The 57,331-nt window shown below is 29.9% G+C and carries 63 protein-coding genes, 2 tRNA genes, 1 rRNA gene and 1 pseudogene (2 of these 67 only partly in view); 21 read left to right on the top strand and 46 right to left on the bottom strand.

Annotated elements, in window-relative coordinates:
• The 4 genes from AC5SLT_RS01225 to AC5SLT_RS01210 all read right to left on the bottom strand — a co-directional run.
• A protein-coding gene (locus tag AC5SLT_RS01225; RefSeq protein WP_494592153.1) for a glutathione S-transferase family protein crosses the window boundary here: on the bottom strand, positions 1-488 show its 5' portion. The gene continues 139 nt to the left of window position 1, outside the view; only the first 488 of its 627 coding nucleotides appear in the window; the start codon lies at positions 486-488; its stop codon lies off the left edge, out of view.
• The gene (locus tag AC5SLT_RS01220; protein WP_494592152.1) at positions 485-1,501 is read right to left on the bottom strand and encodes an NAD(P)/FAD-dependent oxidoreductase; all 1,017 of its coding nucleotides are present in this window, start codon (positions 1,499-1,501) and stop codon (positions 485-487) included. The genes AC5SLT_RS01225 and AC5SLT_RS01220 overlap by 4 nt, the downstream gene beginning before the upstream one ends.
• Entirely contained in the window at positions 1,502-1,822 is a 321-nt protein-coding gene (locus AC5SLT_RS01215; RefSeq protein WP_011281820.1) for a 2Fe-2S iron-sulfur cluster-binding protein, read from the bottom strand.
• A gap of 83 nt (positions 1,823-1,905) precedes the next feature.
• Entirely contained in the window at positions 1,906-2,673 is a 768-nt protein-coding gene (locus AC5SLT_RS01210; RefSeq protein ID WP_011281819.1) for a bacteriorhodopsin-like, read from the bottom strand.
• 216 nt (positions 2,674-2,889) lie between these two features.
• Here AC5SLT_RS01210 and AC5SLT_RS01205 point away from each other — a divergent pair, with 216 nt between their 5' ends.
• Positions 2,890-4,785, top strand: coding sequence for a propionyl-CoA synthetase (locus AC5SLT_RS01205; protein ID WP_011281818.1), 1,896 nt, complete (start codon positions 2,890-2,892; stop codon positions 4,783-4,785).
• Positions 4,785-5,117, top strand: a complete 333-nt coding sequence (locus AC5SLT_RS01200; protein WP_006997281.1) for a DMT family transporter — start codon at positions 4,785-4,787, stop codon at positions 5,115-5,117. The genes AC5SLT_RS01205 and AC5SLT_RS01200 overlap by 1 nt, the downstream gene beginning before the upstream one ends.
• On the opposite strand, the gene AC5SLT_RS01195 is transcribed toward AC5SLT_RS01200, so the two are convergent.
• Positions 5,114-6,418, bottom strand: coding sequence for a dihydroorotase (locus tag AC5SLT_RS01195; protein ID WP_006997282.1), 1,305 nt, complete (start codon positions 6,416-6,418; stop codon positions 5,114-5,116). The genes AC5SLT_RS01200 and AC5SLT_RS01195 overlap by 4 nt on opposite strands.
• A gap of 43 nt (positions 6,419-6,461) precedes the next feature.
• Between AC5SLT_RS01195 and ygfZ the strand changes: the two genes are divergently transcribed.
• The 3 genes from ygfZ to nadC are packed head-to-tail and all read left to right on the top strand — an operon-like array spanning position 6,462 to position 9,229.
• Positions 6,462-7,349 carry a CAF17-like 4Fe-4S cluster assembly/insertion protein YgfZ gene (ygfZ, locus tag AC5SLT_RS01190; protein WP_494592151.1) on the top strand — a complete coding sequence of 296 codons (888 nt, stop codon included), beginning with the start codon at positions 6,462-6,464 and terminating at the stop codon, positions 7,347-7,349.
• A gap of 51 nt (positions 7,350-7,400) precedes the next feature.
• Positions 7,401-8,390, top strand: a complete 990-nt coding sequence (nadA, locus tag AC5SLT_RS01185; protein WP_006997284.1) for a quinolinate synthase NadA — start codon at positions 7,401-7,403, stop codon at positions 8,388-8,390.
• Positions 8,391-8,395: 5 nt separating this feature from the next.
• Entirely contained in the window at positions 8,396-9,229 is an 834-nt protein-coding gene (nadC, locus tag AC5SLT_RS01180) for a carboxylating nicotinate-nucleotide diphosphorylase (protein ID WP_271615888.1), read from the top strand.
• On the opposite strand, the gene ppdK is transcribed toward nadC, so the two are convergent.
• From ppdK to AC5SLT_RS01160, 4 genes are read right to left on the bottom strand one after another with little or no spacing between them, the layout of a single operon-like run.
• Complete coding sequence (gene ppdK, locus AC5SLT_RS01175; protein ID WP_271615889.1) at positions 9,226-11,889, bottom strand: pyruvate, phosphate dikinase; 2,664 nt, start codon at positions 11,887-11,889, stop codon at positions 9,226-9,228. The genes nadC and ppdK overlap by 4 nt on opposite strands.
• Positions 11,886-13,955: a glycine--tRNA ligase subunit beta gene (glyS, locus tag AC5SLT_RS01170; RefSeq protein ID WP_494592148.1), complete on the bottom strand. Its 2,070-nt coding sequence runs from the start codon at positions 13,953-13,955 to the stop codon at positions 11,886-11,888. Before glyS ends, ppdK begins: the two co-directional genes overlap by 4 nt.
• The gene (locus AC5SLT_RS01165) at positions 13,955-14,839 is read right to left on the bottom strand and encodes a glycine--tRNA ligase subunit alpha (RefSeq protein ID WP_494592146.1); all 885 of its coding nucleotides are present in this window, start codon (positions 14,837-14,839) and stop codon (positions 13,955-13,957) included. Before AC5SLT_RS01165 ends, glyS begins: the two co-directional genes overlap by 1 nt.
• Positions 14,829-15,635, bottom strand: coding sequence for a S49 family peptidase (locus tag AC5SLT_RS01160; protein WP_494592144.1), 807 nt, complete (start codon positions 15,633-15,635; stop codon positions 14,829-14,831). Before AC5SLT_RS01160 ends, AC5SLT_RS01165 begins: the two co-directional genes overlap by 11 nt.
• 112 nt (positions 15,636-15,747) lie before the next feature.
• On the opposite strand from AC5SLT_RS01160, the gene AC5SLT_RS01155 reads away from it, so the two are divergent.
• Positions 15,748-16,761 carry a polyprenyl synthetase family protein gene (locus AC5SLT_RS01155; protein WP_494592142.1) on the top strand — a complete coding sequence of 338 codons (1,014 nt, stop codon included), beginning with the start codon at positions 15,748-15,750 and terminating at the stop codon, positions 16,759-16,761.
• Here AC5SLT_RS01155 and pdxH read toward each other — a convergent pair.
• Positions 16,758-17,384 (bottom strand): pyridoxamine 5'-phosphate oxidase, encoded by a 627-nt coding sequence (gene pdxH / locus AC5SLT_RS01150; RefSeq protein ID WP_494592140.1) that lies wholly within the window; start codon positions 17,382-17,384, stop codon positions 16,758-16,760. The two genes, AC5SLT_RS01155 and pdxH, sit on opposite strands and share 4 nt — an antisense overlap.
• A gap of 33 nt (positions 17,385-17,417) precedes the next feature.
• Here pdxH and aroC point away from each other — a divergent pair, with 33 nt between their 5' ends.
• Positions 17,418-18,500 carry a chorismate synthase gene (gene aroC / locus AC5SLT_RS01145; RefSeq protein WP_006997292.1) on the top strand — a complete coding sequence of 361 codons (1,083 nt, stop codon included), beginning with the start codon at positions 17,418-17,420 and terminating at the stop codon, positions 18,498-18,500.
• 11 nt (positions 18,501-18,511) lie between these two features.
• On the opposite strand, the gene dxs is transcribed toward aroC, so the two are convergent.
• From dxs to AC5SLT_RS01130, 3 genes are read right to left on the bottom strand one after another with little or no spacing between them, the layout of a single operon-like run.
• Positions 18,512-20,425 carry a 1-deoxy-D-xylulose-5-phosphate synthase gene (dxs, locus tag AC5SLT_RS01140; RefSeq protein WP_494592139.1) on the bottom strand — a complete coding sequence of 638 codons (1,914 nt, stop codon included), beginning with the start codon at positions 20,423-20,425 and terminating at the stop codon, positions 18,512-18,514.
• On the bottom strand, positions 20,425-21,297 hold the full coding sequence (locus AC5SLT_RS01135; RefSeq protein ID WP_494592137.1) for a polyprenyl synthetase family protein: 873 nt from the start codon (positions 21,295-21,297) through the stop codon (positions 20,425-20,427). Before AC5SLT_RS01135 ends, dxs begins: the two co-directional genes overlap by 1 nt.
• Entirely contained in the window at positions 21,287-21,532 is a 246-nt protein-coding gene (locus AC5SLT_RS01130) for a hypothetical protein (protein ID WP_018413890.1), read from the bottom strand. The genes AC5SLT_RS01135 and AC5SLT_RS01130 overlap by 11 nt, the downstream gene beginning before the upstream one ends.
• 20 nt (positions 21,533-21,552) lie before the next feature.
• Between AC5SLT_RS01130 and AC5SLT_RS01125 the strand changes: the two genes are divergently transcribed.
• On the top strand, positions 21,553-22,485 hold the full coding sequence (locus tag AC5SLT_RS01125; protein WP_494592135.1) for an L-threonylcarbamoyladenylate synthase: 933 nt from the start codon (positions 21,553-21,555) through the stop codon (positions 22,483-22,485).
• 16 nt (positions 22,486-22,501) lie between these two features.
• Here the strand turns inward: AC5SLT_RS01125 and AC5SLT_RS01120 are convergent.
• A tRNA-Arg gene (locus AC5SLT_RS01120) sits at positions 22,502-22,578 on the bottom strand.
• Between the two features lie 23 nt (positions 22,579-22,601).
• On the opposite strand from AC5SLT_RS01120, the gene AC5SLT_RS01115 reads away from it, so the two are divergent.
• Together AC5SLT_RS01115 and rpoH are read left to right on the top strand one after the other, a co-directional pair.
• Positions 22,602-23,582, top strand: a complete 981-nt coding sequence (locus tag AC5SLT_RS01115) for an RluA family pseudouridine synthase (protein ID WP_494592133.1) — start codon at positions 22,602-22,604, stop codon at positions 23,580-23,582.
• 54 nt (positions 23,583-23,636) lie between these two features.
• Complete coding sequence (gene rpoH, locus AC5SLT_RS01110) at positions 23,637-24,518, top strand: RNA polymerase sigma factor RpoH (protein ID WP_494592131.1); 882 nt, start codon at positions 23,637-23,639, stop codon at positions 24,516-24,518.
• On the opposite strand, the gene AC5SLT_RS01105 is transcribed toward rpoH, so the two are convergent.
• From AC5SLT_RS01105 to AC5SLT_RS01020, 18 genes are all read right to left on the bottom strand, one after another.
• Positions 24,515-25,807, bottom strand: coding sequence for an adenylosuccinate synthase (locus AC5SLT_RS01105; protein ID WP_018413887.1), 1,293 nt, complete (start codon positions 25,805-25,807; stop codon positions 24,515-24,517). The genes rpoH and AC5SLT_RS01105 overlap by 4 nt on opposite strands.
• Complete coding sequence (thiD, locus tag AC5SLT_RS01100; RefSeq protein WP_006997300.1) at positions 25,807-26,619, bottom strand: bifunctional hydroxymethylpyrimidine kinase/phosphomethylpyrimidine kinase; 813 nt, start codon at positions 26,617-26,619, stop codon at positions 25,807-25,809. Before thiD ends, AC5SLT_RS01105 begins: the two co-directional genes overlap by 1 nt.
• Before the next feature lies 1 nt (position 26,620).
• Complete coding sequence (gene glmM, locus AC5SLT_RS01095; protein WP_494575369.1) at positions 26,621-27,952, bottom strand: phosphoglucosamine mutase; 1,332 nt, start codon at positions 27,950-27,952, stop codon at positions 26,621-26,623.
• Complete coding sequence (folP, locus tag AC5SLT_RS01090; RefSeq protein ID WP_494575367.1) at positions 27,952-28,728, bottom strand: dihydropteroate synthase; 777 nt, start codon at positions 28,726-28,728, stop codon at positions 27,952-27,954. The genes glmM and folP overlap by 1 nt, the downstream gene beginning before the upstream one ends.
• A gap of 280 nt (positions 28,729-29,008) precedes the next feature.
• Positions 29,009-30,895 (bottom strand): ATP-dependent zinc metalloprotease FtsH, encoded by a 1,887-nt coding sequence (gene ftsH / locus AC5SLT_RS01085; protein WP_271479875.1) that lies wholly within the window; start codon positions 30,893-30,895, stop codon positions 29,009-29,011.
• Positions 30,896-30,946: 51 nt separating this feature from the next.
• On the bottom strand, positions 30,947-32,002 hold the full coding sequence (tilS, locus tag AC5SLT_RS01080) for a tRNA lysidine(34) synthetase TilS (RefSeq protein ID WP_494592129.1): 1,056 nt from the start codon (positions 32,000-32,002) through the stop codon (positions 30,947-30,949).
• Complete coding sequence (gene ybgF / locus AC5SLT_RS01075; protein ID WP_027306716.1) at positions 31,962-32,936, bottom strand: tol-pal system protein YbgF; 975 nt, start codon at positions 32,934-32,936, stop codon at positions 31,962-31,964. Before ybgF ends, tilS begins: the two co-directional genes overlap by 41 nt.
• Positions 32,937-33,022: 86 nt before the next feature.
• On the bottom strand, positions 33,023-33,565 hold the full coding sequence (gene pal / locus AC5SLT_RS01070) for a peptidoglycan-associated lipoprotein Pal (protein WP_494592128.1): 543 nt from the start codon (positions 33,563-33,565) through the stop codon (positions 33,023-33,025).
• Positions 33,566-33,589: 24 nt separating this feature from the next.
• Positions 33,590-34,930, bottom strand: coding sequence for a Tol-Pal system beta propeller repeat protein TolB (gene tolB, locus AC5SLT_RS01065; protein WP_494592126.1), 1,341 nt, complete (start codon positions 34,928-34,930; stop codon positions 33,590-33,592).
• Positions 34,931-34,932: 2 nt separating this feature from the next.
• Positions 34,933-35,742: a cell envelope integrity protein TolA gene (gene tolA / locus AC5SLT_RS01060; RefSeq protein ID WP_494592125.1), complete on the bottom strand. Its 810-nt coding sequence runs from the start codon at positions 35,740-35,742 to the stop codon at positions 34,933-34,935.
• Positions 35,743-35,747: 5 nt separating this feature from the next.
• Positions 35,748-36,164 (bottom strand): protein TolR, encoded by a 417-nt coding sequence (tolR, locus tag AC5SLT_RS01055; RefSeq protein ID WP_006997309.1) that lies wholly within the window; start codon positions 36,162-36,164, stop codon positions 35,748-35,750.
• Between the two features lies 1 nt (position 36,165).
• A complete protein-coding gene (gene tolQ / locus AC5SLT_RS01050) occupies positions 36,166-36,840 on the bottom strand; it encodes a protein TolQ (RefSeq protein ID WP_018413880.1) in 675 nt (224 codons plus the stop codon).
• 53 nt (positions 36,841-36,893) lie between these two features.
• Positions 36,894-37,388, bottom strand: a complete 495-nt coding sequence (locus AC5SLT_RS01045; protein WP_494592123.1) for a crossover junction endodeoxyribonuclease — start codon at positions 37,386-37,388, stop codon at positions 36,894-36,896.
• Positions 37,388-38,113: a YebC/PmpR family DNA-binding transcriptional regulator gene (locus tag AC5SLT_RS01040; RefSeq protein ID WP_494592122.1), complete on the bottom strand. Its 726-nt coding sequence runs from the start codon at positions 38,111-38,113 to the stop codon at positions 37,388-37,390. Before AC5SLT_RS01040 ends, AC5SLT_RS01045 begins: the two co-directional genes overlap by 1 nt.
• A gap of 5 nt (positions 38,114-38,118) precedes the next feature.
• Positions 38,119-38,925, bottom strand: coding sequence for a TIGR00282 family metallophosphoesterase (locus AC5SLT_RS01035; protein WP_271479850.1), 807 nt, complete (start codon positions 38,923-38,925; stop codon positions 38,119-38,121).
• On the bottom strand, positions 38,922-39,470 hold the full coding sequence (locus tag AC5SLT_RS01030) for a 5-formyltetrahydrofolate cyclo-ligase (RefSeq protein ID WP_494592120.1): 549 nt from the start codon (positions 39,468-39,470) through the stop codon (positions 38,922-38,924). The genes AC5SLT_RS01035 and AC5SLT_RS01030 overlap by 4 nt, the downstream gene beginning before the upstream one ends.
• Positions 39,471-39,474: 4 nt before the next feature.
• On the bottom strand, positions 39,475-39,921 hold the full coding sequence (locus AC5SLT_RS01025) for a cell division protein ZapA (RefSeq protein ID WP_018413875.1): 447 nt from the start codon (positions 39,919-39,921) through the stop codon (positions 39,475-39,477).
• Entirely contained in the window at positions 39,909-40,232 is a 324-nt protein-coding gene (locus tag AC5SLT_RS01020) for a 5-formyltetrahydrofolate cyclo-ligase (protein ID WP_494577046.1), read from the bottom strand. Before AC5SLT_RS01020 ends, AC5SLT_RS01025 begins: the two co-directional genes overlap by 13 nt.
• A 53-nt stretch (positions 40,233-40,285) precedes the next feature.
• Here AC5SLT_RS01020 and tkt point away from each other — a divergent pair, with 53 nt between their 5' ends.
• The 11 genes from tkt (at position 40,286) to AC5SLT_RS00965 (ending at position 48,543) form a co-directional block, all read left to right on the top strand.
• On the top strand, positions 40,286-42,244 hold the full coding sequence (tkt, locus tag AC5SLT_RS01015) for a transketolase (RefSeq protein WP_494592118.1): 1,959 nt from the start codon (positions 40,286-40,288) through the stop codon (positions 42,242-42,244).
• 2 nt (positions 42,245-42,246) lie between these two features.
• Complete coding sequence (gene gap, locus AC5SLT_RS01010; RefSeq protein WP_494592116.1) at positions 42,247-43,254, top strand: type I glyceraldehyde-3-phosphate dehydrogenase; 1,008 nt, start codon at positions 42,247-42,249, stop codon at positions 43,252-43,254.
• Entirely contained in the window at positions 43,254-44,432 is a 1,179-nt protein-coding gene (locus tag AC5SLT_RS01005; RefSeq protein ID WP_494592115.1) for a phosphoglycerate kinase, read from the top strand. The genes gap and AC5SLT_RS01005 overlap by 1 nt, the downstream gene beginning before the upstream one ends.
• A 1-nt stretch (position 44,433) precedes the next feature.
• Entirely contained in the window at positions 44,434-45,444 is a 1,011-nt protein-coding gene (locus tag AC5SLT_RS01000) for a class I fructose-bisphosphate aldolase (RefSeq protein ID WP_494592113.1), read from the top strand.
• Entirely contained in the window at positions 45,431-46,054 is a 624-nt protein-coding gene (gene thiE / locus AC5SLT_RS00995) for a thiamine phosphate synthase (protein WP_494592111.1), read from the top strand. Before AC5SLT_RS01000 ends, thiE begins: the two co-directional genes overlap by 14 nt.
• A complete protein-coding gene (gene efp / locus AC5SLT_RS00990; protein ID WP_018413868.1) occupies positions 46,051-46,611 on the top strand; it encodes an elongation factor P in 561 nt (186 codons plus the stop codon). Before thiE ends, efp begins: the two co-directional genes overlap by 4 nt.
• Before the next feature lie 5 nt (positions 46,612-46,616).
• Positions 46,617-47,357 (top strand): inositol monophosphatase family protein, encoded by a 741-nt coding sequence (locus AC5SLT_RS00985; protein WP_020169132.1) that lies wholly within the window; start codon positions 46,617-46,619, stop codon positions 47,355-47,357.
• Positions 47,358-47,392: 35 nt separating this feature from the next.
• A complete protein-coding gene (gene rpmE / locus AC5SLT_RS00980; protein WP_006997324.1) occupies positions 47,393-47,623 on the top strand; it encodes a 50S ribosomal protein L31 in 231 nt (76 codons plus the stop codon).
• Positions 47,624-48,211, top strand: a complete 588-nt coding sequence (locus AC5SLT_RS00975) for a DUF1013 domain-containing protein (RefSeq protein ID WP_271625934.1) — start codon at positions 47,624-47,626, stop codon at positions 48,209-48,211.
• 54 nt (positions 48,212-48,265) lie between these two features.
• Positions 48,266-48,460 (top strand): 30S ribosomal protein S21, encoded by a 195-nt coding sequence (gene rpsU, locus AC5SLT_RS00970; RefSeq protein ID WP_006997326.1) that lies wholly within the window; start codon positions 48,266-48,268, stop codon positions 48,458-48,460.
• Positions 48,461-48,466: 6 nt separating this feature from the next.
• A tRNA-Met gene (locus AC5SLT_RS00965) sits at positions 48,467-48,543 on the top strand.
• Positions 48,544-48,561: 18 nt separating this feature from the next.
• Here AC5SLT_RS00965 and AC5SLT_RS00960 read toward each other — a convergent pair.
• The 14 genes and pseudogenes from AC5SLT_RS00960 to AC5SLT_RS00895 all read right to left on the bottom strand — a co-directional run.
• Positions 48,562-49,260 (bottom strand): transaldolase family protein, encoded by a 699-nt coding sequence (locus AC5SLT_RS00960; RefSeq protein ID WP_494592109.1) that lies wholly within the window; start codon positions 49,258-49,260, stop codon positions 48,562-48,564.
• Between the two features lie 6 nt (positions 49,261-49,266).
• Positions 49,267-50,661 (bottom strand): NAD(P)(+) transhydrogenase (Re/Si-specific) subunit beta, encoded by a 1,395-nt coding sequence (locus AC5SLT_RS00955; RefSeq protein WP_494592107.1) that lies wholly within the window; start codon positions 50,659-50,661, stop codon positions 49,267-49,269.
• 2 nt (positions 50,662-50,663) lie between these two features.
• On the bottom strand, positions 50,664-50,972 hold the full coding sequence (locus AC5SLT_RS00950; protein ID WP_494592105.1) for a proton-translocating transhydrogenase family protein: 309 nt from the start codon (positions 50,970-50,972) through the stop codon (positions 50,664-50,666).
• Positions 50,973-50,976: 4 nt separating this feature from the next.
• Positions 50,977-52,065 (bottom strand): Re/Si-specific NAD(P)(+) transhydrogenase subunit alpha, encoded by a 1,089-nt coding sequence (locus AC5SLT_RS00945; RefSeq protein ID WP_494592103.1) that lies wholly within the window; start codon positions 52,063-52,065, stop codon positions 50,977-50,979.
• 9 nt (positions 52,066-52,074) lie between these two features.
• Positions 52,075-52,185, bottom strand: a complete 111-nt coding sequence (locus AC5SLT_RS00940; RefSeq protein WP_494592101.1) for an aa3-type cytochrome c oxidase subunit IV — start codon at positions 52,183-52,185, stop codon at positions 52,075-52,077.
• Between the two features lie 5 nt (positions 52,186-52,190).
• Complete coding sequence (gene ykgO / locus AC5SLT_RS00935; RefSeq protein ID WP_006997331.1) at positions 52,191-52,316, bottom strand: type B 50S ribosomal protein L36; 126 nt, start codon at positions 52,314-52,316, stop codon at positions 52,191-52,193.
• Between the two features lie 14 nt (positions 52,317-52,330).
• Positions 52,331-52,445: ribosomal RNA gene (rrf, locus tag AC5SLT_RS00930) — 5S ribosomal RNA — on the bottom strand.
• Between the two features lie 53 nt (positions 52,446-52,498).
• Positions 52,499-53,382, bottom strand: a pseudogene (locus AC5SLT_RS00925) (NAD-dependent epimerase/dehydratase family protein).
• Positions 53,379-54,323, bottom strand: coding sequence for a GDP-L-fucose synthase family protein (locus tag AC5SLT_RS00920; protein ID WP_494592099.1), 945 nt, complete (start codon positions 54,321-54,323; stop codon positions 53,379-53,381). The pseudogene AC5SLT_RS00925 and the gene AC5SLT_RS00920 overlap by 4 nt, the downstream one beginning before the upstream one ends.
• Before the next feature lie 5 nt (positions 54,324-54,328).
• The gene (gene gmd, locus AC5SLT_RS00915; RefSeq protein WP_494592097.1) at positions 54,329-55,363 is read right to left on the bottom strand and encodes a GDP-mannose 4,6-dehydratase; all 1,035 of its coding nucleotides are present in this window, start codon (positions 55,361-55,363) and stop codon (positions 54,329-54,331) included.
• Positions 55,353-56,177 (bottom strand): NAD-dependent epimerase/dehydratase family protein, encoded by an 825-nt coding sequence (locus tag AC5SLT_RS00910; RefSeq protein ID WP_494592096.1) that lies wholly within the window; start codon positions 56,175-56,177, stop codon positions 55,353-55,355. The genes gmd and AC5SLT_RS00910 overlap by 11 nt, the downstream gene beginning before the upstream one ends.
• Positions 56,178-56,196: 19 nt before the next feature.
• A complete protein-coding gene (locus AC5SLT_RS00905; RefSeq protein ID WP_494592563.1) occupies positions 56,197-56,991 on the bottom strand; it encodes an NAD-dependent epimerase/dehydratase family protein in 795 nt (264 codons plus the stop codon).
• Between the two features lie 10 nt (positions 56,992-57,001).
• Positions 57,002-57,169, bottom strand: a complete 168-nt coding sequence (locus AC5SLT_RS00900; RefSeq protein WP_494592094.1) for an NAD-dependent epimerase/dehydratase family protein — start codon at positions 57,167-57,169, stop codon at positions 57,002-57,004.
• Positions 57,166-57,331, bottom strand: partial view of a glycosyltransferase family 2 protein gene (locus AC5SLT_RS00895; RefSeq protein WP_494592092.1) — the final stretch only. The gene runs 674 nt beyond the window's last position; only the last 166 of its 840 coding nucleotides appear in the window; the start codon falls outside the window, past its right edge; its stop codon occupies positions 57,166-57,168. The genes AC5SLT_RS00900 and AC5SLT_RS00895 overlap by 4 nt, the downstream gene beginning before the upstream one ends.

The raw sequence follows: 57,331 nt of genomic DNA, 5'->3' as shown, positions 1-57,331 counted from the left end.
ATCCATGGCCAAGTTGCAATATCTGCAATCGTATATTCATTTCCAGCTAAGTATTTTGATGAAGATAATCTTTCATCCAATTCGCTATAAATTCTTTTTGTAATTTTAGAATATCTTTCTTCTCCAAATTCACTTTTACCAGGATTATAATGATGAAATTGATGATGTTGCCCGATCATTGGTCCAATAATTCCCATCTGTGCCATCAACCATTGATTTATAACATTTCGATCTTTTGCTTCATAAAATTTATTATATTTTTCAGCTAAATATATAAGTATTGCTCCAGACTCGAATAATGACTGTCCATTTTCGTGATCTGTAATTACTGGTATTTTTCCAAATGGGCTTATCTTTTTAAAATCTGTTTTAAATTGTTCATCTTTTGACAGATCAATTTTAGTAACTTTAAAATCACAACCTATTTCCTCTAACATTATTGTAATTTTTTTTCCGTTTGGAGTATCTGCTGTAAATAACTCTATCACTCTTTAACACCTAGTCTGCCTTTTACCGTCTTAGAGGAAGTGGTAAACTCGAATCTGTATTTTTCATCTGGCTTAGCATACTTAAAGCAACCTCTCGCAGCTAATGCTCCTTCATGAAAGCCAGAAAGTATCAATTTAAGTTTTCCAGGATAAGAGCAGATATCACCAATTGCAAAAATACCTTCCTTATTAGTTTCAAAATTTTCTGTGTTAACAGGAATAGTTTTTTTGTCTAAATTTAGCCCCCATTCCATAATTGGTCCAAGCTTCATAATTAATCCAAAAAAGCCCAGAACATAATCAGTTTTAATTTCTTTTATACTATCATCATCATGCTTAATATTTATGCTTTCAACTTTTTCATTTCCATTGACTAAATCTAATTGGTATTTTGTATGAACTTCTATTTTGCCTTCTTCTTTTAATTGGTTAACTTTATCGATACTTGCTTGCATTCCTCTAAACTCATCTCTTCTGTGGACCAATATAACTTTAGATGTATTTGAAAGTTCAATTGCCCAATCTAATGCTGAGTCTCCTCCACCAAAAATTGTAACTGTTTTATCTTTAAAGATTGTTTTATCTTTAATTGAATAAAGTATTTGCTTACCTTCATATTTATCAATCTCTTTTGATGGAAATTTTCTAGGCTCAAAAGAGCCTACACCTGCTGCAATAATTATACTTGATGCTTCAAATTCAGTTCCTTTGTTTGTTTTAATTAACCATTTTTTTTCAACTTTTTTAAGCTCTTCTACTCTTTCGTTTAAATGAAAATTTGTTTTAAATGCTTTTATCTGTTCAATTAAGTTTTTAGTTAATTCTTCTCCAGTACATTCAGGAACTGCTGGAATATCATAAATTGGTTTGTCTGGATAAAGTTCAATACATTGGCCTCCAATTTTATCTAAATTATCAACTACTTCACATTTTAACCCAATGATGCCTAATTGATGGACGCAAAATAATCCTACTGGGCCTGCGCCTATTATTAAAGTATCTGTTTTAATCATTTAACCTTGTTTTGATGGAATGCTAACTGTTAGTCCATCTAATTCATCTGAAACTAATATTTGACAACTCAATCTACTGTTTTGTTTTGGTTCAAACGCCATATCTAACATATCTTCTTCCCCATCTTCTTTTTTTGGAAGTTTGTCAAACCATTCTTCTTTGACATAAACATGACAAGTAGCACAAGCCATTCCACCACCACAATCAGCATCAATTCCAGGAATGTCGTTTTGAACAGCGCCCTCCATTACACTCAATCCATTGGAGACTTCTATGGTATGAGACTTTCCATTATCTTCTAAGTATGTAATCTTTGGCATATATCTAAATATAATGAGATAAAAAAAAAGGGCAAGTATGTAAAAACATACCTGCCCTTCTTCTAATTATTTAACGAGTAAAACTACTTAGCTCTACCAGGTTGAGACATTGCTGCTGCCCAAATGATTAGACCAAAAGCGATCTTGTTCAAAAAGTCAGCTGCGTTGTAAATCACGTTTAGTGAGCTTGCGTCCATTCCACCAGTCATGTAACCAAATACATAACCTAATGGGTAGATAGCCCAACCAACTGTAACGATCATTCTCATTGCACCAAATGCAGTAACAAGAGCCTTGTTTCCACTTTTCGCTGCATTTTTTCCTGCTTCGCCTGAGAATACTTCATAAAGAATGTAGAACCATCCAGCCATACCGATTACAAAACCAAGTGTAGTGTTGATGTATCCTGCTTCTCCTAAGTATCCACCGATTAACATTACTAAAGTACCAATCATCAATCTCCAGAAAATTCCAGAGTTTGCTTTATTTACTGCTGCAAGAACAAAATAGAATTCTAACATCAATAATGGAACTGTAATTAACCAGTCAATATATCTGTATACTGTTGGTGACTCACCAGTCATAACCCACACATCTCTCATGTACATGTAGTGAATAAATGCAATACCAGTAACTAGCCCTGCAACAGTGATTGAAACTCTCCAACCAGCTGGAACCGATGCTCTTTCAATAAAAAAGAATGCCGTTGACGCTAATAACGCCATTGACACAAGCCAGAATGAAATTCCAACAAAGTCATCAGAAGCTAACAGTGTAGTTTCTGCGTTTGCTACACCTGAAACACCCATTAGGGCTACAGCTGTAAGAGCAAACAATTTTAGTTTTTTCATAAAAAACTCCCTCTTTCGTTAGTTTTTAACTTTTTAGTTTATATAAACTAGACTTAAACAAATGTTTAAGTCATGTTGGGGATTAACTATCAAAATAATTAAGTTTTTAGAAGGTTTAATTGCCTCTAATTTGTATTGATTTTACTTACTTTTTGAATTTTAATACAATTTTTAATTTAATAAGTCTTAAAATATCAAAATAAAGAATCATTAGAGATGAATAAAAAATTCAGTGAAATTTATCAAAACTCTATAAAAAACCCTGAAGATTTTTGGCAAGAAGTGTCTAACGATATTTTTTGGTTTAAAAAACCAACAAAAATTCTAAATAAATCTAATCCTCCTTTTTATAAATGGTTTGAAGATGGGGTTACTAACACCTGTTATAATGCTTTAGACCTTCATATCGATGAAGGTAGAGGTGAAAAATTAGCCTTAATCTATGACAGTCCCATAACTGGCAACAAAAAGCAGTTTACCTATAAAGAATTAAAAGAAAAGGTTTCAAAATTTGCAGGAGCTTTAAAAAACCAAGGAGTTAATAAGGGAGATAGAGTTATAATCTATATGCCCATGATCCCAGAGGCAGTTATAGCAATGTTGGCTTGTGGAAGAATTGGAGCAATTCACTCTGTGGTGTTTGGTGGTTTTGCATCCAGTGAATTAGCAAGCAGAATCGATGATAGTAAAGCAAAAATATTAGTTACGGCTTCGTGTGGTTTTGAACCTGGAAGAACTGTTGAGTACAAACCTCTAGTGGAAGAGGCCATAAAAATGGCATCACATAAGATAGAAAAATTAATCCTATTTCAAAGATCTGGAAATGAAGCAAATATAAATGCTCCAAGAGAAATCAGTTGGGATGAGGCACTTTCAAATGCAAAAGAAGTAGATTGTGTTGAAATGAATTCAAATGATTTAGCTTATATTTTATATACCTCAGGAACTACGGGTGTGCCAAAAGGAATAGTTAGAGATATTGGTGGTCATATAGTTGCTCTAAAATGGACTATGAAAAATATTTACAATATCGATACTGATGATGTCTGGTGGTCAGCAAGTGATATTGGCTGGATAGTTGGTCATTCTTATATAGTCTATGCTCCTTTGTTTAAAGGTTGCACTACAGTATTATTTGAAGGAAAACCTGTTGGCACTCCTGATGCTGGTGCTTTTTGGAAAATAATTTCTGATTATAAAGTAAAATCACTTTTTACTGCACCAACTGCTTTTAGGGCTATTAAAAAAGAAGACCCTGAGGGAAAGTTTTTTTCTAAGTATGATTTAAGTAAATTTGAGTCATTGTTTTTAGCTGGTGAAAGGGCTGACCCTGATACCATTAAGTGGGCAGAAAATTTATTAAAAGTTCCTGTAATTGATCATTGGTGGCAAACTGAAACTAGTTGGGCAATTAGTTCTAATTGTACAGGAATTGAAATGATGAAAACAAAGTATGGCTCAGCTTGTAAGGCTGTTCCTGGTTATGACGTTCAAATTATGAAGCCAGATCAAACTTTAGCAAAACCTAATGAGATGGGAGATATAGTTATAAAATTACCTTTGCCTCCTGGGACTTTTCCAACATTATGGAATGCAGATAAAAGATACAAAGATAATTATATGACCAACTATGACGGTTACTATGAAACTTATGATGCAGGTCATATAGATGAAGATGGTTACATTTGGATTATGTCTAGAACAGATGACATTATTAATGTTGCAGGTCATAGATTATCAACTGGAGCAATTGAAGAAGTTTTATCAGAACACCAATCAGTTGCTGAGTGTGCAGTATTAGGCGTTGCAGATAAACTAAAAGGACAATTGCCAATTGGTTTGGTCGTTCTTAAATCTGGTGTTGAAAAAGATCACGCAACAATTTCAAAAGAGTGCATTCAGATGGTTAGAGATAAAATTGGTCCTGTTGCTGCATTTAAGATTGTAATTGTTATTAAAAGATTGCCAAAAACAAGATCTGGAAAAATATTAAGAGGAACAATAAGAAAAATTGCTGATGGGGAAGATTATAAAATGCCAGCAACTATTGACGATCCTGCAATTTTAACTGAGATAAAAGAAGACTTAATGAAAAATAGTATTCTTAAATAATGATAAAGACATATTTATTTTTAACTATTGCAATTTTTTGTGAAGTAGGTGGAACAATGTTATTACCCGTTTCACAAAATTTTACTAAGATAATTCCAACCACAACACTTGCAATTTTGTATCTATCTTCATTTTATCTTTTAACATTTGTGGTTGATAAACTTCCTATCGCCATTGTTTATGCAACATGGAGTGGCCTTGGTATATTTACAATTGCAATATTAGGATATATTTTCTTCAAACAATCACTATCATGGCAGGCTGTTTTAGGGTTGTTCTTTATTGTTACTGGTGTTGTTTTGGTAAATAGCTTTACTATAAAAACTATTTAAAATTTTAAAGGCTTACCGTCAGGTTCACCCAAAATCTTACCATCTCTCATTTTGATTTGGCCAGCAATAATTGTTGACACGGGAGTTCCTTTAAATTCATAACCATCAAAAGGTGACCATGCACATTTACTTTCAATATTTTCATTTTTAATTGTAATTTTTTTATTCATATCAACGATTGTGAAGTCTGCATCAAATCCTTCTTTAATAAAACCTTTGTCTTGAATGCCAAAAATTTTTACTGGGTTTTCACATATAGAATTCATTAATTGTTCTAAACTTAATTTTCCATCATTAACATGGTTTAACATAACTGGTAAAAGTGTCTGAACACCTGGCATTCCAGATGGTGAATTAGGATATTTTTTTTCTTTGTTTTCTTTTAAATGTGGAGCATGATCAGATCCAATTGTGTCATTAAGATTATTTTTTACTCCATACCATAACCTGTCATAATGAGATTTATCTCTTATTGGTGGGTTCATTTGAGCATATGTTCCAAGTTTATCATAACAATCTGGGGCGTAGATTGTTAGATGTTGAGGTGTTATCTCAAATGTGATGTTACCTTTGTGCTGCGATAAAAAATCAATTTCTTGTTTTGTTGTTACATGAAGGATGTGTGCTTTTTTTTTATATCGCTCAGCTATTCTTACAATTCTTCTAGTCGATGAAATTGCACATTCTTCACTTCTCCAAATTGGATGTGAGTGAACATCTCCATCTTTAATTAATTTTTTATTCCTATTTAAAATTTCTTCATCTTCAGAGTGAACTGAAACAACTTTAGAGCTACTTTTAAATACTTTTTCAATATCTTCTTCAAATTGAACCAATAGATTTCCTGTCGAAGAACCGGCAAAAAGCTTAATTCCACAACATCCTTCTAAGTTTTTTAAGTCTGCTAACTCATCAGCGTTATCTGGTGTTGCGCCAAAATAAAAAGCATAGTTGCAATACATTCTATTTTTTGCAAGATCTAATTTCTTTTGAAATTCAATTTTATTAGAAGTTGGTGGATTAGTATTTGGCATTTCAAAAACACTCGTTATTCCTCCAACAATTGCTGCCTTACTTCCGGAATGAAGATCTTCTGTGTCAGTTGATCCGGGTTCCCTAAAATGAGTCTGAGTATCAATACATCCTGGTAAAACAGTTAATCCCTTAGCATCAAAAACTTCTTTTGCTTCACTATCAATTTTACCAATTTCTATGATTTTACCGTCTTTGATTGCTATATCTTGATCTTTAAGATCTTTATCTATGTAGCACGAACCGTTTTTAATTATTAGATCTAACATTTATGAAAAAAGTAATTATATTATATTAAGACATCAATCAATTATGAATAATCAAAATGTATACATTTTAGAGGATAGAGGGATTCTGTATATAAACGGTACAGATGCTAAAGAATTTTTACAGAATATGATTAGTAATGACATTAATAAAGTAAGTGAGGACAGTAGTTGTTTTGCATCACTATTAACTCCTCAAGGAAAATTTCTTTTTGCTTTTATTATCATAAAACACAAGTCTGGCTACTTCATTGACTGTGAAAAATCTCAAACAGAAGCACTTTTCAAACAACTTAGTGTCTATAAACTTAGATCAAAAGTTGAAATTATGAATCTTAGTAACGAATTTGTTGTAGCTGCGTTTAATAAAGAAAAATTTTTAGAATTTGAAGGATCAAAAGATATTGCTGGGAACACAATTAAATATAGAGAAGATTCTATCTTGTTAGACCCAAGAAATAAAGATTTAGGTGCTAGGCTTATCATTAATTTAGAAAAACTTTATCTATCTTTAAAGAAATTAGAGCTAAAAGATTCTCCAATTGCTGAATATTATGAATTGAGTCATCAATTAGGAATTCCTCAAAAAAATATGAATGAATTACAGAATAAGCTATTTGGAATTGAATGTAACTTTGAAGAATTGAATGGAATAGACTTTAAAAAAGGCTGTTATGTTGGGCAAGAGAATACCGCAAGAATTAAATTAAAAAATAAACTTTCAAAAAGATTATTACCTATTTATTTAATTGAAGGAGAAATAAATCAAGATGATTTAATCTATAATGGTGATTTTGAGATAGGAAAAGTTTTAATAAGTAATGAATATCCTTTTGCTTTAATTAAATATTTGGATGATAATTTTAATCAAGAAAATGAGTTTAAAAGCAAAAACGCTAAGTTAAAAATCAAAATTCCTAGTTGGATTAATTAGTGCGTCAGAATAAATGCATGACAAGATTGTATCAAATTGATAGGTTTTAATATGGAGTTTACTGAAGAAGTAAAAAAAGCAACCGATCCAATTTATCAAAAAATCTCTAAGGTTTTACCTGAGATTGAATGGTCAGTTCATGCTCCCTATATTCATAGAATTAATCAATTAAAAAAAGAAAAAAATGCAGTTATTCTTGCGCATAATTATCAAACACCAGAAATTTATCACGGTGTAGCAGATTTTGCAGCTGACTCTTTGGCTCTAGCAGTAGAAGCTTCAAAAACTTCAGCAGATATTATTGTAATGGCTGGTGTACACTTTATGGCAGAGACAGCAAAATTAATGAGTCCACAAAAAAAAGTTTTGTTACCCGATATGCTTGCAGGATGCTCCTTGTCATCCTCTATTACAGGTAAGGATGTAAGATTATTAAAAGAAAAATATCCAGGGGTACCTGTTGTTTCCTATGTAAATACTTCGGCAGATGTTAAAGCTGAAACTGACATTTGCTGTACATCAGCTAATGCCGTTAAGATTGTTAATTCTCTTGGTGTTAAAAAAGTTATATTTCTACCTGATGATTATTTAGCTAAATATGTAGCTTCTCAGACAGATGTTGAAATTATTGCTTGGAAAGGAATTTGCATTGTTCATGACCAATTTAACGAAAAAGAAATCCACGATATAAGAAAAAATAATCCAGGAATAAAGATTATTGCACATCCTGAATGTCCACCCGATGTAATTAAAGCAAGTGACTTTGCTGGTTCAACTTCAGGAATGATCAAATATGTAGAGGACAATCAACCTAAAAAGGTAATGATGGTTACGGAATGTTCTATGAGTGATAATATTCAGGTAGAAAATCCTAATGTTGAATTTATTAAACCATGCAACCTATGTCCTCATATGAAAAGAATTACTCTACCAAAAATTTTGGCCTGTTTAGAAAATGAAACTGGTGAGATAATTATGGATAATGAAACTATCAACAAAGCAAGAATACCCGTTGAAAGAATGACTGCTATTGGCAGATAATAAATGTGCCTAAAATTAAATTAAGCAACTATTATATCAGGAATAAAGTTAAGCTTGCATTAAATGAGGATCTTTATCCAAATGGAGATATTACTTCAAGTTTAGTTAAGAATAGTAAAGTTATAAAAATCAAATTAATTTCAAATCAACAAGCTGTAATTGCTGGCTTAGAGTTTGCTAAACAAACCTTCAAATTAATTGATAATAAAATTAAATTTATTATTAAAAAAAAAGAAGGTTCAATAGTCAAAAAGAACGACGTAGTGGCAACAATTGAGGGTAGGGCTGAAAATATTTTAATTGGTGAGAGGGTTGCTTTAAATTTTTTAAGTCATATCTCTGGAATTGCTACTAAGACTAATCAATTTGTTAAATTAGCTAATAAAAAAACTAAAATTTGCTGTACTAGAAAAACAATTCCAACCTTAAGAGTAATACAAAAATATGCCGTTTCGTTAGGTGGTGGTACAAACCATAGGTTTAATTTAAGTGATGAATTTCTTATTAAAGACAATCATATTGCAAGCTCTGATATTAAAACTTTAGTATCTCTTGCAATCAAAAATAAAAAAGGAAGAAAAATTACAGTAGAAGTTGATAATTTAAATCAGCTCAAAAAAATAATGGGTTTAAAATTTAATACTGTTTTGTTTGATAATATGAAAAATAAAACACTCAAGGCAGGTGTTAGAATGGCTAAAAAACATTATGAAACAGAAGCTTCTGGGAACGTTAATTTTAAATCTATTAAAAAAATTGTAGCAACGGGTGTCGATAGAGTTTCAATTGGAAGTATCACTCATAGTGTACCAGCTATAGATTTTAAATTTGAAATCTAATTTTTTTTAGAAAGTTCAGCTTGTGCAGCAGCTAATCTTGCTACTGGAACTCTATATGGTGAGCAGGAAACATAATCCAAACCTGCATTAGCACAAAAGTGAATACTTTTAGGGTCTCCACCATGTTCTCCACAAATTCCAAGTTTAATTTTTTTATTAGTTTTTCTTCCTTTTTCAACTGCAATTTCTATTAAATCACCTACTCCATCATCTATAGAGATAAATGGATCTATAGAAAAAATCTTATTCTCAAGGTAATCATTTAAAAATTTACCGCTATCGTCTCTACTTAAACCAAATGTTGTTTGAGTTAAGTCATTAGTTCCAAAACTAAAGAACTCAGCATGTTTAGCTATATCATCAGCTTTAATTGCTGCTCTTGGTAATTCAATCATTGTACCAACTAAATAATCTATTTTAATTTTTTTATCCTTTTGAACTTCTTTTGCAACTCTGACTACTAAATCTTTCATTATTCTAATCTCAGCTTCAGTTGATACTAAAGGGATCATAATTTCTGGAAATGCCGACTTAATTTTTTTTATCTTAAGTTCAGATAAAGCCTCAAAGATTGCTCTACATTGCATTTCATAAATTTCTGGAAAAGAAATTCCCAATCGACACCCTCTATGACCAAGCATCGGGTTTTGTTCATGTAACTCGTTAATTCGAGACTCAATTTCTTTTAATGGTAACCCCACAACTTTTGCAACATCATTAATTTCTTTTTCTGTTTTTGGAAGAAACTCGTGTAATGGTGGATCTAACAGTCTCACTGTGACAGGAAGACCATTCATAATTTTGAATATTTGTACAAAATCTTTTTTTTGATGTGGTAAAAGTTTTGCTAGCGCCCTGTTTCTATCTTCTACTGTTTTTGATAAAATCATTTCTCTAACAGATAAAATTCTCTCTTCATCAAAAAACATATGTTCGGTTCTACAAAGTCCTATGCCTTCTGCTCCAAAGTCTCTTGCAGTTTTTGTATCTAATGGTGTTTCTGAATTGGTTCTTACTTTTAGTTTTCTAAAATTATCTGCCCAACTCATTAATTTGGAAAAGTCTCCTGAAATTTCTGGTTTAACCGTTGGCACTTCTCCTAGGATAATTCTTCCTGTTGAACCATCAATTGTAATAATGTCTCCCTCTTTAATTTCAATAGAAGAAGTTTTAAAGGTTTTCGCTTCATAGTTAATATCAATCTCACTAGAGCCAGAAACGCATGGTCTTCCCATTCCTCTTGCAACCACTGCAGCATGACTAGTCATCCCACCCCTTGCTGTTAAAATTCCTTTTGCAGCATGCATTCCATGAATATCTTCAGGTGACGTTTCTACACGTACTAAAATAGTATCTTGCATGACATTATTTAATCTTTCTGCTTCCTCTGATGTAAAAACAACCTTACCACTTGCAGCCCCTGGAGATGCTGGCAAACCGTTTGCTATAACGTTTAGTGTGCTTTTTTCGTCTAATGTAGGGTGTAACAATGTATCTAAAGAAGCTGGATCTATTCTCATTACTGCTTCTTTTTTAGAAATCAATTTTTCTTTAACCATATCAACTGCAATTCTAACAGCTGACTTTGAAGTTCTTTTTCCTGATCTTGTTTGTAGCATCCACAATTTATTATTTTCAACTGTAAATTCTACGTCTTGCATATCTTTGTAGTGTTTTTCTAAAATTTTTAAAATCTTATCTAATTGTTTAAATACTTTTGGCATAGCCTCTTCCATCGAAGCTTCTTTTGCTTTTGCATCTTTTCTTGCTTTTTTGGTTATATACTGAGGGGTTCTTGTACCTGCCACCACATCTTCTCCTTGAGCATTAATTAAGTATTCACCATACACTTCATTAACCCCATCTGATGGATTTCTTGTAAAGACAACACCAGTTGCACAATCATTACCCATATTGCCAAATACCATTGATTGAACATTAACTGCAGTTCCCCATTCAGCAGGAATTTGGTTTAGTTTTCTATAAACTTTTGCTCTGTTACTTTCCCAAGATAGAAATACCGAACTAATAGCTCCTAATAATTGATCATATACGTTCTGGGGAAATTCTTTTTTGGTTTGATTTTTAATAACTTTTTTAAAATCATTAATTAATCCCTCCCAATCATCTGCATCAAGATCTGTATCTAAAAGAACACCTTTGGTTAACTTGTAATTTTCAATTAATTCTTCAAAGTGATAGCCCTCAACACCCATAACAACATTACCATACATCTGAATAAATCTTCGGTAACTATCTTTTGCAAATCTGCTATTAGAAGTTTTTTTTGATAGTGCAAGAACGGTCTTATCGTTTAATCCTAAATTCAAAATTGTGTCCATCATGCCAGGCATTGAAACTCTTGCACCAGATCTAACAGATAATAATAAAGGATTTTTTAAATCACCAAATTTTTTCCCTACTTCTTTTTCGATAATTTTTAATTCCTTTTTTATAATATTAACAATTTTTGAATTTAATTTTTTTTTATCTTTATAAAATAATTCACAAACTTTTGTTGAAATTGTAAATCCAGGAGGAACTGGCAGTCCCATTCTGCCCATTTCAGAAAGGTTTGCCCCTTTTCCACCTAAAAAATTTTTAGGATTTTTAATTTTTTTTGAATCTTTTGATTTAAAATTTAAAATTAGCTTATTCACTGTTTGATTTCTATATTTGAAAAATTTATGTAATTATCAAATGTTCTACATAACATTTGTAAAAGTTCCAATCTGTTTTTTTTAATATTTTTATCATCATCATTGACCTTAACATTGTCAAAAAACTCTGAAGTTGCTTTTTTAGCGCCAGCAAGAATTTCGAGTGTTTCTCTGTAGTTTTCATCTTTGCCAATATTTGTAAAATATTTTCTTATTTCATTAATTTTTTTAAATAGGTTTTTTTCATAGTCATTTTTAAAAATACCAGGGTCAGTTGTATTTGACAGTTCAAGATCTGTATTTTTCAACTCACTCTCAAGTATACTGTAAGCTCTTTTGTAGCTTGTAATAATGTCCCCTCCTATAACTTTGCTAATTAGCCCATTAAGTGTTGAAGCTTTTTTATATATTTTGTTCATATGATCTAATCCATGTGCTTTTATACTGGCTTCTATTATCTCTGGTCTAATCTTTTTCTCTTTCATGTAGTATTTTAATCTGTCCATTAAAAAATCGGATAATTCTTTTTGAGATGACTCGTTTGAAAAAATAAACCCTTGGTCTTTATGTAGTGAAGTGGAATAACTAATAAGATCTTTAATCTTAAACTCTTTATTATTATCAATTAATAGCTTTATTACACCAAGTGCAGACCTTCTAAGCGCATAAGGATCTTTTGAGCTAGTTGGTTTTTGGTTAATTCCAAAAAAACCTACCAAGGTATCAATTTTGTCAGTTAAAGCTAAAGCAATACTAAACGGTTTCTTTGGAGTTTTGCTATCAAGACCTACTGGTTGATAATGTTCACTTATTGCTAGCGCTATCTCTTTATCAAAACCTTGCACTTCAGCAAAATGTCCGCCCATAATTCCTTGAAGCTCAGGAAATTCACCCACAATATCAGAAACTAAATCAACTTTGCAAATCGATGCTGATAGTTCAACTTGATCTTTACTAATTAATAATTCATCAGAAATCATTCCTCCAAGTTTTCTCATTCTTTGAATCTTGTCAAAATAAGATCCAAGACCTTTAAAATAATTCATATTTTTTAATTTTGAAACTTGTTTAACTAAATTTTGAGATTTATTTTTTTCCCAAAAAAATTGAGCATCACTTAATCTTGCTTCTACAACCCTTTCATTACCCATCTTAATATAACCTTTTTCATCTTTGTTATTTGCCACAACTAAAAATTCATTAGTAATTTTTCCTTTTTTATCAAATGTTGGAAAATATTTTTGATGGTATTGCATTGTGATAATCAAAATTTCTTTTGGAATATTCAAAAATTTCTGATCAAATTTACATACTAAAATATTTGGTTGCTCAACAATATCTGTAACTTCATCTAAAAGTTTATTATTAGGCTCGACAATGAAATTATTTTTTCTAGATATTTTTTCAATTTCTTTAATAATAAATTCTTTTCTCAATACGTGATCTATAATTATGCCAGATTGACTAAAGAAATCTTTGTAACTTTTAAAATTTTTAAATATTTTTTTTTTATCTTCAAACTCTTTGTCAATAAATGTTGTATTAGAGGCTATTAAATGATGAAATTTAAAATTTAAACTTTTATCATCAAAAACTGCTAGGATAGATTTTAATGGTCTCGCCCAACTAAGGTTATAATTTCCCCAAGTCATAGATTTTTTCCATTGTAATTTATCAAGAATTATAGGTGTATATTCTTGAAGTAAATCTATGGTATTAATTTTACTTGATGCTTTCTTGAAAAAATAAAATTCTCCTTTTTCCAATGTTTTTTTAAGAAGATCTTTTTTTTCTATTTGATTTGACCTTAAGAACCCTTCAATAGCTTTTTCTGGAGCTTTAACATTTGGTCCTTTTATTTCTTCAGCTTTTTGTATTATTTCTTTAGATAGGCCTTCAAATAAAATTATAAGACGATTTGGTGTTGAAAATGAAGAACTTTTTTTGAACAGAATTTTTTTTTCCTCAAATAAATTTTGAAAATTTTCTAATAAAATATTACGTGAGTTACTCTGTAAACCAGCTGGTATTTCCTCACTAAACAACTCTATAAAAAAATCTGACATTAATCTGTTCGACTGCTTAACCAACTTTCGGCGACTGCTTTTGTAATGTCTCTAATACGCCCTATATAACCCGCTCTTTGAGCAACACTTATAACTCCTCTTGCATCTAAAATATTAAATGCATGGCTTGCTTTTAGACATTGATCATATGCAGGTAGTGAAATTTTTTTATCTACCAATGCTTTTGCTTCAAGCTCGAACATATCAAACATTTTGAATAGATTTTCTGTATTGGCATGTTCAAAATTATATGCTGAAAACTCTTTTTCAGCTTGAAGAAACACATCCCCATATTTTACACCTTCATCATTCCATAGTAGATCATAAACATTTTTCATTTGTTGAGTAAACATGCAAATTCTTTCAAGACCATATGTTATTTCAACTGAAACAGGTTTGCATTCGAATCCAGCCATTTGTTGAAAGTATGTAAATTGAGTAATTTCCATTCCATCACACCAAACTTCCCATCCTAAACCTGCCGCACCTAAAGTTGGACTTTCCCAATCATCTTCAACAAATCTAATATCATGTTCTTTATGATTAATACCGATTACAGCCAAACTATTTAAATAAAGTTTTTTGATATTATCTGGTGAAGGTTTTATTAAAACTTGGAATTGATAATAATGTTGTAATCTATTTGGGTTTTCTCCATATCTTCCATCAGTGGGTCTTCTTGATGGCTGAACATAAGCTGCTTTCCATGGCTTAGGTCCTAATGATCTTAAGGTTGTAGCAGGATGAAAGGTTCCCGCACCAACTTCTATGTCATATGGCTGTAGAAGAATACATCCCTGTTTGCTCCAATATTTTTGAAGATTCAAAATAGTATCTTGAAACGATTGAAATTTAGGTTTTATAATTTTTTCCTTAAAAGCCATATCTTTGCCAGATAGATCTTTCCTCTAAAATATTTGCTAGTTGATCTATTTGATTGCTAGAGGAAGATAATTTCTTACTTAACCAACCCTTAGATTTTTCAAATTTTTTGATAATCACATCTTCACCAAATTTTTCTTTTAAAATTTCATTAGCATTACCAAGTCCATCAATTAGACCTAATTCTTTTGATTTGCTACCTGACCAAAATTCTCCTGAGAATAATTCAATCCCATCTTTTTTAAGCCTAGATCCTCTACTTTCTTCTACAACTTTAATAAAATCTTTATGCAGATCTAGTTGAATATTCTTAAGTCTCTCAATATCTTCTGACTTCTCTTCTTGAAAGGGATCTAATGAGCTTTTATTTTTTCCAGCTGTATGAACTCTTCTTTCTACGCCAATTTTTTTAATTAGTTCTGTAAATCCAAATGATGAATAAATAACCCCTATTGATCCAATAATTGAACTTGAATTTGCATATATCTCATCTCCTGCACAAGCTATTAAGTATCCACCAGAAGCTGCAACATCTTCCGCGAACACTATTACTTTTATTTTGTTTTTCTTAGCTTGAGCTCTAATAAATTTGTAGATTAAATGTGATTGGACTGGTGATCCACCTGGTGAATTTATAGTAATTGCCACTGCTTTTGCTTTTTTTAGTGAAAAAGCCTTTTCTATAATCTCTTCTTGTCCTGCAAAATCTATGCCCTGTTTAAACTTTCCAGCATTGCCAATTACACCATTTAGCTTGATATGAGCTATTATTTTTTTCTTTTTAAAAAAAGAGAACATTGTTAATCCTTATAGAATTTTTGATTTAATATAAAGCCTACTTATAGTTGAAGATTAAGGTGCGTCAATTGATAAGTAATAAATATAACTTAATTATACTAACTTATTTTTTATGGGAACTGTAGTTCAACTTAGAAACCAAATAAATAATTCATATTATCAGCTAAAAGATTCTGTTGATGAAAAATTAGTTTTAGTTGAAGAAAAGATTAAATCAAAACTCTTGAGTGAAGTTGATCTGGTTAAGAAAATGACTGAATATCATATCGACACTGGTGGAAAAAGATTGAGAGCCTTACTAACACTTGGGTCAGCTAAGTTATGTGGCTATACTAAAGGAGGTCGAGATATTAATTTAGCAGCATGTGTAGAAATGATACATGGGGCCACTTTAATGCATGATGATGTCATTGATCTTGGAAATATTAGAAGAGGTAAAAAAACATTAAATTCAATTTGGGGAAATCACTCTTCTGTATTAATTGGTGACTATCTTTTAAGTAGATGTTTTGAAATGATGGTCGATGATGGGAATATAGAAGTTTTAAAACTTTTATCCTCAACTTCGTCAAAGATCGCTCAAGGAGAGGTATTACAACTACAGCACAAAGGTGAAGTAGACATGTTAGAAGAAACATATTTTAAGATTATTACAGCAAAAACAGCTGAACTTTTTTCTGCAGCAACTAAGGTTGGTGCAATTTTATCTAATAAAGAAACAAAAGAAAAAGAGGCACTAGAGTTTTATGGAAAAAACTTAGGCTTAACATTTCAAATTGCTGATGACACATTAGATTACAATTCTGATCTAAAATTTTTTGGTAAAAAAATTGGTAAAGATTTTCTTGAGGGTAAAATTACTTTACCTGTAATTTTATTATTTCAGAATGTATCATCAATAGAAAAAGATAAGTTAAAAAATATTTTTAAACAAGAAACAAGATCAAATGAAGATTTAAATTTTACCTTAGAGATTATTAAGAAATACAACATAATCAATGAATGCTACAAAAAAGCTGAACATTTTATTAACCTTGCATCAAATTCTTTAACTGTATTTAAGGATAGTGATGAAAAAAAGATTTTAGAAAGTCTTACATCATTTAGTCTACAAAGAACCTTTTAGGGGCTTAATAAAGATTTAACCCAGTTTCCCTCAGTATCTTTAGTATATTTAAGTCTTTCATGAATTCTGCTATCTCCATCTAACCAAAATTCTATACTTATGGGTATTAAATTCCAACCTGACCAATGCTCTGGTCTTGGTACATCATTTTTATTACTATATTTTTTTTTATATTCCTCTATTGAGTTTAAAAGCTCATCTCTATTATTTAATACAGTGCTTTGTTTTGAGGCCCATGCTCCAATTCTGCTCTCATAACCTCTACTATTATAATATTCATCTGCTACTTCATTAGAAACTTTTTGCACCAATCCATTAATTCTTACTTGTCTTAGAAGGCTTTTCCAATGAAAACACATGGATGCTTTTGGATTTTTTTTTAATTCATTTCCCTTTTGACTATTTAGATTGGTATAAAAAACAAATCCATCTTTGTTAAAATCTTTTAATAAGACCATTCTAATTGATGGAAAATTATTTTGATCTGATGTGGCTAAAGCTAGTGCATTTGGATCATTTAACTCTGTTTTTTTTGCTTCATTCATCCAAACTTCAAATAAATCTATTGGATCAATTTTATCTAAAAAGCATTTATTAAGGCCTAATGAGTTTTTTTGATTCATAATTTTAACAAAATAATCTATATACTATAGATAATGTCATTTAATACTTTTGGAAAGCAATTTCGTTTCACAACATGGGGAGAATCTCATGGACCAGCATTAGGCTGTGTCGTTGATGGTTGTCCACCAAATATAAACTTAAAAGAGCAAGATATTCAAGTTGAGCTAGATAAAAGAAAACCAGGACAATCAAAATTTACAACACAGAGAAAAGAAGATGATAAAGTGCAAATTTTATCTGGTGTATTTGAGGGCAAAACGACTGGAACACCTATTTCTTTAATTATTTACAATCAAGATATGAGGTCGAAAGATTATGGAGATATCAAAGATAAATTTAGACCTGGACACGCTGATTTTACGTACTTTAAGAAATATGGAATAAGAGATTACCGTGGCGGTGGAAGATCCTCTGCAAGAGAAACAGCTGCAAGAGTTGCTGCGGGTGCAATTGCTAAAAAAGTTTTAGAGAATAAATTAGGTAAAAAATTTAAAGTTGTAGGGGCTGTTACTCAATTAGGAATATTGGGATGTGATACTAGAAAATGGAACGATCTAACAATTAACAAAAATCCCTTTTTTTGTCCTGATAAGAATATGCTGAAACTTTGGGAAAAATATTTGTTAGATATAAGAAAGTCTGGATCATCTTGTGGAGCAGTTATTGAAGTAAGAGCTAGAGGAATTCCAGTTGGTTTAGGTGCTCCAATTTATTCTAAATTAGATATGGATATTGCCTCTGCAATGATGAGTATTAATGCTGTTAAAGGTGTTAATATTGGTTCTGGAATGAATTCTGCACAATTAAGTGGAGAACAAAACTCAGATGAAATTTCACAAAAAGGTAAAAAATTAAAATTTGATTCTAATAATGCAGGGGGAATTCTTGGTGGTATTTCAACAGGACAAGAAATTGTTGTTTCATTTGCTGTTAAGCCAACATCATCGATTTTAACAACTAGAAAAACTATAAATAAGTTTGGAAAAAATACTACTATTTCAGTTAAAGGTCGGCATGATCCTTGTGTTGGTATTCGTGCAGTGCCTGTAGGGGAAGCAATGATGAATTGTGTTTTGTTAGACCATTACTTAATGAACAAAGCTCAGTGTAGCTAATTTTTTTAAATTTAATTTTTAACTACTTTTATCGACTCTTTTGTAAATAAGATGTCTAGTATTTTTTTTGATATTTGAGATGCGTTAAGACCAGCAACATCATACATTTTTTTTGGACTATCTTGTTCGATGAAAATATCTGGCAATATCATGGTTCTAAATTTTAAACCTTTATCAAATATACCTTTTTCTGATAATAAATTTTCCACGTGAGAGCCAAAACCTCCAATAGATCCCTCTTCTACAGTAATCATAGCCTCATGTTCTCGCGCACATTTTAAAATAAGTTCTTGGTCCAAGGGTTTAGCAAAACGAGCGTCAACTATCGTTGACTCAATTCCTTTATTTTTTAATTCTGCTGCTGCAATTTTACATTCTTCCAATCTAGTTCCTATACTTAAAATACAAACCTGTTTCCCTTCTTGAATAACTCTTCCTTTTCCAATCTCTATGTTCTCATCTATTGATGGTAATTCCACTCCTACGCCATTTCCTCTTGGGTATCTAATAGCACAAGGTTTGTTATTGATTGTCATCGATGTATTTATCATTTTAACTAATTCTGCTTCATCACTTGGTGCCATTACTATAAAATTAGGAAGAGTAGAAAGATAGGTAATATCGAATGAGCCAGCATGAGTTGATCCATCAGCACCTACTAAACCTGCTCTATCTATAATAAATCTCACAGGTAAACTTTGAATAGCCACATCATGAACCACTTGATCATAAGCTCTTTGTAAAAAAGTTGAGTAGATTGCAACATATGGCTTATAGCCTTCAGTGGCTAACCCTGCTGCAAAAGTAACAGCATGCTGCTCAGCAATTCCAACATCAAACATTCTTTTTGGAAAATCTTTGGCAAAAATATCCATACCTGTTCCACCTGGCATGGCAGCAGTAACTCCTACAACTTTACTGTCTCTTTCTGCATGTTTCACTAAAGTGTTTGCAAAAACCTTTGTATAAGCTGGAAGATTTGTTCCACTTTTTACCTGTTCGCCAGTTACAACATTAAATTTTGAAACACCGTGATAATGATCACTAGCTTTTTCAGCATAAGAATATCCTTTACCTTTTTGAGTTTTTATATGAATCATAATTGGACCTTGATGCTTTGAGTCTCTTGCATTTTTTAAAATCGGTATGAGTGTAGACAAATCGTGTCCATCTATTGGACCAACATAATAAAAACCTAAAGAATTAAAAAGAGTACCACCAGTTACAGCTGATCTTAAAAAATCCTCAGCTTTTCCAGCTTTAGCACTAAATCTTTTAGAAAAGGCAGAAACTATTAATTTAAAAGTTTCCCTTAAACTGAAATAAATTTTTCCTGTTAAAAGTTTAGCTAAATAAGTTCTCATAGCGCCTACTGGTTTTGCAATCGACATATCGTTATCATTTAAAATAACAATCATTTTAGTTTTTGAAGCACCTGCGTTATTCATCGCCTCATATGCCATACCCGCACTAATTGCACCATCTCCTATGACTGCAATTATATTATTTAATTTATTTGATAACTTATTTGCTTCCGCCATGCCTAGAGCCGATGATATTGATGTTGAGCTATGTGCTGCACCAAATGGATCATACTCACTTTCAGATCTTTTTGTAAAACCAGACAATCCATTACCTTGTCTCAGTGTTTTAATTTTTGATTTTCTTCCAGTCAAAATTTTATGTGGGTAAGTTTGATGACCCACGTCCCAAATTAGTCTGTCATTTGGAGTATCAAATACGTAATGTAAAGCTACGGTTAGCTCAACAACCCCAAGACCTGCACCTAAATGTCCTCCTGTTTCAGATACTGCATCAATCATCTCTTTTCTAACTTCGTTAGAAACTTCTTGAAGATCGTTCTCTGATAATTTTCTTAAGTCAGAAGGAAAATTAATATCTTTGAGAAATTTATAGTTTTGCATTATTTATTTCTTTTTAAAATGTAGTCTAGGGTTTCATTTAAACTGTTAGTGCTTGAACCATATTTATTTAAATCTTTAATTATTTTAGACTTAATTTTATCAGCATATTTAATAGCATTTTGATATCCTAGTAAACTGATTAAAGTGGCTTTACCTTTTTTCTTGTCTTTACCTGTTAACTTACCAGCAATAACTGTAGAGCCCTTAAAGTCTATTAAATCGTCAGCAATTTGAAATAAAAGTCCAATATTTGACCCTATATTTTCAAAAAACTTTATTTGTGTATTGCTTTTTCTCTTAATAATAACTGGGACAGCGCAACAAAAGCTAAAGAGCTTGCCTGTTTTTTTTATTTCCATGTCTATAATTTTACTTTTAGAAACTTTTTTTTTTTCAAAACTAAGATCTAAATATTGACCACCAGCTATTCCTAGATGTCCAGAAGTCTCTGAGAGCTTTTTTACTAGATCTACTTTTATTTTTTCATTTATCTTTAAGCTCGAACTAACCAAGATTTCAAAAGCCATTGTTAAAAGTGAGTTTCCTGCTAGTACCGCTGTTGATTCTCCAAATTTAATATGTGTAGAAATTTTTCCTCTTCTTATTTTATCATCATCCATGCAAGGTAAATCATCATGTATTAATGAATAAGCATGAATACATTCAACTGCAGCGCCAATAGAAATTAATGTTTTATAATTAATTTTAAATATAGCTCCTATATCAATTAAAATTTTTGATCTAATTTTTTTTCCACCTGGAAATAACCCATATTCCATAGCAGCTATTAATTCTGTTCTTTTTTGTCTTTTAATAAATCGCTTTAAAAATAAGTTTGTATCTTTTGCTATTCTAGCAAGTTTATTTTGCATTTTTTTTTGAACTTATATTATTAATTTTTTTTTTTGTTTCTTCATTGATCATTTTTGAAGTTTTATAGAATTTTTTTTCAATAATATTATTTAATTTTAATAATTGCTGGTATGAATCAATTGAATTCTGCAAGTCTTTCTCTGACTCTAAAGATTCAATAATATTATTTGCCTCTTTTGTTAACTCCTCAAGAGACAGTGTGTTATTATCAAGTGGTAAATTTTTATCTTTCATATAATAATAATTATTAATACATGAAATCTAATCAATCAAATATCAAAAAAGCAAAAAAATACCTTGATAAAAATTACTGTATTGGCGTACCTACTGAAACCGTTTATGGTCTAGCCGCGAATGCATACAAGAATTCAGCAGTAAATAAGATTTATAATTTAAAAAAGAGACCAAAAAACAACCCTTTAATCGTACATTATCACGATATCGATTCTCTTAAAAAAGATTGCTTGATAAATGATAATTTTATTAAACTTTATAAAAAATTTTCACCTGGCCCAATAACATACGTATTACAATTAAAAAAAAACTCTAAGATTTCAAAATATGTAACTAATAATAAGAAAAGTTTAGCAGTAAGATTTCCAAAACACATAATATTTAAAAATTTACTAAAACAGCTAGATTATCCATTAGCTGCACCTAGTGCTAATATTACAACTAAAGTAAGTGCTGTTAATGCAAAAGATGTTAAAGAAGAATTCGGTAATAAAATTAAATATATTTTAGACGGAGGTACTTGCGCTATTGGAATAGAGTCTACAATAGTTAATCTTACAGCTAGACCAACTATACTGAGATTAGGAGGTCTAGATATTTCAAAAATTCAAACAGCTTTAGGTTTCAAGATGAATATATCTACCAATCCTAAGAAAAAAATAGCTCCTGGCCAATCACGGCTACATTACTCTCCTGGTATTCCTTTAAGAATGAACGTCACAAAACCAAAAAATGACGAAGCTTTTATAATAATTAAGAAAAAGAAAGCTAAATTCAAAAACTATTTTTATTTAACTTCGAAAAGTAATTTAGATGAAGCAGCAAAAAATCTTTATTCGTGTCTAAGAAAAATAAAAAATGAGGGTTATAAATCGATTGCTGTGGAAAAGATTCCCAATATAGGACTTGGTAAAGCTATAAATGATAGATTGCGGAGGGCATCAAAGTATTAGACATTTTGTTTGGTTATGGTGCGCCTGCTAGGAGTCGAACCCAGAACCTCCTGATCCGAAGTCAGGCGCTCTATCCAGTTGAGCTACAAGCGCATATAGTATTAATATTACATTTTATGGAAAAAAACATTAATTTAATAGTTGGTGAAGATGAAAATAATCTCAGGCTTGATGTATTCATTAATAAAAGAGAAAACTTAATTAGCAGATCCAGAATTAAGAATTTAATTCTTAAAGAAAAATTAAAAATAAATGATCAAATTATTAATAGTCCATCAAAAAAAGTACTGAGTGGAGATGAGATAAATCTTCAAATTCCAGAACCTAAAGAAGCATCATTAAAACCATATAATTTTAAGTTACAAATTGTCTATGAAGATGATGATTTGTTAATAATCAACAAGCCGGCAGGTATAATCATGCATCCAGGTGCAGGAAATTATGATGAAACAATTGTTAACGCCTTAATGCATTATAACAAGGACTCGTTATCCACAATAGGTGATGAACTAAGGCCTGGCATAGTTCATAGGATTGACAAGGATACTTCAGGATTAATAGTTATTGCTAAAAATAATGAAACACACGAAAACTTATCACATCAATTTAGTGAGCACACAATTACGAGAGTTTATCAGCTTTTAATTTGGGGGAAACTTAGACCATCCTCTGGAAAAATTGATACGTTTATAACTAGAAGCTCAAAAAATAGACAGATGATGGAAGTTAGCAATTCTAAAGGCAAAAGAGCAATCACTAATTACAAAACAATTGAGATTTTTGAAAATGATAAAACTCCTACATTAAGCTTAGTGGAATGCAGATTGGAAACTGGAAGAACGCATCAAATAAGAGTTCACATGACACATATGGGTAATAGTATTATGGGTGATGGAAAATATAAAAAAAAATATAAAAAACTTAAAAATATCGATACTAATTTAGAAAATTTAATTTATAAATTAGATAGACAATTTTTGCATGCTCAAACATTGGGGTTTATTCACCCAAGAACTAATGAGGAAATGGTTTTTACCTCAATTTTGCCACATGAACTTGAAAATATTTTAGTATTGCTTAGAAATACTGGCAAATAAAACCTTGAAATAATACTATAGTCAATTAAATAAATACAACTTATGAGTACTACAATGAACAGTAATCTTCCCGCACTTTCTAATGAAGGTGGTTTATCAGCTTATCTGGAACAAATTAAAAAATTTCCTATGCTGGCAGCAGAAGAAGAATACATGCTTGCAAAAAATTGGAAGGCAACAGGAAATGTTAAAGCTGCAGAAAAACTTGTTACTAGTCATCTAAGACTCGTTGCAAAAATTGCGATGGGTTACAGAGGATACGGTCTTCCAGTAAATGAAATGATTTCAGAAGGAAATGTTGGACTAATGCAAGCTGTTAAAAAATTTGAACCTGAGAAAGGATTTAGACTAGCAACTTACGCCATGTGGTGGATTAGAGCTTCTATACAGGAATATATTCTAAGATCTTGGAGCTTAGTAAAAATAGGAACAACAACTGCACAAAAAAAATTATTTTTCAATTTAAAGAAAATTAAAAATCAAATCGCTCCTCAATCTGAAGGTGATTTAAGACCTGAGCATGTAACTGAAATTTCAAACAAGTTAGATGTCAACAAAGATGAAGTAATTTCAATGAACAGAAGACTATCTGGAAAAGAATTTTCTTTAAATGCACAAGTTGGAGAAGATGGTGATGAGTGGCAAGACTGGTTAGTAGATAAAGAGCTTGACCATGATCTAAAATTTGCACATCAAGAAGAAATGGGTCAAAGACAAAGCTTACTTAAAGATTCTATAAAAATTCTTAATGAAAGAGAAAAAGAGATTTTATACTCTAGAAGATTAAATGATGAACCTACAACACTTGAAGATTTAAGTAAAAAATACAAAATTAGCAGAGAAAGAGTTAGACAAATTGAAAATAAAGCATTTGAGAAGCTTCAAAAACACATGTTATTATCTGCTAAATCTAAAAATCTACTTCCAGCAAACTAAACCTCAAAAGGGTTTTCTAAAAGAATAGTATCTTCTCGTTCAGGGCTTGTTGAAATACTTGAAACTTTTGTTCCAATAAAATCTTCTAATGCGTAAATATAATTTTTTGCATTTTCTGGTAAATTTTCAATATTCTTTATTCCTTGTGTAGAACTTTTCCATCCAGGAAAAGTTTTATAAATTGGTTTAATTTTTAACTGATCCTCAACTGCAGCTGGTAAGTAATCCATTTTTTTACCATCAAGCTCATACTCGACACACATCTTAATTTCATCTAATTCATCTAAAACATCTAATTTAGTTAATGCTATTCCGTCTATGCCTGAAATTTTAATTGTTTGTCTAACCAAAACACCATCAAACCAACCACACCTTCTTTTTCTACTAGTGACAGTCCCAAATTCTTTACCTCTAGAACCAAGCAATTCTCCAATATCATTTGTTAACTCAGTTGGAAAAGGTCCTTCACCAACTCTGGTAGTGTAAGCTTTTGTTATTCCAAGAACATAATGAATAGAATTAGGACCACAACCAGTTCCTGTTGCAGCCGCAGATGCAACAGTATTGGATGATGTTACAAAAGGGTACGTTCCATGATCCACATCTAGTAGTATTCCTTGTGCACCTTCAAATAATATTCTTTTTTTTTGTTTTTTAAATTCATCAATTCTAAGCCAAACAGGTTGAGAAAACTTTAATATTTCTGGAGCAATTTTTAAGAGTTCTTCTTTAAGTTTATCTTTTTCAAAAATTTTTTTACCTAACCCTTTTCTAATTGCATTATGATGAAGAAGTACTGTTTCCAATCTATGGTCTAGATTGGTCTCAGATCTTAGATCCATAACACGGATTGATCTTCTTCCCACTTTATCTTCATAGGCTGGCCCAATTCCTCTTCTTGTTGTTCCAATTTTTCCTTTTCCAGCAGCATCTTCTCTTATTTCATCCATCTCTCTATGAAATGGTAAAATAAGATTTGCAGATTCTGAAATTATAAAATTATCCACATTAACCTCAACACCCTTAGATTTAATTTCCTCTATTTCCTCTAATAGTGCCCAAGGGTCAACAACAACTCCATTTCCTATAATAGAAATTTTATTTTTTCTTACAATTCCAGAAGGTAGTAATCTTAATTTATAAGTTGTTCCATCAATTACTAATGTGTGTCCAGCATTGTGTCCTCCTTGAAAACGAATAACAACATCTGCTTGGTCTGATAGCCAGTCGACTATTTTACCTTTTCCTTCGTCACCCCATTGAGATCCAACAACTACAACATTTTTCATTATCTAAATTTTTTTTCTATTGTTACTGAACTTAAATGGTTGATAGGCCCATGACCTTTACCGAATTTAAGGTTTGAATTTATTGAATTGTGTACATACTTAGTTGCAAGCTCACAAGATCTCTTTAAGGTTTTTCCACATGAAAAAAATGTAGAAATAGCAGAAGAAAGGGTGCAACCAGTGCCATGTGTATTCCTGGTTGTAATTCTTTTATTTTTTATAATGAAAATTTCATTTTTGTTTACAAAAATATCTTGGACGATTTTAGATTCTAAATGACCACCTTTTATAAAAACATTTTTTGCTCCTAATTTTATTAGTATGCTGGCAGCAAAAATCATATCTTCTTTTGTTCTTATTTTAGTTTTAGTTAATATTTCAGCTTCTGGAATATTTGGAGTAATTAGGCTAACTTTTTTAATTAATTCATTTTTTAATAACTGAATTGCCTTATCATCAATAAGTTTTGCGCCACCTTTAGCTACCATAACAGGATCTAAAATTATTTTTTTAACTTTAATAAGATTTAATGAATGAATTACTGATTTTATTACTTTTGTAGAATGCAACATTCCAATTTTTATGGCATCAGGTTTAATATCTTTTGAGGTAAATTCTATTTGATTTGAAATTTCCTTAGGATCAATTGGTACTATTGATTTTACACCTGTTGTATTTTGGATTGTGACAGCTGTTATTGCTGTCATTGCATACGAACCTAAAGCTGTGATAGTTTTAATATCAGCTTGGATGCCAGCACCACCAGATGAATCTGATCCAGCAATAACTAATATTTTAGATTTTGGTTTCAATTTATTTAATTTTTCTTAAAATGATTTTCAAACATTTTTGAAGCAATTTAATATTATCACTCTCTCCCATTACTCTGATTTTAGACTCCGTTCCTGAGCTTCTAACTAATATTCTACCTTGACCTTTAATTAATTTTTCTGCTGATTTTATAGAATTTTTAATATCAATATTTTTAATTATATTTTTGTCTTTAACATCAATATTTTCTAATATTTGTGGAGTTTTCTTAAAGGTATTAAAAAAACTACTAGCTTTTTTTCCTTTTCTTAATGAAAATAAAACTTCTAAAGCAACTAATAAGCCATCTCCAGTGGTTGCAAATTTGCCTAGAATAATATGCCCAGATTGCTCACCACCTAAATTAAAATTATTTTTTTGCATTTTCTCTTTTACAAAGCGATCTCCTACATTTGATCTTAAGAATTTTATATTATGTAGTTTAAAAAACTTTTCTAATCCATAGTTAGACATTAACGTGCCAACTACACCTCCTTTTAACATTTTTTTTCTTTTCCATCTCATTGCTATTGCGGCAATTATTTGATCTCCATCAATTACAATACCTTTTTCATCACACATAATGATTCTGTCGGCATCTCCATCAAGTGAAATTCCTAAATGTGCTTTATATTTCTTTACTGCCAATCTGATTTTATTTGGAAAAGTAGATCCACAATTTTTATTAATATTAAGACCATTAGGATTTATTCCAATTGAAAATACTTTAGCACCTAAAGATTTTAATAATTCAGGTCCTGCCTTATATCCAGCCCCATTTGCGCAATCAATTACTATTCTTAAACCTCTTAGATTAAAATCTTTTGGTAAATTACTTTTTAAAATTTTTATATAATCTTTATTTGCAGTTTCTAACCTTTTTACACGACCCAATTTTTTTGGTTTTGATAAAGATTTTTCAATCTTTTGATCAATTAAAGTTTCAATTTTCTTTTCAATTTTATTTGACAGTTTTAACCCATCAGGTCCAAATAATTTTAACCCATTGTCATGATATGGGTTATGAGATGCTGTAATCATAATTCCCATATTAGCTTTCATACTTTTTGTGAGCATTGCTAAGCCATTGGTTGGAAGTGGGCCTAATGTATAAACATGCATACCAGCCGATGTAAGTCCTGATACTAACGCAGGTTCCAAACTATACCCTGAGAGTCTCGTATCTTTAGCAATTATTGCTATTTGTTTCTTTTTTTTTTGAGTTTTGAAGTAAGTTCCTGTTGCAAGAGCAAATTTAAAAAACATGTCTCCATTAATATTTTTACTATTAACGGCACCTCTTATTCCATCTGTTCCAAAATATTTTTTTGCCATTAGTTTTTAATTAATTCTTTAAACACCTTTATACTTTGTCTTAATTCATTCACATCATGAATTCTTAGAATTTGAACTCCTTGCATTATTGCATACATGGAAGAAGCTACTGTTCCACCTAATCTTTCCTTGCTATCATTTTTTCCAGATAAATCCTTAATGAATTTTTTCCTAGAAAGTCCAAGTAATATAGGAAAACCAAGAGTATGAAAAATAGAAACGCTTCTAATTAAATTCATATTATGTTTCAAATTTTTTCCAAAACCAATTCCTGGATCAATTACAATATTATTATGTTTTATACCCTTGGATCTTAAAAATTTAATCTTTTGTTCAAAAAAATCATAAATATCTAATAATTCATTTTTGTACTTAGGGTTTTTTTGCATTTTTTCTGGTGTTCCTTGTGAATGTTGAATGACAAATGGAGTTTTGCTTTTTATCAATACCTTAACTGTTTTAAGGTCATAACTTAGACCTGACACATCATTTATAAGTTTAACTCCTAACTTAATCCCTTTAAGCATAATTTCTGATTTTCTTGTATCTAATGATAGTGGAATTTTTTTATTAACATCTTTTAATATTTCTTTTATTCTATTCCATTCTTCCTTTTTACTTACAGGTTTAGATCCAGGTCTTGTTGATTCTCCACCAACATCAATAATATCTGCTCCGGATTTAAATAAATTCTTTGCATGAGATATTCCTTTTTTCTTTTTATTAAATTTACCCCCATCAGAAAAACTATCCGGTGTTAAATTTAATATACCCATTATATTAGGTATTTTATTAAAATTTAAACTTGAAAAATTTTTATTTTTTTTAACAATTATCTTGAGATCTTTATTAATTTTTTCTTTCAGTAGTTTGGGTAACTTTTTTATATCTTTAAGATCAATTTTTTTGATAGAAGTTCGTGTAAGAATTTCAATTTGTCCAAACGAAATTTTCTTATTACCATTTAGTGGGAGATTTTTTTTTTCTAACTAAATCAATTGAAAATTGACCATAAGCAAAATTACACGCTCTTGTGTAATATTTTTTCATTTAGTATTAATGAACTATTTTCGGCTTAAGACCCATTGAACTTAAAGCTGAACCTTTATCTTCATCTTCAACTTTTAAATCCTCTTTATTGCTTGGATATATATTTTTATTAATCAGGTTTTCTATTTCTTCACCGGTAAGTGTTTCATATGTTAAGAGAGCTTTGGCTAATTTGTGCAGATCATCAATTTTTTCAGTTAAAACTGTTCTTGCTCTTTCATAACCTTTATCGACAATTTTTCTAATTTCTGAGTCTACTTTTTTTGCAGTTTCTTCAGACATATTTTGAGTTCTCGCAACAGACCTTCCTAAAAATACTTCTTCTTCATTCGAACCATAAGCAACTGGTCCCAACTCTTTGCTAAGGCCCGCTTGCATTACCATGGCTCTTGCTCTTTGAGTTGCTTGTTCAATATCACTAGATGCACCAGTTGTAACTTTATCTTCACCAAATATGATTTCTTCTGCTACTCTTCCACCCATAGCTATAGCTAATTGAGCATGAAGCTGCTCTCTTGTTTGAGATAGCTGATCTCTCTCAGGTAGTTGCATAACCATTCCTAAGGCTCTACCTCTTGGAATGATTGTTGCCTTATGAATTGGATGAGCTGCATCCTCATTGATAGTTACTATTGCATGTCCAGCTTCGTGGTAAGCTGTTAATGTTTTTTCTTCTTCTGTCATGACCATGGATCTTCTTTCTGATCCCATCATCACTTTATCTCTTGCTTCTTCAAACTCAGTTAGAGTAACTAGTCTTTTATTTTTTCTTGCAGCAAGTAATGCCGCTTCATTAACTATATTTGCTAAATCTGCACCTGAAAAACCTGGGGTTCCTCTAGCTACTGTTCTTAAATTTACATCAGGTGCCATTTTAATTTTTTTAACATGAACTTTTAATACTTTTTCTCTTCCTATTATATCTGGAAGTCCAACAACTACCTGTCTATCAAATCTACCTGGTCGTAATAATGCTGGGTCTAATACATCAGGTCTATTTGTAGCGGCAATAATTATTACACCTTCATTCGTATCAAAACCGTCCATTTCAACTAATAACTGGTTTAAAGTTTGCTCTCTTTCATCGTTACCTCCTCCAAGACCAGCACCTCTACTTCTTCCAACAGCATCTATCTCATCTATAAAAATAATACAGGGTGAATTTTTTTTACCTTGTTCAAACATGTCTCTAACTCTTGAGGCTCCAACACCCACAAACATTTCAACAAAATCTGATCCTGATATTGTAAAGAACGGAACTCCTGCTTCCCCAGCTATAGCTCTAGCAAGTAAAGTTTTACCTGTTCCAGGTTGGCCAACTAATAAACATCCTCTTGGTATTTTTCCACCAAGTCTACTAAACTTTTTAGGATCTTTTAAAAATTGAACAACTTCTTCTACTTCTTCTTTAGCCTCTTCTACTCCAGCGACATCATCAAAAGTAACTTTACCTTTTAATTCATTCATCATCTTTGCCTTAGATTTTCCAAAACCCATGGCTCCACCTTTGCCACCCTGCATCTGTCTCATAAAGAAAATCCAAACAGCGATTAGTAACAACATCGGAAACCACGACAATAAAACACCAAACAAAGACGGCATCTTATCTTCTAGAGGAGCAGCTGATATACTTACCCCTTTTTCAGATAGCTTCTCAATTAAATTTGGATAATTCGGTGAATAAGTAGAAAAAGTATTTCCATTAGCTAATACTCCTCTAATATTGTTTCCTTGAATATCAACTTTTATAACTCCACCATTATCAACTTCTGATAAAAATTCTGAAAATATAATAGAATTACCTTTGCCCACATTAGCTTGAGGGTTCTTAAACATATTATAAAGGCCTATTGTTAGAAAAACAATTACTGCCCACATTGCTAAATTCTTCATATTCATAGTTATAAGATAATAATTATTATTAATTAAACAAGTGTCAAATTGTTACAAAACCTTAACTTTATTAGTGTTTTCCCTTGAAATTAATATGGTCTCATTAACTCTTTCAACAAAACAACCTCCTAAAGTTATTTTTGAAAATGTCTTTAGGATAATTCGGTTAATCAGTTCGTTGATACTTTTTCCTCTAACAGGATAGTATTTTTTTCCTATTTTTTGAATAACAAATGTCAAAGATCTAAAAACAACTTCATGCGATTGATCAAAAAAATTATGACTTAAAATATAAGTATCTTTTGTTTTAATATGTGTAGAATTATCCTTCAAATTTTTGTTAACATAAAACTTAATTGATTTGTCTGAGTCTCTTAAATTATCAATGGTTAATTTTAGTTTTTTTAAGTCCAATCCCTCTCTTTCAAGAGATTCTAATAAAGTTCTAATTCTTGTTCTTTTATATATCTCGTTAATATTAGATGGATCTTTAATAAAAAATTTAAATACTATTTTAGAAATATTAATTAAATCATTTTTTTTTAAGTTTAGTAATGGTCTTAAAATATTTAGATCCTCATCTTTATATTTTACACTTTTGTTAAAAGATACCAATCCATTTAGTCCACTCCCTCTAACCACTCTAATTAAAAAATTTTCAACTAAATCATTTGAATGATGTCCTAATAATAAGTGCTTAATATTATTTTTTTTACATTCTTTTGATAGTAAAGAATATCTTGCTACTCTTGCTAAAGATTGAATATTTCTAGAAGGTTTTTTTCCTTTCCAGCTTAATACTTTGCATGTAATACCAATTTTTTGTAAAATTTTTTTTACTAACGTTGCTTCCTTTGTCGACTCAGTTCTAAGTCTATGATCAACTAAAAAAAATTTAACTTTTATTTTATTTTTTATTGAATAGCATTTAGCCAAGTAAGCCAGTGCCAAACTATCGGGTCCACCCGAAACTGCTACTGCTAAATTTTCCCCAGAATTTAAAGAGGAAGAGAATTCACTATAAACTTTTGAGATTTTTCGATCTTTTAAAAAACTAAGAATTTGTTTATGAGTTTTGTTTTGAACACTCAAACTTTTTTGATTCATATTTTGCTTTTTGAAGCACAGATTGATTTGCTTTAGGATATTGCTCTTCAACCCCCACAATCATTTTACAACCTTGCTCTTTTTCTCCTATTTGAACCATTGATACACCAAGTTTTAATAAATTTATAGGAGCCTTCTCACCTTTTGGATATTTTTGATATCCTTCAAGATAAGCAGTAGCTGCATCTGTATAAAGTTGTCTTATTCTAAATGTTTCAGCATACCAATATTGAGCATTGCCTGCCAATTTATGCTCTGAATTATTTATCACAAATTCTCTAAAAGCTCTCTCTGCAGTGCTGTAATCACCTACCTTTAAAAAACTAGTTGCAAATTCATATTGTTTTTCTGGAGTAGCATTTGGAAGTATATTTTTTTCTGATTCAAAGTTTTCTGTCACTATTGATGAAGTAGTTTCTACTGATTGTATTTGCTGACTAGTTTCTTCACTTTCTGTATCTTTATATGAAATAGACCCTAAGTCTTGAGGTTGTGAAGAGCCTGGTAAAGTTTTGTCTACTTGTTCCTTTGGTATTGAAGTTAATTTTTTTCCAATTTCTCCAGATGATAAAGTATTTTCCAGATCTTGAAATCTAATTTGGTTATCTGCTTGAACCTTAGAAAGCCTATTTGATAATTTATCTAACTTGAAATTAATTTCTTCAAACTTATTAGTCAGTTCTTGAAATTGTTTTTCAACATCAGACAATTTTAGAAGATGTCTTGTTAAAACATCTTCAGAGTTTTCGTTTGTGCCTGTTTGACTATTTGAATTAATTGACCCTGAGTAAACAGCTTTTTCCAGGGTTTTTAAATCTTTTTGAATTAACTCTAATATTTCATTTACATTATGATTATCAGCAAAAATAATATTTGGAAAAAATATAAAGACTAATATTAATTTTAATCGAATTATTTTTTTATAATTAAACATAATAAATTGAGTAGTAATTATAATGATGGCAAAAAAAAGACCCTATTCACAAATGTGATAGGGTCTTTTATAATTTATTAAATTGATTAGTTCGCTTTAACAGTAACTGATCTTCTATTTTTAGACCATGCTAAAGGGTTAGATCCAGAATCTACTGGTCTTTCTTTACCATAACTTAATACAGAAATTCTGTCTGAAGAAATTCCATATGTCATTAAATAGTCTTTTGCTGAATTAGCTCTTCTTTCACCTAATGCTAAGTTGTACTCTCTTGTACCTCTTTCATCAGCATGCCCTTCTAATACAACATTAATATCTGAATTTTTTCTTAACCATGCAGCTTGTTTTCTTAAAGTTTCTCTTGAAGCTGTTGTAAGTACAGTTTCATTTGTTGCAAAGAAAACTCTATCTGGAACACCAGAAGCTAAATATTCAACAGTATCTGTTCCTGTATAAACATCACCTTGCATTTGTCCTGTTGTTGTTTTTTTTGTAGCACAAGCAGTTAATACTAAACTTGCTAAAACAATTAGAAATCCATTTTTTAAAATCTTGCTTAAGTTCATTGTTGCTCCTTGATCCTTGTTTTGTAATACTTTATATTTTTCATATTTAATTAGACCTTTCAAGTTAAAAATCAAGTAAAATTGAGACTAATTGCTTAATAAAGACGACCAAGATGGGTCAGAAGCATCAGTTTCAGTTTCAACCATCTTTTCATTGTACCCTGTTAAATCAATAGACCATAATTTGGCTGAAAATCCCTCTCCTTTAGAGTTAGTCTTAGTTTCTCTATAAAAGATAAGAACCCTTCCATTTGGTGACCATGATGGAGCTTCTTGATAAAAGTTCTCTGTTAGGAGTCTTTCACCAGTTCCATCTGTTCTCATTACTCCAATATAAAATTTTCCTTTATGAAGCTTTGTAAATGCAATTAAATCACCTCTTGGAGACCACACTGGAGTTCCATACAAACCATTCCCAAATGAGATTCTCTTAACATTTTTTCCATTACTATCCATTACATAAATTTGTTGGTAGCCACTTCTGTCTGAGTTAAAAGTAATTCGTTTTCCATCTGGTGAGTAAGAGGGTGATGTATCAATTGATGGATGATTGGTAATTCTTTCAACAATTCTGTTTTCAAGATCCATAGTATAAATATCAGAATTGCCATCTTTAGCAAAACTCATTATAATTTTTTTTCCATCAGGTGAAAACCTTGGGGCAAATGTCATTCCAGGAAAATCTCCGACTACTTCTTGCATTCCAGTTTCAATATCTAATAAATATACCCTAGGTAAATTTCTGAAATAAGAAAGATATGTGACCATCTGATTTGTTGGGCTAAATCTTGGTGTTAAAACTAATTCATTTCCAAGTGTTAAATATTTATTATTAAAACCATCTTGGTCCATTATTGCTAATTTTTTTATTCTTTTAGTTTTAGGACCTTCTTCAGAAACGTATATTATTCTAGTATCAAAATAACCTTTTTCTCCAGTTAAGCGTTCATACACCTTATCTGTAATAATATGACCTACTCTTCTCCAGTTACTAGGAACAGTAGTAAATGCTAAAGCCATCATTTCTTTTCCAGCTAAAACATCCCATAATCTAAATTCTACTCTTAATTTTTCATCTACAAACGTAACTTTGCCTGTTACTAGAGCTTGTGCTTTAATTAAATTCCAATCCTCAAACCTTGGTTTTAAATTGGCTACATCTGGTTCTTGAAGAAATGCATTTTTGTCTAGTGGATTAAATAGACCAGATTGTCTTAAATTATTCTCAACAACTATTGAAATTTCTGATCCTAGGTCTTCTTGTTTTAAAATTTTTTTAAAATTTTCTTTTGATTTATTATCTATTGATAAAGGGGATACAGCTACTGGTAGAGGATTTAAATTTCCTCTAGTAATATCAACTTCAATTAAAGCAAAAGCTTTAATAGGAATAATAATAAGTACTATAAATAAATATCTTAATAACATTTTTATCCTTCTAACATTTCTCTAGCATCAAAATTTAGCTGCATATCTTTCCATCTTTCGTAACCTGCACTAGGCACTCTAAGAGGTTGGCAAAGCTTTATCGCTCTTAATGCACTTTCAGCTAATACTTTATAAAATCCCTGTCCAGGCCTATTCATTCTAGCATGATCAAGAATCTCTGTTTTTATAATAGAACCATCTGGCTTTAATTGTAACTTAATTCTAACTAATAAATCTTCATTAAACGGTAACCCTAGAGGAATACTCCAACAACCAAAAATTTGAGCTTTTAGAGCATCTTCTTCACTTAAAGTTAATCCTGAAAAATCCATATCTTTATCTTGATCTTGAGTAACTTTATTGGATTTTTTATTTGTTTCTGCACTCTCAGTCTTAGATTTATCGATTAATGCAGCAATACTATTAGTGTCAAATAGTTCTTTTTTTTCAAATTCTGAAATTTGTTTAATTTCTGTTTCTTCTTTTTCAGGGTTTTGTTTTTCATCCTTAATTTTCTTTATTTTTTCTATTTTTTCATCTGGTAATGGAACGGCATCTGGCTTTTGTTTTTTTATTTTTTTTGGTGGTGCCTGTTCAGAAACTAATTTTTTTTCTTTTTCTTTAACTTTCTCTATTATTTTTTTTGCTTTTGGTGCAAAAGGAATATTAGTTTTGTCTGTGATTTGAATCAACTCAACTGATATAATCGGAGGAAGATCAATCGGTTTTTTAGCAAGGAATGGTAAGCTCATAGCTGTGATTACCACAAGAAATATATGAAGCCCAAAAGAAATAACAATATTTCTATTCACTTTAGTTACCTCTCTTTATATGGCTCAGAAATTAATGCTACTTTAGTAAAGCCAGAGCCAGATAGCATTCCCATTATTTCTAAAACTCTACCATAGTTTATAGATTTGTCTCCTCGAACATAAATTCTAGTGTCTGTTCTATTTTTAGATACAGCTAAAATCTTTGCAATAATTTTATCATACTCAACTTTAGATTCTTGAATAAATATTTCACCTTTAGAATTTATAGATAATGTTAATGGTTCTAATTCTTCAGGTAATGAGTCTGCAGAACTTTCAGGTAGATCAACTTGTATTCCAACTGTTAATAATGGTGCTGTTACCATAAATATAATTAATAACACCAACATTACATCAACAAATGGAGTGACATTTATTTCACTCATAGGCTCTTTTGATGAACGTTTGAGATTAAAAGCCATTTTATATTATTGATAAAAATCTTTTAGAAAAATTTTCTAATCTTTGTGAATATTTTTTTGAGTCGTTATTAAATTTGTTATAGGCAACAACTGCAGGTATTGCTGCTAATAATCCGAGTGCAGTTGCAAATAAGGCTTCAGCTATTCCTGGTGCTACAATTGCCAAACTTGTATTTCTTGAGATTGCTATAGATTGGAATGAGTTCATTATTCCCCATACAGTTCCAAACAAACCTATAAAAGGTGCAGTTGAACCAACTGTTGCCAAAAAAGTAAAACCTTTGTCTATTTTTGAAATTTGTTTTTCAATATTAACCTCAAGTATGCTTGCCATTCTTTCATTTAGGTTAGTTTTACTTTTGGCTTTTAATAAACTTTGCATTGTATCTTTAAACAATAAAGCTGTAGGGTTTTCTACATCAGCTGGCAAACTATTGTAAAAAGTTTCAGCTGATTTTGATTTCCAAAATTTTTCTTCAAATTCCTCAGACTCTAAATTAATTTTTTTAAACAGTCTAAATTTTTCAATAATAACGGCCCATGAATATATAGAGCAGCCAATCAACATAAGTATTACTGACTTTACAATAAAATCTGCTCTTAAAAATAAACTCCACAAGGAAAAATCGGTATTTGAGGCAAGGCCTACTGCTTGAGATGTAATATCAGCTTCCATATTGAAGGTTTCACACTTAAATGTGTCATGATTTTGACTTTTAAAGTCTTTATTTATTCTTCTAGTTTATAAGTTTCGTAATAAAAGCTAGCAATCAATATCGCATCAGCTTTATTTGAGTCTTTTTTTCTTGATAACTCTGATGAAAAATAAGGAAATACCTCTATTGCTTTTGTTCTACTGGCGTCTTTTTCTGAATTAATAAGGTTAAAATACTTTTTCCATTTTGTCGGTCTTACAAAATACATCGGTAATTGCATTGCAGAACAAATTCCTTTTAAAATACCAAACGATTGTCCAAAATTAAACATACTAGTAACACCTTGACCTGGCATAGCTGATACTTGTTCAATTATAACTTTGATATCTTCCTTTTTTATATCCTTAATTCTTGAAGAAATTTCGTAATAAATTTGAGCACCATTAACTTGTTTTTTATTTTTTTTCCCTTCAGGCATATTGGGCATTTCAATAACATCAACTATTTTACCATCTTGAAAAAAACAAATAGAACCTGTTATGCCTGGGTCTATTCCAATAATAAGCATTAGCTATTCTTAAAATTTATATTTGAATAAACACTTTGAACATCATCATCATCTTCTAATGTTTCTAAAAACTCTATTGCAGCTTCCACTTTATCTTTTTCAACATCTACACTATTTAAAGGAACCCATTCAATCTCAGTTGAAATAAAATTTGCAATTGTTTTTTCTAAATTTTTTTTTACATTATAAATTTCACTCATAGGACATTGAATTTCATGAAATTCATCATTTGAAATACACTCATCTGCACCAGATTCAATTGCTAGTTCAAAAATTTGTTCATCTGAGATTTCTTTTTTATCAATTTTAATAATCCCTAACTGATTAAAGTTATGTGAAGCAGATCCCTGAGTTCCTAAATTGCCACCACTTTTTAAAAATATAGATCTAACATTGGAAGCTGTTCTGTTTTTATTGTCAGTTAGTGCTTCCACAATTACAGCTATTTTATCTGGACCAAATCCTTCATATCTTAAATTTTCATAATTTGTTTCAGAATTAACCGAAGATTTGGCAATAGCTCTTTCAATATTATCTTTTGGCATGTTGGCTGATTTTGCGGCTTGAATTGCAGATCTGAGTCTTGGGTTCATCGCAGGATCTTTATCACCTAGTTTTGCTGCTACACTTATCTCTTTAGATAATTTTGAAAATACTTTAGATCTTTGTTTGTCTGCTTTTCCTTTAGAGTGTTTTATACTTGCCCATTTTGAATGACCCGACATAATAATTATTGAGAATTTTTTAATTCTCCTCCATGTATAAAATTTTTTACAGTTTTTGCTAACCCTGTTTCTACATCACATTCAACAATCACACCACACAAACTAGCTTCACCAATTGCTGGAAAGTGCTTTGTGGACTTTTTTTTTAAAAATCTATTAATTGAATTTTCTTTATTCATTCCAATAACTGAGTCATAATCACCACACATTCCTGCATCAGTTTGATAAGCAGTACCACCTTTTAATATTCTAGTATCATTTGTTGGAATATGCGTGTGAGTTCCAACAACCAATGTTGCTTTACCATCAAAAAAATGTCCCATAGCTGACTTTTCACTTGTTATTTCACCATGAAAATCGACTAATAAAAAATCATAATCCTCTTTAAGCTTATATTTTTTCATAAATTTTTCAGCTGCTTCAAATACATCTTCACATTTCTTCATAAAAACATTTCCCATCAAATTAAGCACCCCTACTCTCATCTCATTTTTAGCAGTAAATATTCCAAAGCCTTTTCCTGGAGATGGTTCAAATAAATTTTTAGGTCTTAGAAGTCGATTTTCTTTTTCAATATGAGACATTGTTTCTTTTTGATCCCATACATGATTACCCGTTGTAATAACATCTACACCACAGTTAAAAAAATCTTTACATATTTCCTCTGTAAGACCAACACCTGAGTCAGCTGCATTCTCACCATTAACAACTACAAAATCGATTTTTTCATCTTTAATTTTTGATAGTAAATTATTCAAAACCATTGACCGTCCTGAAATGCCAACTACATCACCTAAAAAGAGTATTTTCATTTTATAATATTTTTATTTGTTACAATATAATCTAATTTTTGATCATACATATTAGTTGGTACTTTATCAATTTCTTGAATTGAAAAAGCCAAACCTATCTTTATGATAATTTTTTTTTTTGATAATTTTTCAATTAATCTATCGTAGTATCCACCTCCATATCCAAGCCTATTTAAATTTTTATCAAATGCTACCAAGGGAATTAATAAAACGTCAGGGTATACTATATTTTTAGCTTCCGGTTCAGGTATTCCATATTTATTTATTTTTAAAGGCTCAGAAAATGACCATGAATAAAAATTCATTTGAAAGTTTTTCTTAATTATGGGCAAAGAAATATTAAATTTATTCTTTTTAAATTTTCTTAACAGTGTCAAGTCATCTATCTCAAAGTTTACCGGATAGTATCCACCTATAATAATCTGATTGGTTATCTTTTCTTTTTTAAGAATTTTTACAATTTGCTTAAAATTAAGCTGAATATTTTTTGTATTAAATTTTTTTCTTACTTTAAGAATTTTTTTTCTTAATTCAGATTTTAACACAAATCTACTGAATTGGATTTTCTAAATTTGCTTTTTCAACAAAATTTTCAATTTCATCTGCTGCAGCTTCGATTATTTTTTCATAATCTTCTTTATTTTTTTCTATTTCTTTTTTAAAACTTTCATGATCTTGTTGAAGTTCCTTCATCTCTTCTTCTTTTCTATCTCTGTAATCATAAACTAATGACTTCAATTCTCTAAATTTATTTGATAAATTCTGTAATTCAGTTTTTTTTTGTTCTACTTTTTTTTTAGTTTCAAAATATTCATCCATTATTTGAACTGAAGTGATCAATAAAAGTTTATTTTCTCCTATGTTTCCAAGGTCATTCTTTAAATTGCTAAATTTTTCATTAATATGAGTTAACAATTCTTCTAAATGCTCTTCCTGTCCATCATCACAAGATAGAAGAAACTCTTTGCCATTAAATTTAATATTTACATTTGCCATTTGTCTATTTCTTCTAATAAAGTATCTGTTTCTTGATTTAATTCATCTATTTTTTCTGAAAATTCTGTCTCTTTTTTTTGTTCTTCTATTTTTTGCTGGTTAATATTTTCTAATTTTTGATTAAGAGCTTTGTATTCACTTTCTAAATTTTGATATTTTTCTTCTATTTGTTTTTTTTCAATTTCTAATTGATTTTTTTGAATGTTTAAGTTTTCTAAATTAGACTTTAGCGTTGGGTTTTGTAAATTCAAACTCTTCAATTTATTAAGTGCAAAACTGAGCTTTTTTTCTTTTTCACTGTCTGTTTTCATATATATATATTTATATTATTAAATTGAGTCTTCTAAGTCTAGATAGGATATTTTTGAACAAATTACATAAAGATTTATCAAACGCAATAAGGTTTTTATCTATAGATGCTGTGCAAAAGGCAAATTCGGGTCATCCTGGAATGCCAATGGGTATGGCAGACGTAGCAACAGTTTTATTTAAAAGTTTTCTTAGATTTAATCCAAAAAATCCTAACTGGATAAATAGAGACAGATTTGTTTTATCTGCTGGTCATGGATCTATGCTTCTTTACTCTTTATTACATTTAACTGGGTACAAAAGTATTTCTTTGAATGATATTAAAAATTTTAGACAATTAAAATCTATTTGTGCGGGTCATCCTGAGTATCACCCTGGTACTGGTATTGAAACTACGACAGGTCCTCTTGGACAAGGAATTGCTAATTCAGTTGGTTTCGCTATTGCAGAGGAAATTTTGAAGCAAAAACTAGGTAAAGAAACAATAAACCATAAAACTTATGTTTTAGCTGGAGATGGATGTTTAATGGAAGGCATTAGCCATGAAGCAATGAGTTTAGCGGGACACTTAAAGTTAAAAAATCTAGTTATGCTTTTTGATAACAATTCAATATCTATTGATGGACCAACTAGCTTGGCGGTTTCAGATAATTTCAAGAAGAGATTTGAAAGTTATGGTTGGGATTACATACTAATCAATGGTCATAACGAAAGAGAAATTTTTTCAACATTAAAAAAAGTTCAAAATGCTAAAAGACCAACAGTTATTTCATGCAAAACAAAAATTGGTTATGGCTCACCTAATAAATCTGGTAAAGCCTCTTCGCACGGTAGCCCTATTGGCTTAGATGAAATCAAATTAGTTAGAAAAGTATTAGATTGGAAACACAAACCTTTTGAAATTCCTAAAAGTATTTTGAATGAGTGGAGAAAAATTGGTAATAAGGGTGCAAAACTTGATTCTGCATGGAGTAAAATTTACAAAAGAAAAAAAAATTTAGTAGATAAAGTTTTTAAAAATAATTTCTCTAAAGCTTTTAAAAGTGAAAAACAAAATTCTCTTAGAGAAAACAAAAGTCTAGCCTCAAGAAAAGCTTCTGAATTAACTCTTAATGCTCTTACGAGAGAAAATAATACGTTAATTGGTGGTTCAGCTGACTTAGCAGGATCTAATAACACTAAAACTAAACATCATAACGCTATTAATTCTGTTAATTTTAATGGTGATTATATTCACTATGGTGTTAGGGAGCACGCCATGGCAGGAATAATGAATGGTTTAGCACTTCATAGTAAATTTATTCCATATGGCGGAACCTTTTTAATATTTTCTGATTATTGTAAACCTTCCATTCGTTTATCTGCTTTGATGCAACAGCGAGTTATTTATGTAATGACCCACGACTCAATTGGTTTAGGGGAAGATGGACCCACACACCAACCTATAGAACAACTGTCTGGATTAAGATCTATTCCTAATTTAAATGTTTTTAGACCAGCAGACAGAATGGAAACTATCGAGTGTTGGGAACTAGCATTAAAAAATTTGAAGACACCAAGTGTGTTATCTTTAACCAGACAAAATCTTGAACCTATTAGAAAAAAATATTCAAATATAAATAAATGTTCTTTTGGAGCTTACGAGGTTTTAAGAACAAATAAAAAAATTAATTTAACAATATTTGCCAGTGGTTCTGAGGTTAATTTAGCAATTGAGACTAGCCATAAATTAGCCAAAGATAAAATTTATTCTAAAGTTATATCAGTACCATGCCAAGATATTTTTGATTTACAGTCAAAATCATATAAGAAAAAAATACTTAATGAAGCAAAATTTAAAATATCTATTGAAGCAGCTTCAACAGATTGCTGGAAAAAATATATTGGAACTGAGGGTTTAGCTTTTGGAATTGATACATTCGGTAAAAGTGCACCCTACAAAGAAATTTATAAATATTTTGGATTAACAGTTCAAAATATTTCACAAAAAGCAAAAAAACTAATAAAGAGTTAAATATGACAATAAAAGTTGGTATCAATGGAATGGGAAGAATTGGTAGAATGGTAATTAGAGCTATCATTGAAAGCCAAAATAAAAACATAAAAATCAAACACATCAATAACCGATCAAACTCTGAAGCCAGCTGTTCTTTAATCAAATACGATTCTATTCATGGTAAATTTAATGCAGATTTAGATTATGATGAAAAACATTTAATTATTAATAATAATAAAATAACATTTTCACAAGAATCTAATATTGAAGATATTAACTGGAAAAAATTTGATGTTGATTATGTTTTTGAATGTACTGGAAAATTTAATTCAAAAGAAAAATTATTAACTCATATAAAAAATGGGGCTAAAAAAGTTATAGTTTCAGCTCCATGCAAAAATGCTGATAAGACAATTGTCTATGGAGTAAATGAAAATATTTTGACAAAAGATGATCAAATTATTTCTGCGGCATCTTGTACAACTAACTGTCTTGCACCTGTGGCTAATATTTTAAATGAAACTTTTGAAATTGAAAAAGGGTTTATGACAACTATTCATGCTTTCACAAGTGACCAAAGAATTTTGGACAATTCTCATAAAGATCCTAGAAGAGCAAGATCTGCCAGTCAATCTATTGTGCCAACTTCTACGGGTGCTTCAAAAGCAATCGGTGAGATTATACCTTCATTAAAAGGAAAACTTGAAGGCATTGCAATGAGAGTGCCAACTCCTAATGTTTCCCTTATAGAACTAGTTTTTTGTACAAAAAAAGAGATGAGCAAAGAGACAATTAATGAGGCATTTACTATCGCCTCTAAAGAACAATCAAAGAAAGTTTTAGAAGTTACATTAGAAAAATTAGTTTCAATTGATTTTAATCATAATTCAGCTTCAGCAATTGTTGATTTGTCTTTGACTAATGTGGTTGGTAAAAATATGGGAAAAATTTCAGCGTGGTATGATAATGAATGGGGCTTTTCAAATAGAATGTGTGACATAGCAGAACATCTTCATCAAATTTCTTAATGAGAAATATTCAAGACGAGACTAATCTTAATCAAAAAAAAGTATTACTTAGGTTGGATTTAAATGTTCCATTAAATAATGGAAAAATTACTGACACCACTCGAATAGATAAAATTTTACCTATTATTAATTTTTTATTAAAAAGTGAAGCAAAGATAATTATACTATCTCATGTGGGTAGACCCAAGGGCAAAGTTGTAAGTGAACTCTCCCTTAAACCAATATGTGAAGACCTAAAAAATAAACTAAACCAAAATATAAAATTAGTTTCAAAAAATATAAAAGAAATTAACTCTACTGATTTATTTAATGAACATAATGAAAAAATTGTAATACTTGAAAATCTTAGATTTTATGAAGAAGAAGAAAAAAATGATAATAGTTTTGCAAAGCATTTAGCAAGTCTAGCTGATATTTATGTTAATGATGCTTTCTCATGTTCGCATAGAGCTCATGCTTCAATTTTTGAAATCACTAAATTTATTCCTTCATACGCTGGCCTTCAATTAAATTTAGAAATTGATGCACTAACTAAAATTACATCTGAAATTCAAAGACCTATAACATGCATTATAGGGGGGTCTAAAATATCTTCTAAAATTAATATCATTAAGAATTTAATTGCTAAATTTGATAATATTATAATAGTTGGTGGGATGGCTAATAATTTACTTAGATATAAAGGATACAAAATTGGAAAATCTATTCAAGAAGATAATTGTGATAAAATTATTGAAGAAATATTTTCTTTATCAAAAAAAGAAAACTGTAAGATAATTTACCCTGAAGATGTTGCTGTAGGGAAAAACTTAGATGGATCAGCTAAAATAAAGGAACTAAATAATATTTCTAAAGACGAGTTAATTTTAGATATTGGTCCCAAGACAATTAAAGCTATTAATTCATTAATTGAAGAAAGTAGTACTATCTTATGGAATGGGCCTGCAGGTTATTTTGAAAACCCTAATTTTGCTAAAGGAAGTATTGAAATAGCAAAAAAGATTATTGAAAAAAATAAGAGTAATACAATTTACTCAGTTGCAGGTGGTGGTGATACTGTTTCTCTTTTGAATGGTATTGGGGCAATTAATAATTTTAATTTTGTTTCAACTGCGGGTGGTGCTTTTTTAGAATATCTTGAAGGTAAAGAACTTCCTGGTATAAAGGCTCTTAATTAACATGTCGGAACTTAATAAAATTGCATTAAAAATACTATCTAATGGCAAAGGAATCCTTGCAGCAGACGAAAGCAATGGAACCATGACTAAAAGATTAGAGTCCGTTAATGTACCTTCCAACCCAGAAAATAGACTTTTATTTAGAGAAACTCTTTTCTCATCAAGTGGGATGAAAGATTTTATTGGTGGTGTTATTTTGTATGATGAAACTATCAACCAAACATCTAACTTGAAGCAGACTATTCCAGAATTAATTTCTAAGTCTGGAGCAGTTCCAGGAATTAAAGTTGATACAGGTGCAAAAATTTTGGCAGGCTCTAATGAAGAAAAAATTACAGAAGGTTTAGATTGCTTAAGAGAAAGACTACAAGACTATTACAAGCTTGGAGCAAGATTTACAAAGTGGAGAGGTGTTTATAATATTTCAGATAAATATCCAAGCAAACTATCCATGCACTCTAATGCTCATGCACTGGCAAGATATTCAGCTTTAGTCCAAGAATGTGGAATGGTTCCAATTGTAGAACCTGAAGTGTTAATGGATGGAGATCATTCTGCTGAAACTTGTTTTAATAAAACTTCTGAAGTTATTAAAAAATGCTTTGAAGAATTAATAATTAATAAAATAGATTTAAGTGGAGTAATTTTAAAGCCTAATATGATTTTAGCAGGAACTACTTCTGATAAAAAAATATCAAGTGAAGAAGTTGCAAAACTTACCCTAAAGTGCTTAAGAGAAAATGTACCAACTGACGTACCAGGAATTGCTTTTTTATCTGGTGGACAAACAGAAATAGAAGCAACAGAGAATTTAAACCTAATCAATAAACATAATGACACAAATTTTATTATGACTTATTCATATGGTAGAGCCTTACAACAAAGTGCACTTAAATTTTGGTCAAAAGACATTAATAATACTAGTGGCACTCAAAAAGTCTTCAACCATAGAGCAAATATGTGCACACTCGCAGCTCAAGGCAAATGGTCAAAAGAACTTGAAGCAGAATAAAATAAATAAGAAATTTGTTTATCTAATTTCTCCAAATAAAATAACTGATATAAATTTTTACAATGATTTAGCTCTTGTATTAAGTTCAAAAAAAATAAGTTTTTTTCAACTAAGGCTTAAAAAAGAAACAAATTTAAATAAACTAATTATTGGAAAAAAAATTAAGAAAATTTGTAATAAGTACAAAGTTAAATTTTTAATCAACGACGACCCTCTACTTGCTAAAAAACTAAATGCAGACGGTTGTCATTTAGGTCAAAAAGATATGGACTTAATAAAAGCTAGAAAAATATTAAAGAACAAAATTATTGGTGTGACCTGTCATAATTCTATTAATCTAGCAAAGAGAGCTATTAATGATGGTGCTGATTATTTAGCTTTTGGTGCATTTTATGCAACTAAAACAAAAACAGTTAAACATAGGGCTAGTTTAACTATATTAAAATTTATAAAAAAAATAACCTCCTTACCAATTGTGGCTATTGGAGGTATAAAGCTTAGTAATTATAAAAAACTTTTATTGAATAAAGCTAACTTTTTGGCTATTTCAGGCTACATTTGGAATAATAAAAAATACAAACCATTAGAAGCTATTAGAAAATTAAAATGAAATTATACGCAAGTGAAATTAGAGTTGGAATGTTAATTGAATATAAGAATGATCTTTGGCAAGTTTTAAAGACACAACATGTTAAGCCTGGAAAAGGTGGTGCCTTTGCTCAAGTTGAAATGAAAAGTGTGAATAAAAATACAAAATTAAATGAAAGATTTAGATCAAGTGAGTCTGTTGAAAAAGCTTCATTAGATGAAACAAAATTTAATTATCTTTATAGCGATGAAACTGATTATTATTTCATGGACCCAAAATCTTATGAACAAATAAATATTAAAAAAGAAACAATTGGAGAAAAAGGTAAAATGTTAACTGAAAACTTAGAAGTCAGTATAAGTTTTTATAACGAAAAACCTTTAACTGTTGAATTGCCTAATCAAGTAACGTGCACAGTTGATACAACTGATGTTGCTTTAAAGGGGCAAACAGTTTCTTCTTCTTACAAACCCGCAACTTTAGATAATGGAGTGAATATTCAAGTCCCTCCATTTATTGAAAGCGGAGATAAGATCATAGTTGATACGAGAACTATGGAATATGTCAAAAAAATATAAATCATATGCAATCAATATCAGCCAATCTAAATGTCATGATAAAGGCTGCAGAAAAAGCGTCTAGAGCTTTAATTAGAGATTTTGGAGAAATAGAAAAACTACAAGTTTCAATCAAAGGACCTACTGATTTCGTTTCAAATGCTGATTTAAAAGCTGAGAAAATAATTATAGAAGAATTAAAAAAAGCAAGACCCTACTATTCTATTATTAGTGAAGAAGATGGTTCTGAAACTAATAAAGATAAAGAACACACGTGGATAATAGATCCTATAGATGGCACTACTAATTTTTTACATGGTGTACCTCACTTTGCAATTTCAATTGCTTTAAAATCTGGTGATGAAATAGTCTCAGGTTTAATTTATGACCCAATAAAAGATGAGATGTTTTATGCTGAAAAAGAAAGTGGAGCGTTTTTTAATAATCAAAGAATTAGAGTATCCAAAAAAAGAGAGCTTAATAGCTGTTTGTTTGCAACAGGCGGCATAACTAAAAATGAAGTTGATTTGCCTTTAAGAAAATCTGGAAGTGCAGCACTTGATATTGCCTATGTTGCAGCTGGTAGGTATGATGGTTATTTTCAAAATGATTTAAATTTGTGGGATATAGCTGCTGGCATAATATTGGTAAAAGAAGCAGGAGGCTTAATTAATGAAATTGACCTCTCACAAAATAAAAATATCAAAATAAGAGCTTCTAGTATGGCAATTAATGATAAAATGCTTGAAAAATTAAAGAACTTTTAATTGTTTTATAAAATTCTTTTGCTATAAGTCTCGATATGAAAAAAGACATACACCCAGACTACCACACAATTAAAGTAGAAATGACTGATGGAACTCAATTTGAGACAAGATCAACTTGGGGAAAAGAAGGAGAGGTTTTAAAATTAGAAATCGATCCAAAATCTCATGCTGCTTGGACAGGTGGAAAACAAAAATTAATGGATAAGGGTCGTGTGAGCAAATTCAATAAAAAATTCCAAAATTTCAGATCAGAAAAGAAAGATTAAATGTCAAATGTACCATTAATGCCAATGGCAACAGCTGTTTGGTTAGTAGAAAATACAACACTTACTTTCAAACAAATTTCAAAATTTTGTAATTTACATGAAGTTGAAGTGCAAGGTATCGCTGATGGTGAAGTTGCAAAAGGAATAATGGCTTACAACCCCATTATATCAGGTCAACTTACAAGAGAAGAAATTGAGCTAGCTTCAAAAGATGAAAATAAAGAATTACAGATAAAAAATACTGATATTGAAATTTCAACTGAAGATAAAAAAATTAAAAAATACATTCCTTTATCTAAAAGACAAGACAAACCAGATTCAGCTTTATGGTTAATCAAACATCATTCATTACTAAAAGACTCACAAATAGCAAAGCTAGTTGGAATAACAAAAGCTTCTGTTACTGCAATTAAAAATAAAAGTTATTGGAATTATAATAATTTGAACCCTAAAGACCCTGTAGCATTAGGGCTGTTTTCTCAAAAGGATCTAATTGAGGCGATTGAAAAAGCTGAAAGAAGAATAAAAAGAGAAAAAAAGGAAAAAGAGAAAGCAAAACTAACAAGAGAAGTTTCGAACATTGATTAATTTTAATAGACACCAAAATTATATAATGGTACTTAAACATTCTAAAAAAAATTTATGAAAATAGAAGTCAAAGATAATAACATTGAACAAGCTCTTAGAGTTCTTAAAAGAAAATTACAAAGAGATGGTTTTTTTAAAGTAGTAAAATTAAAAAGTGTTTATGAAAAACCTTCTGAAAAGAAAAAAAGAATTTTACAAGAAAATATTAAAAGAGTTAAAAAGCTTAATAAACTTAAGAATAGAATTTAAATATACCGCGGGGTGGAGCAGTCTGGTAGCTCGTCAGGCTCATAACCTGAAGGTCGGCGGTTCAAATCCGTCCCCCGCAACCAATCCTCTCGGCAAATTAATTAAATTTTAAACCTAGATTTTTTACTATCAACTAAAAATGCTTTAACAGTTTCTTTTGTTAGTTGATCAAATGTTTTTCCAAAATTTTCTATTTTTTCAATAGTTGTTGGTGGAATAGTAATAATATGACAACCCAATTGTTTTGCTTGTAAGTAATTATAGGGCTCTCTAACACTCGCCCAAAGTATCTCTACATTTTTAAATTTTTTTGCGATTGATATACTTTTTTTAAATTCTGGAACTGGATCCTTACCAGTATCCGCTGCTCTACCAGCAAATATTGAAATTATAATTCTAGTCTTCTTATTAATTAATTTTAGAATTTTTTCTGTTTGCTTTGCACTATAAACTGCTGTGATATTAAGCTTAATATCTAAATTGTTAAGCTCTTTAATAATTTTACCCATAAAAATACCTTTAGAATTAGCAACTGGTATTTTTACATAAACATTCTTTCCCCAAGTATTAATTTGAAGAGCTTGTTTTTTCATCTCTTTGTATTCGTCAGCAAACACCTCTAGTGAGACTGGTTTATTGTTGCAAATTTTTAATATTTTCTTTGAATAGGATTTGTAATCTTTTGCTCCAGCTTTTCTCATTAAGCTAGGATTGGTTGTAAAGCCTTTTACAATTTTTTTTTTATTAAACTTTTTTATTTGATCTAATTCTGCAATGTCACAAAATATTTTTGTTGTCATTAATTTTTAGAGGTTTTTAGTTATATCCTCAGTCATTTTTTTTGCATCTGCAAATAACATTAGTGTGTTATCTTTATAAAACAATTCATTATCAATTCCAGCATATCCAGGAGATAAACTTCTCTTTACAAATAATACAGATTTACATTTTTCAACATCTAATACAGGCATTCCATAAATTGGGCTTTGAGGGTCAGTTTTTGCAACTGGATTTGTTACATCATTTGCCCCAATTACAAATGCAACATCTGCATTAGCAAAATCATTATTAATTTCTTCAAGTTCAAAAACCTCATCATAAGGAACATTTGCCTCAGCTAACAATACATTCATATGTCCCGGCATTCTTCCCGCTACAGGATGAATTGCATAAGTCACTTTAATATCATTTTTCTTTAAGGTGTCTACCATCTCTCTTAGTGCGTGTTGTGCTTGAGCTACAGCCATTCCATAACCTGGAACAATTATAACAGATGATGCATTTTTCATTAAGAAAGCTGCATCTTCAGCATTACCACTCTTAACAGGTTTTTGTTCTTTATTTCCAGATAATGCGGATTGTTCTGTTGCACCAAATCCTCCTAGGATTACATTAAAGAAAGAACGGTTCATACCTTTGCACATTATGTAAGATAAAATTGCTCCTGAAGATCCAACGAGAGCCCCTGTTATAATCAATGCAGTATTTTCTAAAGTAAAACCAATTCCTGCAGCAGCCCAACCAGAGTATGAATTTAACATAGATATTACTACTGGCATGTCTGCCCCACCAATAGGGATAATTAATAAAAATCCTATTAAAAATGAAACAGCTATTAATATCCAAAAGAAATTAGAGGACTGGGATGAGCATAACAAGTAAGTTAAAATTATTATTGAGATTAACAATAAGGCATTAACAAAATGCTGCCCTTTAAAAGTAATTGGTGAACCTGACATTATTCCTTGAAGTTTTAAAAAAGCAATTATTGAACCTGAAAATGTTATGGCACCAACTGCGGCTCCAATTGACATTTCAATTAAGCTTGCAAGTTTAATAGCACCTACTGATCCTAGATTAAATGCCTCCGGATTTAAGAAAGCTGAAATCGCAACAAAAACTGCTGATAGTCCAACTAAGCTATGAAATCCTGCTACAAGTTCTGGCATAGCGGTCATTGGTATCTTATAAGCGATGAATGCCCCTATCAGTCCTCCAACCAGTAAAAAAATTAGTACATAAATTAGTCCACTAGAAAAACTTCCAACTGATAAAAAGGTAACAGTAATAGCTATCACCATTCCTAAAATTCCAAAAAAATTACCCTGTCTTGAAGTTTCTGGCGATGAAAGACCTCTTAATGCCAATATAAATAAAACTCCTGATGCTAAATAAAATATTGCTGATAAATTTGCTGACATAGTTATTTATCTTTCTTTTTCTTTTTATACATTTGAAGCATTCTTTGAGTAACCAAAAATCCTCCAAATATATTAATGGCAGCAAGAGATATTGCTAAAAAACCAAGAATATTTGAGATTGTGAAAATATTGTCTGTACTTCCGGCCAAGCCTGCAATTATAGCACCAACAATAATTACTGATGATATTGCGTTAGTAACTGACATCAACGGTGTGTGCAAAGACGGAGTTACACTCCACACAACATAATAACCAATAAAAATTGACAAAATAAATATGCTTAATCTAAATATAAAAGGGTCTATTTCCATAATTCTATTTTATTAAAGTTTTTTCAATTATTTCATCTTCTAAATTAATATTAATTCTTTTATTTTCTTTATCATACAAATTAGACACAAAATTGAATACATTTTTTGAATAAAGATTTGAAGCTGAAACGGGAAGCTTATTTAAAATATTTGTTTCACCCATAATTTTTACTCCATTTTTAACTACAATTTTATCAACTTCAGTAAACTCAGCATTACCACCTTGAATAGCAGCTAAATCATAAATAACAGAGCCTGATTGCATATTATCAATCATGGAGCCTTTAATGATTAATGGAGCTTTTTTGCCTGGAATTAAAGCAGTACATATTACAATATCAATTTTCTTTAAAGTTTCAGCTAAAAGATCTTCTTGTTTTTTTTTAAATTCTTCAGACGCTTCTTTTGCATAACCCCCTTCTGTCTCTAAATTTTCAGATCCTTCAACGGTTAAAAATTTTCCACCTAAACTTTCAACTTGCTCTTTTGAAGCCATTCTTACATCTGTTGCAAAAACTATTGCACCCATTCTTTTTGCGGTTGCGATTGCTTGTAGACCAGCAACTCCTGCGCCAACCACTAACACTTTTGCTGCTGGGATGGTACCTGCTGCTGTCATCATCATGGGTATTGCTTTTTGAAAATTTGCAAACGACTCTATTACTGCTTTGTAACCAGCAAGATTAGCCTGTGAGGACAAGATATCCATTGATTGGGCTCTAGTAATTCTTGGTAACATTTCTAAAGAAAAAACATTAACATTTTTTTTAGACAAATTTTCTATTTTTTCTTTATTAGCATAAGGGTTAAAAACTCCGATAAGTGTCTGATTTTCTTTTAAATTTGAGAGATTTTCATCAGATAATAAATTTAACTGTGTAATAATATCAGCCTTATTTAATATTTCTGTTTCATTTGTAGAAATTTCAACACCCAAATCTTTGTACTCACTATCTTTGAAACCTAAGTGTTCGCCATACTTAGTAATCAAAGAAATTTCAAGACCAAGAGCTAAATATTTTTTTGCAATCTCAGGAGTAATTGCAATTCTTTTCTCAATTTTTTGATTTTCTAAAACTGAAGCGATTCTCATAAAAGAATCTTATAGCAAGAATACTGCCATTAAAACTAAAACACCTATAACAGCGACAGTTCCCCACAAGACAAATTTTGTGAAGTTATTCCAGGTACTTTTATGGTCTTGATTATCCATAAAAATTACTTCTGTCTTGCTTTAAACTTTGGGTTTGTTTTATTAATAATATAAACTCTGCCTCTTCTTCTAACTAATTTAGAATTAAGGTCTCTCTTTTTTAATGATTTTAACGAGCTTTTAATTTTCATAATATTTTTTTTATAGCCGGCAATGTCCTACTCTTCCGTGTCTTAAGACAAAGTACCATTGGCGCTGAAGGGCTTGACTTCCGAGTTCGGAATGGGATCGGGTATTACCCCTTCGCAATAATCACCGGCGAGAGAGTTATACCTAAAATAAATATATTGTAAACAAAGAATTATTGTCTTTTTTATGAGTTTTTAATTAAATTTTCTACGTAATCTTTAAGATTAATTTTGCCAAATATTTTATAAACTTTATTTGATAAATTCATATTTGTTAAAGCTGAAGCGTACCTTTCTCCTGGTCTAGAAGGAAGAAACTTAATTTTACTATTAAACATTTTTGCAACCTCAGTAATAGTATAACTTTTTTTATGAGATATACTATAATGTCTAGACTTATTTTTTCTCCATGCATAATAACAAGCTTCAACCGTGTCAAGGATATGAGTAAATCTTCTAGATTGAGTTCCAGGCTTTACTATTGTTAATGGTATTTTTTTTTTAAATTGATCTTCAAATATTCCAATTACAGTAGCCATGGAACCTTTGCTTATTTGTCCTTGTCCATAAACATTATAAAAATAAATTACTTCAAATTTAAAATTAAACCAATTTTTTAAATTTTCAAGTAATTCTATATTTTTAGATTTAGTAAATGCGTAAGGAGATAAATTTTTATCAACTCCTTTATTTCCAATGCTAGCTGATGTTGCTGAATATATGAGTTTTATTTTGTTGGAAAGACAAAAATTAAATACCTCATTTGAACCAATTGTATTTGAGTCAATACATTCACTCATTTTTAAAAAACTTTGATATATTCGTGAAAATTCACCAAAATGAAAAATGGTTTTTATTTGATATTTTTTTTTTTTAATATTTGGTTAATATTTTTTGTATTCCCTTTAATATAAGTAACTCTTCGATTATTAAAATGATTTTTTTTCTTTCCAGTAGAATAATCATCTATACTAATAATCTTAAATTTTGTTTTTTTTAATAGTAATGAAATTAAGTTTGAGCCAACAAATCCAGCACCTCCAGTTACAACTATTAAATTTTTCTTCATTTAATAAAATTTTTCCTCAAGAACAAATTATATGTTTGAATTATTGAATCTTTAAAATTTGATTTTGCTTTCCATCCATATTTTTTAGCCAATGAGACATCTAATAATTTTCTTGGTGTACCATTTGGCTTTAATTTTTCATATTTAATTAAAACTTTTTTTTCAGGGATTAAAATTTTTAAAATTTGTTTTGCGTAATATTCAATAGAAAAATCTTTTCCTGTTCCAATATTAATTAAATGATGTGCAGTTTTTTTCTTCATAAAATATAGGCATGCATCTGCCAGGTCATCAACATAAATGAGTTCTCTTTTTGCTTTTCCATTTCCCCATAAAAAAAGATATTTTGATTTTTTTTCTTTAATTAAATGTACTTTTCTTATTAGTGAAGGCAAAAAGTGCGAGTTAAGTGGATCATAATTATCATTTGGTCCATAAGTGTTTGTTGGCATTAAACATTTATAATTTGTTTTATATTGTTCGTTATAACTTTGGCACATTTTAATGCCTGCTATTTTAGCAACAGCGTATGCATCATTAGTCTTTTCTAATGGACCAGAAAGTAGATATTCTTCTTTTATAGGCTGCTTACACTGCCTGGGGTAAACACAACTTGACCCTAAAAAGATTAAGTTTTTAATGCCACAAAGGTATGCTGAATGTATTAAATTTGTCTGAATTGATAGGTTTTCTTGGATGAATTCAGCTTTATAATTGTTGTTTGAGTAAATTCCTCCAACTTTTGCTGCTGCAATAAAAATAAAATCTGGTTTCTCCCTTTTTAAAAAAAGGAGTACTTTAGATTGGTTTGTCAAATCTAAATTTTTTCTATCAACAACTAGAATATTTTTATAACGTTTTTGAATTAGTTTTTTTAAAATAGCACTTCCAACCAGTCCCCGATGGCCTGCTATATAAATTTTTGAATTACTATTTATCATGATAGTTAATTTTTTAATTCAAAATCAACCATTTCCTTGACTAATATTTTGATTGAAGTTTTTGGTCTCCAATTTAATAATTTTTTTGCTTTTTTAGGATTACCTAAAAGAGTATCTACTTCTAATGGTCTAAAATACGCTTTATCACATTCTATAATACAATTTCCTTGTTGATCATAACACTTGGTACGAATTCCTTTTCCCCTCCAATAACATTTCATATTAAGTTCTTTTAAAACTAAATCGACAAATTGTTTTACTGAGTATTGTTTCCCAGTTGCAATCACAAAATCATCTGGTTTTTTTTTTTGTAGCATTTTCCACATTGCTTCAACATAATCCTTTGCGTGACCCCAATCTCTTTTGGCACTAAGATTTCCTAAAAATAATTTCTTTTGTTTTTTTAATTTAATTTTACATAATCCTGTAACAATTTTTTTTGTGACAAATGTTTCACCTCTCACAGGACTTTCATGGTTAAACAAAATTCCATTACAGGCAAAAATATTATATGCCTCCCTATAATTTACTGTAATCCAATGCGCATATACTTTTGCAACCCCATATGGGCTTCTAGGGTAAAATGGTGTTTTTTCAGTTTGAGGCACTTCCTGTACTTTTCCAAACATTTCAGAGGTTCCTGCTTGGTAGAATTTAGTTTTTTTTTCTAAATTATGAAATCTTATTGCCTCTAAAATTCTTAGAGCTCCTACTGCATCAGCATTCGCGGTATATTCAGGGACTTCAAACGAAACCGCTACATGGGATTGAGCGGCTAAATTATAAATTTCATCAGGTTCAATTTTTTTTATCAACGCAGACACTGAAATTGCATCAGTTAAATCTCCATAGTGTAAAATAAATTTTCTTCCTCGATCGTGGGGGTCTTGGTAAAGATGGTCAATTCTTCCAGTGTTAAATGAAGAGGACCTTCTTTTCACACCATGCACAATATAGTTTTTATTCAATAATAGTTCGGCTAGATAAGACCCATCTTGACCTGTAATTCCAAAGATTAATGCTACTTTTTTATTTTTCATTAAATATTTTTTTACTAATAACCATACATTCTATTTTTAAAATCTTAAGAGTTAAATTGAACTTAATTTTTCTTTTTAGTTTATTAATATTTAAATAAAAAGACTCCTTGTTGTTATTATTTTTGTTAATTTTTAAAGTTTTAATCTTAAATGGTTTAATATTATAATAGTTCAACCACTTCAATATATAGTCTAAATAAACTTTTTTTCCAAAAGAAGCATTATATATCCCTTCGGCTTTATTAACTATAAGCTTATCAATTATTTTTACAAAAAATTTAATTGGTAAAAAATCTTTGTATATGTGTGGGTTTCTAAAAATTATGCCGTTTCTAGCATTTTTGATAAAAATATCTATAAATGTATTATGTAATTTTCTACTAGATTTGTTTGAGTCATATCCAATAATATTTCCAAGTCTTAAAATTAATAATCTTTTATTCAAGATAGACGTAACCATATTTTCTGAAATTAATTTATTTTTTGAGTAGTGGCAAATTGGTTGCAGTTTGTCAGTTTCTTTAATGTTGCTCTTTGGATAATAAACTTTTCTTGTACTTAAAAATAAATATCTACAATTAAGATCTTTAATCTTCAATGCTATGTTATAATCGTGATCAAATTTAATATTATATTTTTTTTTAATAAAAGTTAAATTTGAGCTACAGTTTATTATAAAAGAAAATTTTTTAAAAAAATTATCTTTTTTTTTTATAAGATCTTCATAATTAATCAAAATTGTATGGTGTTTTGATTGTTTGTTTATCGACCTTGCAATGAAACTTTTTTTTCCGACAATCAATATTTTACTCATTAAATTTTTAAATACAGAATTAAGTTATTTTATGAATTTCATTTTCTATATACCATTTAACAGTTTTGGACAAAGATTTATCAAAATTACTAAATTTAAAGTTTTTTAAGTGTTTCTTAATATTATTATTATTACCATGGGTAATATCCACTTCAATTTTTTTGAGAGCTTTTGAGTAAATTGGAATATATTTAAATTTTGAATTAAATTTGTTTATTTTTTTAATAACTTCAATAATCTTGATTGGATTATTTGAACAAATATTAAATATAGAAAAGTTTTTTTTAAGTTTTACATTTTGTAGTTTAGTTAGAATGCTGGTAACATCATCTATGTAAGTAAAATCTCTAAAATGTTCCCCATTTTCATTTAAATAAAACTTATTTTTTGATAAATTAGCTTTTATGTATTTAAATATCAACATATCAGGTCTTCCCCATTCACCAAAAACAGTAAAAAATCTTAGACCAACAGTTTTTATGTTATAAATTTTACTGAAAGTTTCAGCACAAATTTCATCAATTTTCTTGGAGAGACCATAAAAATTTTTTGTTTTTAATTCAAAATTTTCTTTAATTGGAAATTTTTTTTGATCCCCATAAACAGAACTTGATGAAGCAAAAAAAAATTTTTTTACTTTTTTCTCTTTCGCAAAATTAATGATATTAAAAAAGGCTTTTATATTATCATTAAAATATTTTTTAGGTTCTCTAACGGTAAACCTAACTCCTGCTTGTGCTGCAAAATGATAAATAATATCTATTTTTGGAATTGATTTTAATTTTTTTAGATTTTGATTATTTTTAAGGTCAATTTTAATAAATTTAAAATTTTTTTTTTTTTAAACTATCAATTCTTAATTTTTTTACTTCTAAAGAGTAATATGTATTTAAGTTATCCAGACCATAAATGGTCGTTTTTTTATTTTTTAAAAGCTTAGTGCATAACTTTGAACCTATAAAACCAGCAGCACCTGTAACTAAAATTTTCAAGATTTTACTATTTTTTTAAAATGTTTAATTATTTTATACATAAATATCATAATTAATAATATGAAGTTTTGTTTATTATTATATCTTATTAACATTTCTTCTTTAAAAAGCTTTCTATAATTTATCGTACTTGAAAATCCACCTCGGCGAAAGATACCAGTA

It is taken from the genome of Candidatus Pelagibacter sp. PS_11, from assembly GCF_059417975.1.
Note: the sequence above shows the minus strand (reverse complement) of the source record. Positions and strands in the feature narration are given on the sequence as shown.

Bases quoted from the DNA above. Each gene is read 5' to 3' on its own strand.
- AC5SLT_RS01125 (WP_494592135.1), top strand. From the start codon at position 21,553: ATGAAATCTAATCAATCAAATATCAAAAAAGCAAAAAAATACCTTGAT.
- AC5SLT_RS01115 (WP_494592133.1), top strand. From the start codon at position 22,602: ATGGAAAAAAACATTAATTTAATAGTTGGTGAAGATGAAAATAATCTC.
- aroC (WP_006997292.1), top strand. From the start codon at position 17,418: ATGTCATTTAATACTTTTGGAAAGCAATTTCGTTTCACAACATGGGGA.
- AC5SLT_RS01195 (WP_006997282.1), bottom strand. From the start codon at position 6,418: ATGTTAGATCTAATAATTAAAAACGGTTCGTGCTACATAGATAAAGAT.
- AC5SLT_RS01045 (WP_494592123.1), bottom strand. From the start codon at position 37,388: ATGCTTATTATTGGAATAGACCCAGGCATAACAGGTTCTATTTGTTTT.
- dxs (WP_494592139.1), bottom strand. From the start codon at position 20,425: ATGCAAAACTATAAATTTCTCAAAGATATTAATTTTCCTTCTGACTTA.
- AC5SLT_RS01200 (WP_006997281.1), top strand. From the start codon at position 4,785: ATGATAAAGACATATTTATTTTTAACTATTGCAATTTTTTGTGAAGTA.
- AC5SLT_RS01155 (WP_494592142.1), top strand. From the start codon at position 15,748: ATGGGAACTGTAGTTCAACTTAGAAACCAAATAAATAATTCATATTAT.
- AC5SLT_RS01105 (WP_018413887.1), bottom strand. From the start codon at position 25,807: ATGAAAAATGTTGTAGTTGTTGGATCTCAATGGGGTGACGAAGGAAAA.
- glyS (WP_494592148.1), bottom strand. From the start codon at position 13,955: ATGTCAGATTTTTTTATAGAGTTGTTTAGTGAGGAAATACCAGCTGGT.
- pdxH (WP_494592140.1), bottom strand. From the start codon at position 17,384: ATGAATCAAAAAAACTCATTAGGCCTTAATAAATGCTTTTTAGATAAA.
- glmM (WP_494575369.1), bottom strand. From the start codon at position 27,952: ATGGCAAAAAAATATTTTGGAACAGATGGAATAAGAGGTGCCGTTAAT.
- AC5SLT_RS01205 (WP_011281818.1), top strand. From the start codon at position 2,890: ATGAATAAAAAATTCAGTGAAATTTATCAAAACTCTATAAAAAACCCT.
- AC5SLT_RS01040 (WP_494592122.1), bottom strand. From the start codon at position 38,113: ATGTCGGGTCATTCAAAATGGGCAAGTATAAAACACTCTAAAGGAAAA.
- AC5SLT_RS01135 (WP_494592137.1), bottom strand. From the start codon at position 21,297: ATGCAAAATAAACTTGCTAGAATAGCAAAAGATACAAACTTATTTTTA.
- AC5SLT_RS01210 (WP_011281819.1), bottom strand. From the start codon at position 2,673: ATGAAAAAACTAAAATTGTTTGCTCTTACAGCTGTAGCCCTAATGGGT.
- AC5SLT_RS00950 (WP_494592105.1), bottom strand. From the start codon at position 50,972: ATGGAAATAGACCCTTTTATATTTAGATTAAGCATATTTATTTTGTCA.
- AC5SLT_RS00985 (WP_020169132.1), top strand. From the start codon at position 46,617: ATGCAATCAATATCAGCCAATCTAAATGTCATGATAAAGGCTGCAGAA.
- tilS (WP_494592129.1), bottom strand. From the start codon at position 32,002: ATGAATCAAAAAAGTTTGAGTGTTCAAAACAAAACTCATAAACAAATT.
- nadA (WP_006997284.1), top strand. From the start codon at position 7,401: ATGGAGTTTACTGAAGAAGTAAAAAAAGCAACCGATCCAATTTATCAA.
- AC5SLT_RS01020 (WP_494577046.1), bottom strand. From the start codon at position 40,232: ATGAAAACAGACAGTGAAAAAGAAAAAAAGCTCAGTTTTGCACTTAAT.
- ykgO (WP_006997331.1), bottom strand. From the start codon at position 52,316: ATGAAAATTAAAAGCTCGTTAAAATCATTAAAAAAGAGAGACCTTAAT.
- AC5SLT_RS00960 (WP_494592109.1), bottom strand. From the start codon at position 49,260: ATGACAACAAAAATATTTTGTGACATTGCAGAATTAGATCAAATAAAA.
- efp (WP_018413868.1), top strand. From the start codon at position 46,051: ATGAAATTATACGCAAGTGAAATTAGAGTTGGAATGTTAATTGAATAT.
- AC5SLT_RS01005 (WP_494592115.1), top strand. From the start codon at position 43,254: ATGAGAAATATTCAAGACGAGACTAATCTTAATCAAAAAAAAGTATTA.
- AC5SLT_RS01000 (WP_494592113.1), top strand. From the start codon at position 44,434: ATGTCGGAACTTAATAAAATTGCATTAAAAATACTATCTAATGGCAAA.
- AC5SLT_RS01130 (WP_018413890.1), bottom strand. From the start codon at position 21,532: ATGAAAGATAAAAATTTACCACTTGATAATAACACACTGTCTCTTGAG.
- AC5SLT_RS01025 (WP_018413875.1), bottom strand. From the start codon at position 39,921: ATGGCAAATGTAAATATTAAATTTAATGGCAAAGAGTTTCTTCTATCT.
- tolR (WP_006997309.1), bottom strand. From the start codon at position 36,164: ATGGCTTTTAATCTCAAACGTTCATCAAAAGAGCCTATGAGTGAAATA.
- AC5SLT_RS01035 (WP_271479850.1), bottom strand. From the start codon at position 38,925: ATGAAAATACTCTTTTTAGGTGATGTAGTTGGCATTTCAGGACGGTCA.
- AC5SLT_RS01220 (WP_494592152.1), bottom strand. From the start codon at position 1,501: ATGATTAAAACAGATACTTTAATAATAGGCGCAGGCCCAGTAGGATTA.
- AC5SLT_RS00910 (WP_494592096.1), bottom strand. From the start codon at position 56,177: ATGAGTAAAATATTGATTGTCGGAAAAAAAAGTTTCATTGCAAGGTCG.
- tolB (WP_494592126.1), bottom strand. From the start codon at position 34,930: ATGTTATTAAGATATTTATTTATAGTACTTATTATTATTCCTATTAAA.
- AC5SLT_RS01160 (WP_494592144.1), bottom strand. From the start codon at position 15,635: ATGTTCTCTTTTTTTAAAAAGAAAAAAATAATAGCTCATATCAAGCTA.
- ftsH (WP_271479875.1), bottom strand. From the start codon at position 30,895: ATGAAGAATTTAGCAATGTGGGCAGTAATTGTTTTTCTAACAATAGGC.
- AC5SLT_RS00920 (WP_494592099.1), bottom strand. From the start codon at position 54,323: ATGATAAATAGTAATTCAAAAATTTATATAGCAGGCCATCGGGGACTG.
- AC5SLT_RS00940 (WP_494592101.1), bottom strand. From the start codon at position 52,185: ATGGATAATCAAGACCATAAAAGTACCTGGAATAACTTCACAAAATTT.
- ybgF (WP_027306716.1), bottom strand. From the start codon at position 32,936: ATGTTTAATTATAAAAAAATAATTCGATTAAAATTAATATTAGTCTTT.
- AC5SLT_RS01215 (WP_011281820.1), bottom strand. From the start codon at position 1,822: ATGCCAAAGATTACATACTTAGAAGATAATGGAAAGTCTCATACCATA.
- folP (WP_494575367.1), bottom strand. From the start codon at position 28,728: ATGGGTATATTAAATTTAACACCGGATAGTTTTTCTGATGGGGGTAAA.
- AC5SLT_RS00945 (WP_494592103.1), bottom strand. From the start codon at position 52,065: ATGAGAATCGCTTCAGTTTTAGAAAATCAAAAAATTGAGAAAAGAATT.
- gmd (WP_494592097.1), bottom strand. From the start codon at position 55,363: ATGAAAAATAAAAAAGTAGCATTAATCTTTGGAATTACAGGTCAAGAT.
- AC5SLT_RS01165 (WP_494592146.1), bottom strand. From the start codon at position 14,839: ATGGCTTTTAAGGAAAAAATTATAAAACCTAAATTTCAATCGTTTCAA.
- AC5SLT_RS00975 (WP_271625934.1), top strand. From the start codon at position 47,624: ATGTCAAATGTACCATTAATGCCAATGGCAACAGCTGTTTGGTTAGTA.
- rpsU (WP_006997326.1), top strand. From the start codon at position 48,266: ATGAAAATAGAAGTCAAAGATAATAACATTGAACAAGCTCTTAGAGTT.
- ygfZ (WP_494592151.1), top strand. From the start codon at position 6,462: ATGAATAATCAAAATGTATACATTTTAGAGGATAGAGGGATTCTGTAT.
- tolQ (WP_018413880.1), bottom strand. From the start codon at position 36,840: ATGGAAGCTGATATTACATCTCAAGCAGTAGGCCTTGCCTCAAATACC.
- rpoH (WP_494592131.1), top strand. From the start codon at position 23,637: ATGAACAGTAATCTTCCCGCACTTTCTAATGAAGGTGGTTTATCAGCT.
- AC5SLT_RS00955 (WP_494592107.1), bottom strand. From the start codon at position 50,661: ATGTCAGCAAATTTATCAGCAATATTTTATTTAGCATCAGGAGTTTTA.
- rpmE (WP_006997324.1), top strand. From the start codon at position 47,393: ATGAAAAAAGACATACACCCAGACTACCACACAATTAAAGTAGAAATG.
- gap (WP_494592116.1), top strand. From the start codon at position 42,247: ATGACAATAAAAGTTGGTATCAATGGAATGGGAAGAATTGGTAGAATG.